Raw genomic sequence first — 54,832 nt, forward strand, 5'->3', positions numbered from 1 at the left:
GTTACCCACGTGTTACTCACCCGTCCGCCGCTAACATCAGGGAGCAAGCTCCCATCTGTCCGCTCGACTTGCATGTATTAGGCACGCCGCCAGCGTTCGTCCTGAGCCAGGATCAAACTCTCCGATAGTAGTTTGACTGACTACGCACATCGCTGTGCGATTTATAATAAAACTTGAATTAACAGGTACGTTTTGTCTTGTTTAGTTTTCAAAGATCATTTATGCCGCTTAACGAAGCAGCTTTATTACTATAACATTCAGCTTCTTTTAAGTCAACACCTTTTTTAAAGGGTTAATGAAGCTTTTATTTGTTGTCAGCTGTTCATCAGCGACGAATAATAATATAACACGGATATTATCAAATGGTCAATAACTAATTTAATCTGTTTTAAAGAGACTTTTTATCAGTTATATTCGTTTGGCCAGGCACATAAGATGTAACACAAGAATGATGGACAAGATAAGGAGGCATCATCAGTGAATCACTTCTATGTGTGGCACATAAAACGCGTTAAACAATTTATCATTATACTTATCGCCGCATTTGCTGCAGCCAGCTTTTTTTATATCCAAAGAGCTGTCCCGCTCCCTGTGTTTTCGACTGACAGCGGACCGAAAGCCATTTATAAAGGAGAAACAGATTCAAAAGACATTGCGCTTACCTTTGATATCAGCTGGGGCGATGAGAAAGCCGAGCCTATTCTTAATACCCTGAAAACCAACGGCATCAAAAACGCGACGTTTTTTCTTTCCGCTTCTTGGGCCGAGCGCCACCCGGACACGGTGGCTCGCATTGTAAAGGACGGCCATCAAATAGGGAGTATGGGTTATGCTTATAAAAACTATGCCAATCTAGAGGATAGTGAAATAAAAAAGGACATTAACCGTGCGCGCACCGCCTTTGAAAAATTAGGAATCAAAGACATACGGCTCCTAAGACCTCCTACCGGTCAGTTCAATAAAAATGTCCTATCAATCGCAAAGCAGTATAACTATACAGTCGTTCACTATAGTGTGAACTCCCATGACTGGACGAATCCAGGCGTTGAAAAAATCGTCGATAATGTAAACCGTCAAGTTTCAGGAGGAGACATTATTCTTTTACACGCCTCAGACTCAGCTAAACAAACAGAAGAGGCCCTGCCTGAGATTATCCATCATATGAGAGAAAAAGGTTTAAAAAATGTCAACGTGGGAGATCTCATTGCAAACACAGATGCTAAATCCGCCGAAGTAAAATAAATTATTTCTCTGCAAACTTCGGCAGCATCAGCAATTGAAAAGCATTACACGCCATTAACGGAAAGAGCATTAAGTAAAGCCAGTCCTCATCATTTACTCTGAGCGCAGGAAACCATTCCAATGCAGTGATCACAACCATTAAAAATAAAGATGACACAAACGTTTTCTTTGAGGACTGCTTTTGTTTTATATACGCGGTAAGCAAACCGAAGATCAATAAAAATAACGGAAGCCAAGCATAGCCAGCCATTGACTCTCCTCTACCTCCAAAAAATAAAAACCGCACGTACATTAAATCAAAAGCGACAAACAGGATGAAAAACAGCTGCAGTAAATTCCATAAAGATGAAGATCTTAATATTTCGAGTGCAAACCGGTGAACTGTTAAAAACACGAAAAAGCCCATTTGACTGATGACACTAAAAATCATGCCGACACCGATAAACCAAAATAAAACAGAGAAAATCTGGCCCGCTTCAAAATTCAGAAACAGCTCCTTATATCCCCCCCATTTTAAAGCAAAACCCACAACACTTGTGACAACCGCTCCGACAGCTAAAATAGAAAAGAAAAAACGAACTAAGCCACGGCTTTTCATTTCTTTATTCAACCCCTCAAAAATCGCAGATCGCGATATTTTGTTATGTATAATTCCAACCGGATGAATCATATTAAAAGTAAGATAAGTATGTGAAAGGAGCTTAAGCATGTCAAAAGCCAAAATGCTATTGATGGGCTGTTTTTTGATATTATCTGTAACAGCTTGCGCTCCAAAAGACCAAGCAGCGGATATGGATTATGATCAGACCAAAAAAATGGTTGTTGATATATTAAAGACAGATGATGGAAAGAAAGCAATTAAGGAATTATTAAACGATGATGCGATGAATGAAGCACTGGTGATTGATCAGGATGCCATTAAAGGAACAATAGAAAAAACACTCACCTCTAAAAAAGGTGCGGATTTTTGGAAAAACATCTTTGAAGACACTGAATTTGCGGAAAGCTTTGCTAAAACCCTTCAAACAGAGCATGAAAAAGTAATTAAAAAGCTGATGAAGGATCCGGATTACCAGAAAATGCTGATGAGTGTTATGCAGGACCCGGGAATGAATAAAAAATACAGCGAACTGGCAAAAAGCCAAGAATTCCGCAGTTATTTAGAACAAGTAATTACCGAAACACTTTCTAGTCCGCTTTACAAAAAACAGTTCGAAGATGAACTGAAAAAAGCAGCAGCAGAAACCGCTAAAGAAGGTGAGTAAAGGGAAGCCGGGATCAAAAAATCCCGGTTCGCCTTTTTATATTTGCACTTCCATTTTTTCAACGACTTTTTTTGCAATATCATGATATATTTCACCGATTGGATGGCTTTCGTCATAAACAGACGGAGCAAATTGATCTTTATCCCAATCAGGCTGTTTCAACGGTATTCTGCCGAGCAAAGGCACTTTAAGCTCCTCAGCAAGTTTATCTCCGCCGCCTTTGCCAAAGACATATTCTCTTTCCCCGGTCTTTGCACTTTCATAATAAGCCATGTTCTCTATGACGCCAACGACCTCATGATCTGTTTTAATAGCCATAGACCCCGCTCTGGCCGCAACAAAGGCTGCAGTCGGGTGCGGCGTTGATACGATAATTTCTTTACTGCTCGGAAGCATCGTATGTACATCAAGTGCGACGTCCCCTGTTCCAGGCGGAAGATCGAGAACGATATAGTCTACTTCTCCCCATTCTACTTCGTGGAAAAAGTTGTTGAGCATCTTGCCCAGCATTGGCCCTCTCCAGACGACAGGAGCATTTTCTTCAACGAAGAAGCCCATCGACATGACCTTTACACCGAAGCGTTCAACAGGAAGCAGTTTGTCTCCTTCAATTGTTGGACGCACTGTAATGCCCATCATATCCGGCACACTAAAGCCGTAGATATCCGCGTCAATTAAACCGACCTTTTTCCCAAGCCGAGCCAGAGAAATAGCAAGGTTCACTGACACAGTTGATTTGCCTACTCCGCCTTTTCCGCTCGCTACAGCAAGGAAAACCGGCGGGTTATCCATATTTAACAATGTTTTGTTCTCTGTTGACGGCGCCCGAAATTTCGCAACTGTTTCTTCAGGCAGCTCTTCAAATCGAAGGCCTACCGTCTCAGCGCCTGCCCCTTTTAAGACATTTACGATTTCTTGCTGAACCTGCATTTGTTCTGCTGTTCCGGTTTTTGCAAGAGCCACTTTTACACTGACATGCCGTTTTTCAGGCTTTATTTTTACTTCCTTAACGGCATCCAATTCTCCCAGAGGTCTTTGAAGAAAAGGTTCGCGCATTTCACCGACTAGTTTTCTTACTTCATCTTCTCTTATCATCGAACCTCACCCTTTTGTGTATTCGTTTACAAACATTATTATATCATACATAAACAGCGGGTGTCTTTTGCTTAGAACCATGAGAAAACCCTCCTTTACTCCGGAGGGTCGCCTTTTTCTGTAAAGTATCTCAATATTCCTTTATATATGGAAGATGCCACTTTGTCCTGATATTTCGGTTTCCCCAGCATCTTTGCTTCTCTAGGATTGGATAGAAAACCTACTTCCACAAGCGCACCTGGTTTTGTGACGTTTTGCATTAAGTAAATACCATGAATTCGCTTTGCTTTTCGGGTTGTATTCTCCAGGTTTGTTCTCAACTCATCCTGAATGTATTTTGCAATTTTCTCGTTTTCCTCGTATTTTCCGTAATAAAAGCTTTGGGCTCCGCTCCATTTTTGTGACGGGATCGCATTAAGATGAATGCTAAGGTAGAGCTCAGCCTCTGAATTGTTAATTAAGTTCACTCGCTGTCTTAAGTCTTCCGCTTTTCGTTTACTATAGCCTCTTGTCCCTTCAGGAGCTAGATCGGTGTCACTTTCTCTAGTCATAATCACCAGTGCCCCTTGTTCCTGAAGATAATCCCTGACTCTGAAAGCCACTTCCAGGGTTATATCCTTCTCTAATAGCTTGCCGCCCACTGCCCCTCCATCCGGCCCGCCATGACCTGGATCAAGATAAATAATTTTCCCGCTCAAAGGCAGACTCCACGGATTCCAAGAATCGTTATTGCTGAATTGATACTTGAACAGAAACAGTAATACGATGAAGCCTAGCATAAAACTGAGCCATTTAAGCTTTTTCCTCATCCCTTCCCCTCCCGCTTGTCCGTTATTACATAAGTATGGGACAGGGTCGGGAAATATGATTAACGCATGCGAAGCTTACATTGTTTTTCTCTTTGGACAAACCCTTCTGTCCACCAGTCTTTGATGAATTTTCGCGCAGCTTCATAAACTGTGTTTTTATCAAACGTTGCGTATTGCTCATGTGTCCAATGATAAAGGTATTCAAAAAACTCCATACGAAGCTCTTCTTCTTCCCTTGCAGAGCGGGCACTAACACTTTGCATAGATTCTCCATAATATCCGAAAACCCCAAAACGCCCGCCTAACAAATAGGCTTCTATCGCAAAATCAATACAGCCTTCAGTAATAACGTCCCTTTCATCCTGCAAAAATGGGAATAATGGAGTAAGACAGGCCTTTACAGACTGAATGATTTGTCTAAGTGAGAGTTCTTTGAGCAAGTTTTTTTCTAATTCAAAATCCTTTTGGCGTTTCACATCCATAAAAGACAGTACCTCTGCCATACAAATTCACTCTCCTTTTACCGGTTATTTTGAGGTTTGGGAGGTGAAACCATGCCCGAATTCGGTTGGAAATTCGCCCAAATGAAGGTGTCGATAACTTGAACATATGAAAAAGAGTGTAAAAAAAGCAGCTTTCTGCGAGGTGGGAACTTATGTTCGTTCATGAGAGCAGAGGCAGCACAATAATAAAAGGCAGCTCCCTCTAATAGGTCGCTGCCTTCATACTTTAATGCTTCTTGTTGCAGAATATGTATTAATGTATTGATCCAATACAAAACCGCCTTTATCTTCATAAAAACCAGTGACAATAAAACCGGCGTCGAGCTGTCCCTTAATTTGATCTTCTAAGGAATGCCCGAATTCCAGAGCTTCATTATTTTCAATCAGCTTTTTTACCTTATGTTTTGGAAGATCTTCTGAGTCGGCGTATGGAATAGAGTGCTTTACTTTTAAAACGCCCTGCTCTTCTAATTCAATGTCAAACAGAAAAACAACTGGATTAACAAATCCTGAAATTAAAACGCCATTTCTTTTCAGCACGCGGTTCGCTTCTTTCCAAACCGGCAGGATATCTTCAACAAAAACATTGGCAACTGGATGTACGATGAAATCAAATGATTCATCTTCAAATTGACTGAGATCATCCATACTTCCTTTAACGGTGCGTATGGTCAAGCCGTCGCGATCAGCAACCATTCTGTCCTGCCCCAGCTGCTGTTCTGAGTTATCTAAGACGGTGACATCCGCTCCGGCTGCTGCTAAAACCGGGGCCTGCTGTCCGCCTCCTGAAGCCAAACAAAGCACCTTCAAGCCTTTTACAGGAGGAAACCAATCCTTTGGCACATTTTTCATAGGGGTTAACCTTATATCCCAATTCCCTTTTTTCGCTTGTTCAATGACATGCCGCTCTACAGCAACAGTCCATTCATTGCCTGTCTCTACTTTTTGATCCCAGGCTTTGCTATTATGATCTACTAACGCATTCATGAATCGTTCTCCTTACTTTAGTGTTTAGAGTATAACAAATATTTCTAGATTGATACCGCTTTCCCTTTGCATATTCAGAAAAAAATTCATAAAACCGCAATAAATTGACAAAGGAGCTATGTGATTTTATTGCTAGTGATTATAATATCATTTTTTCAAATCAAATTAATGGAACAGCACTTGATGCCGGTATTACGTTTTTCATTGCCCTATGGCATTTGAACACTTATGTAAGACTCACTTCAGCACTAGACGTTTCTTTCTGCGATGCGAATTTGAACGGTTCCGTGTTTCCTAAAACGAGTTGAAAATCATTCAATTTGTGATAACAAACCCTTTTAGCGATAAATGCGTATGCCATTTGCAAAGGACGTTTGAATGCGCACGCAGAGGCGCACTATTTATCAAGATGCTGATACACCAACCATAGCGTTTGAATTCATCGGTCGTTTACAAAGGCTCAAGATAGATCATTGACGCACTGAATTGAAAGGTGACACATTTTGGACTGGTAGCTGTGAAAAGCTTTAGCTATTCGGAAGCTTGTGAGAAAGACCAGCTTTTAAAGGCGGTCGTTTTATAAAACAAAAAACGGATGCCTGTTTAATCGCTTCTGCTTTAATTCTTAAAAGAAAATAAAAAAAGCCCCCAACCCATGGTTGAGAGCTTTGAAACGTAAAATTAACGTTTTGAGAACTGAGGTGCACGACGAGCGCCTTTAAGACCGTATTTTTTACGTTCTTTCATACGAGCGTCACGAGTCAGAAGACCTGCACGTTTAAGTGTTGCACGGTATTCTGGATCTGCTTCAAGCAAAGCACGAGCGATACCATGACGGATTGCTCCAGCTTGACCAGATAAGCCGCCTCCATGTACGTTTACTAAAACATCATAAGTGCCAGCTGTTTCAGTCAAAGTTAATGGTTGTTTGATATCTTCGATTAGAGCTGGAGATGGGATGTGCTCGCTGATTTCACGATTATTAACGACGATACGACCTTCTCCTGGAACTAAGCGCACACGCGCTACAGAACTTTTACGACGGCCAGTACCGTAATATTGAACCTGTGCCAAATTGGTAACCTCCTTTTTAATTAACCGCGAAGTTCGTAAACTTCAGGTTTTTGTGCTTCATGTGGATGCTCAGAACCACGGTATACGTTCAATTTTTTGAACATTTGACGACCTAGAGAACCTTTTGGAAGCATGCCTTTGATAGCAAGCTCAAGCATTTTCTCAGGGTAGTTTGTACGCATTTCAAGAGCAGTTCTTGATTTTAATCCGCCTGGATGTTGAGTGTGACGGTAGTAGATTTTATCAGTTAACTTTTTACCAGTTAACTCGATTTTTTCAGCGTTGATGATGATCACATGATCTCCAGTATCAACGTGTGGTGTGTAAGTTGGTTTGTGTTTTCCGCGAAGGATAGCTGCAACTTCTGAAGAAAGACGACCTAAAGTCTTGCCAGCAGCATCAACAACTAACCACTTGCGTTCAATAGTACTTGCGTTAGCCATAGGTGTTGTACGCATTGAATTTCCCTCCTAAATGATCTGTCATTTTCAATAAACTTCGATTACGTTCTATTTCACAACACAATAAGTTCCGGGGCTTATCGTGGGGTTGAAATACATACCATATGATATCTTATAACTTTATGCAGACTCTGTCAAGAAAATATTATACACCTGGTTTAGTTGTCATAGTAAACGTTCCATAAGTACAGTCCGTGTCCCGGTGCTGTGCGCCCTGCTGCTTCGCGGTCCTTCGCTTCCAGCATGGATTTCACATCATCAGGAGAAATTTTTCCAATACCTGCATCCAGCAAAGTACCTGCAATAATTCTGACCATATTATATAGGAAGCCGCTGCCTGTGATCCGCATTTGCAGGCCGTCATCAGTCTCAATCCAATCGAGTTCGTAAATCGTTCTCACTTTGTCCTGCACTTCCGTTTTAGCCGCACAAAAGCTTGTAAAATCATGTGTTCCTAAAAGATGCTTTGCCGCTTCTCTCATGTTCTGCACATTGAGGCGATATGAAAAATGGTAAGCGTAATGCCGTTTAAATACGTCCGGGTGTTTCTCCGTGTATACAAAGTAGCGATATTCCTTTTTAACTGCGCTAAATCGTGCATGGAACCCATCATCCGCAATTTCTGCCGTTTTGACTGCAATATCGTCCGGAAGCAGTGCATTTAAAGCATATGGCCATCTCTCAGCCGGAATAGAGAGCGGTGTATCAAAATGAATCACCTGTCCGGCTGCATGAACCCCGCTGTCCGTCCTTCCAGAGGAAACGACCGGGATTCTGTCTTGTGACTTATGCAGGACAGCCAGCGCCTTCTCCAGCTCATCCTGAACCGTTCTTTTACCCGGCTGTACTTGATATCCTTTAAACAAATGTCCGTCATAAGAAATCGTGCATTTCAGTCTCATAAAGCACCTCTAAGCCCTTAAGAAAAATAAGAGAGCAGCCAATATGAACAAGCTGACGATGACAGAAGTATCCTTTGCTGTCCATACAAGCTTTCTGTATTTAGTGCGTCCCTCTCCGCCTTGATAGCCTCTTGCTTCCATTGCAACCGCAAGCTCTTCAGCACGCTTAAACGCACTGACAAAGAGTGGGACTAGCAGCGGTACAATTGCCTTCACTCTGTCTTTAAGCGGTCCGCTTGTAAAATCAACGCCTCTCGCCATCTGAGCCTTCATAATCTTATCTGTCTCCTCCATCAAGGTTGGGATAAACCGTAAAGAGATCGACATCATAAGAGCCAGCTCATGAACAGGAAGCTTCAATTTTTTAAATGGGTTGAGCAGCTGTTCCATCCCATCGGTAATTTCAATAGGTGTTGTTGTCAGCGTTAATAGAGTTGTCATTAAAATCAGATAGACGAACCTAAGGGAAATGAAGATCCCTTGTACTAAACCGCCCTCATAGATCTTGAAAAAGCCAAGTTCAAAAATGACCGGTCCTTCATGTGTCATGATAATATGAAGCAGGAACGTAAAAAGAACAATCCAGATGATCGGCTTTAGCCCTTTCATCAAAAAGGAAAAAGGAACTCTTGTTAAGGAAACAACGCCTGCTGTAAATAAACCAAGCACCGCATATGTCTGCACATTATTGGCCAGGAAAACGATACAGACAAACAAAAAGATCGTAACCAATTTTGTTCTTGGGTCAAGCCGGTGCACAAGTGAAGAACCCGGCACATACTTGCCGATAATCATGCTGTCCATCATAAGGTTTTTCCCCCCTGAAAAAGAGCACGGATTTCAGCAGCGGCATCTTCTATTGTGAGCAGAGGTTCTTTAAATTTGACACCAAGTGCGGCTTCCAGCTGTCTTTGAAATTTAATCGTTTCCGGAAGATCCAGCCCCCAGCCGGCCATTTCTTCCCCTTTAGAGAACAAGTCTCTCGGACTGCCTGATGCCTGGATAGTTCCTTTATGCATCACGATCATTTCATCAGCATAGGCAGCCGCATCTTCCATGCTGTGGGTAACAAGAATTGTCGTCAGGTTTCCCCGTTGGTGGAGCTCATAAAACATGTCCATGATCTCTTTTCGCCCTCTTGGATCCAGCCCTGCTGTCGGCTCATCGAGAACAAGCACTTCAGGATCCATCGCAAGCACCCCGGCAATTGCAACCCTGCGCATTTGTCCTCCGCTTAATTCAAAAGGTGATCTGTCCAGAAGCTCTTCAGATAAACCTACAAGCTTCAGCATCTCTCTCGCTTTTTGTTCAGCGTCTTCCTTTTTCACACCAAAGTTCATCGGTCCAAATGAAATATCTTTGAGAACTGTTTCTTCGAATAATTGATGTTCGGGGAATTGGAAAACGATTCCGACTTTTTTTCGGAGGGATTTAAGCTCTTTATTCTTTTTTCCTGCCTGTATAACGGTACTGCCTAATGAAATATGCCCCTTTGTAGGCTTCAGGAGACCATTCAGGTGCTGAAGAAGAGTGGATTTACCGGAGCCTGTATGCCCTATTACGGCCACATAGCTGCCTTCCTTAATCGATGCATTGATATCATACAGGGCAAGGCGCTCAAACGGCGTCTTTATCTGATAGCGATGCTCTACATCTTTGATTGTAATGTCCATAACTCGTTCACCAGCCCTTCCTGAGTCAAATGATTTTCTTCCAAAGCCAGTCCATTTTCTCTTAAGAGCTGGCTGAGCTGGAATGAGAAGGGTAAATCAAGCCCGATTCGAACAAGTTCCTTATTCAATTTAAAAATTTCTTCAGGCGTACCCTCGGCATATTTCTTACCGCCATTCATGACAATGATTCTGTCAGCTTTTGCTGCCTCATTCAGATCATGTGTAATCGAGATGACAGTTGCCATGCCTTGCTCTTTTAAATGTCTTACCGTTTCAAGCACTTCTTCTCGCCCGATCGGGTCAAGCATGGATGTTGCTTCATCTAAGATAATAATATCAGGACGTGCGGCAATAATCCCTGCTATCGCAACTCTCTGCTTTTGGCCTCCGGAGAGATGGTGCGGCTCTTGATCAAGAAAATCCTGCATGTTGACCTGTTTGACAGCCCAATCTACTCTCTCAATCATTTCTTCCCGCGGTACACCATTGTTTTCTAAACCAAAAGCCACATCATCGCGAACTGTTGTTCCGACAAATTGGTTATCCGGATTTTGAAAGACCATTCCAATCTTCTTACGCACTTCCCACACTGACTCCTCTGTCAGTTGAATTCCAGCAACCTTTATGTCGCCTGATTCAGGAAGGATTAAACCATTCAATGCCCGGGCCAGTGTTGATTTCCCTGAACCGTTATGACCTACAATTGCAAGCCATTCACCCTCATACACCTGCAGGGAGACGCCATCTAGTGCTCGTCTTTCTGCGTCTTTCCGATATCGAAAAACGATATCCTCTACCGATATCAACTGATTTTGATTCACGGACAACCGGCCTCCTCTCAGCTCATACTCTGCTTGTCTCTTTATTGAAAAAGTTGCAGTATCTAAAAAAAGGGCATAGATCCAGTTAGAAACTGTCCCGCCCTTCTTTAGATACACAAAAATATGTGATTAAACCAATTCGATAATTGCCATTGGTGCTCCGTCACCACGGCGAGGACCAAGCTTCATAATACGTGTGTATCCACCTTGGCGCTCCTCGTAACGAGTTGCAATGTCAGAGAATAATTTTTGAAGTGCATCTTGGTTATTTTCTTCGTTAGCAACCTCGTTGCGGATGTATGCAGCAGCTTGACGGCGAGCGTGAAGATCACCGCGTTTGCCAAGCGTGATCATTTTTTCAACTACAGAGCGAAGTTCTTTCGCACGTGTTTCAGTTGTTTCGATTCTTTCGTTGATGATCAAATCAGTTGTAAGATCACGAAGCATAGCTTTACGCTGTGCACTCGTACGTCCTAGTTTTCTGTATGACATGTGATGTCCCCTCCTTTATTGGAATGCTTTTTCTGAATTATAAACACACGAAAATCCTAGTTCACAAGGGAAACTAGTCAATCGTCTTTGCGAAGTCCGAGTCCAAGTTCTTCTAGTTTCGCTTTCACTTCTTCAAGTGATTTACGTCCTAGATTACGAACTTTCATCATATCTTCTTCCGTCTTGTTCGCAAGCTCTTGAACCGTGTTGATACCCGCACGCTTTAAGCAGTTGTAAGAACGAACAGAAAGATCCAATTCTTCAATCGTCATTTCAAGAACTTTCTCTTTTTGATCTTCTTCTTTTTCAACCATGATTTCAGCATGCTGAGCTTCGTCAGTTAAACCAACGAATATATTAAGGTGTTCAGTTAAAATCTTTGAACCAAGCGCAATCGCTTCTTTAGGTCCAGTGCTTCCATCAGTCCAAACATCAAGTGTAAGTTTGTCATAGTTTGCAACCTGGCCTACACGAGTGTTCTCTACTTGATAAGATACACGAGAAACTGGCGTATAGATTGAATCGATCGGAATCACGCCGATAGGCTGATCGTCTCTTTTGTTTGCGTCAGCAGGCGTATACCCACGTCCTCTTTGAGCAGTAAGGCGAACTCGGAAACTCGCATTCTCACCAAGAGTCGCGATATGAAGATCAGGATTTAAGATCTCTACATCACTATCGTGTGTAATATCAGCTGCTGTTACAGTTCCATCACCCTGTACATCAATTTCTAGCGTCTTCTCTTCATCAGAGTAGATTTTCAATGCAAGCTTTTTAATGTTTAAGATAATCGTTGTAACATCTTCCACAACGCCTTCAATTGTCGAGAATTCGTGCAGTACACCATCTATCTGGATTGATGTTACAGCGGCACCAGGGAGTGAGGATAAGAGGATACGACGTAAGGAGTTACCCAGAGTTGTACCATATCCACGCTCAAGTGGCTCTACGACAAACTTACCAAATTTGGCATCGTCGCTGATTTCAACCGTTTCGATTTTTGGTTTTTCAATCTCGATCATTACTTAAAACCCTCCTTCAAAACGTCGAAACCTCGAATAGAATCATATGAGATTCCATCCGAAATTCCCCATTGTTTAGTCCCGTATGTGCTCAGGCAACGAGTCGGTGCATTCGTTTAATAAATAACTGTATCATAACCCATTATTGACAGGGACACAAAATCTATACAAACAAATTACACGCGGCGACGTTTTGGTGGACGGCATCCGTTATGAGGAACAGGAGTTACGTCTCTGATAGCAGTGACTTCTAATCCAGCAGCTTGAAGCGCACGGATAGCAGCTTCACGACCTGAACCAGGGCCTTTTACAGTAACCTCAAGAGTTTTAAGTCCATGTTCGATTGAACCTTTAGCAGCTGTTTCTGCAGCCATTTGTGCAGCAAAAGGAGTAGATTTACGAGAACCTCTGAATCCTAGAGCTCCGGCACTAGACCAAGAAAGAGCATTACCATGAGTGTCAGTGATCGTAACGATCGTGTTATTGAAAGTTGAACGAATATGAGCAATTCCAGACTCAATATTCTTTTTCACGCGACGTTTACGCGTGTTAGATTTACGAGCAGCAGCCATTGTTTAGGTACCTCCCTTACTTATTTTTTCTTGTTAGCTACAGTACGACGCGGACCTTTACGAGTACGCGCATTGTTTTTAGAGTTTTGTCCGCGAACAGGCAAACCTCTGCGATGACGGATTCCGCGGTAGCTTCCGATTTCGATCAGACGCTTAATGTTAAGAGAAACTTCACGGCGAAGGTCACCTTCTACTTTCAGTTTGTCAATAACATCACGGATTTTACCAAGTTCTTCTTCAGTAAGATCACGCACACGAGTATCTTCTGAAACACCAGCCTCTTTCAAGACTTGCTGAGCCGTTGTGCGGCCAATTCCGAAGACATATGTTAAAGAAATAACAACACGTTTGTCACGTGGGATATCTACACCAGCAATACGAGCCATTCTCTGGGCACCTCCTTATAAATTATCCTTGTTTTTGTTTATGCTTTGGATTTTCACAGATCACCATTACTTTTCCTTTTCTGCGAATAACTTTACATTTTTCGCAGATTGGTTTAACTGATGGTCTCACTTTCATGTGTTTCCAACCTCCTTCAGTTTCCGGAGTGCTTTATTTGTAACGGTACGTAATCCTGCCACGAGTTAAGTCATATGGAGATAATTCTACCGTAACTTTGTCTCCAGGTAAAATGCGAATGAAGTGCATGCGGATTTTACCAGATACGTGAGCCAAAACAGTGTGTCCATTTTCGAGTTCAACTTTGAACATCGCGTTTGGCAATGTTTCGACTATCGTACCTTCCACTTCAATTACATCGTCTTTCGCCATTCAAGTGTTCTCCCTTCTTCAAATCAGTAACTTGCTTTCTGACAAATTTCAAAAGAGAAAATCTCAGTTTTCCGTTTGTCACACGCCCTGTTTCGTTTATACTGTTCTGAACTTCCGGAGATACGCAATCATAAAGGGTTAAATGATTGATATTCTATTTCTTAGGAGAATGAAATGTACGCTTTTCTCCGTCTGCTATTAGTACATGATGATTACAATTCCACCGACAACGGCAAGATGAATTCGCTCCTGCCAATGTTAAACCGAACTTTCTGCCCTATCAAGCCGGAAACATCTGCCTTCGGAATGATGTCATCATCTAGACTTTTGTCAGTATATCAAAACCCGTTTCCGTAATCGCAATTGTATGTTCAAAATGAGCACACTTTTTCCCATCTACCGTTACAACCGTCCAGTTATCAGCCAAAGTTTTCACATAGCGGCTGCCAGCGTTCACCATAGGTTCAATAGCGAGAACCATGCCAGGTTTAAGCCGTGGTCCTTTGTTGGGCGGACCGTAATGAGGAATTTGCGGGTCCTCATGCAAGTCTTGACCAACACCATGTCCGACATACTCCCTAACAACTGAAAACTGCTCATTTTCGACATACGTTTGTATTGCGTGGGAAATATTCGACAAACGTTCACCTGGTTTTGCTTCCTGCAAGCCTTTATATAAAGATTCCTCTGTCACTTCCAGAAGTTTTTTATCATCATCACTGATGTTTCCTACCGGATATGTCCATGCAGAGTCACCATGATAACCATTTAATTTAGCACCGATATCAATACTAATGATGTCACCGTCACGCAGCACCCTGCTGCCAGGAATGCCGTGAACGAGCTCTTCATTCACTGATACGCAAATGCTCCCGCGAAACCCATTATACCCCTTAAAAGATGGGATTGCACCCTGCTTCTTAATAAAACGTTCGGCAATTTGATCCAATTCTTTTGTCGAGATTCCTGGTTTAATGTGCTTTTTTAACTCTTCGTGAGTCAAAGCCACGATTCGCCCTGCTTCCCGCATGATACCAAGTTCACGTGGGGTTTTACAGATAATCATTTATTTAATCCTCCAAGAAGATCCTTCACATCTGCATAAACATCTTGAATGTCCTGCTGGCCATTCACGTTTACAAGATAACCTTTCTCAGAATAGAAATCGAGTAAAGGCTGAGTCTGCTTCATGTTTACCTCAAGCCGTTTAGAGACTGTTTCCTCATTATCATCTGCCCGTTGATAGAGTTCGCCTCCGTCTTTATCACAAACACCCGGCGTTTTCGGCGGATTAAAGACTAAATGATAGGTTGTGCCGCAAACACTGCAAATTCTGCGTCCAGTCAGACGTTCCATTAAAGAATCTTTATCAACTTTAATGTTAATGACATAATCAATCGGCTTGCCGTATTCTTCAAGAATTTCTTCAAGAGCTTCGGCTTGAGCGACTGTTCGCGGAAATCCGTCCAGAAGAAAACCTCTTTCACAATCATCTTTGCCAAGTCTTTCTTTGACAATTCCAATTGTGACTTCATCAGGTACGAGCTCACCCTTATCAATATAAGATTTTGCTTCGAGTCCGAGTGATGTTTCCTCTTTCATAGCAGCACGGAACATATCTCCTGTTGAGATGTGAGGTATTCCATAATCCTCAACAATTCGTTCGCCCTGTGTACCTTTACCGGCACCAGGAAGCCCCATTAAGACTAAGTTCATTCGGATTTCCCCCGTCCTCTCTTAATTAAGAGGGAATGGATAAATCCATTTCCTCTAGTTTTTCATAAATCCACGGTAGTTTCGTTTCACCAACTGGCTTTCTAGTTGTTTCATTGTCTCCAAGGCTACCCCGACAACAATTAACAAAGATGTTCCGCCAATTTGTGCACTTTGAGGCAATCCAGCGAATTGAATGAAAAAGATAGGAAGAATGGAAATCACGGCTAAGAATAAAGCACCCACAAACGTAAGTCGATACAAAATGCTCGTAATTCTATCTTGAGTCATTTTCCCTGGACGAACCCCCGGGATATAGCCACCCTGTTTTTTAAGGTTATCAGCCATTTGTTCAGGATTAACCTGGACAAAAGCATAAAAGTACGTAAAGGCAATAATTAACGCAACATATATAGTCATCCCCACCGGATGTGTATTGTCAAAGTTGGCTTGAATCCACTTTGTCACATCGTTTGTTCCAAAGAATGACGCGATCGTACGCGGTGTTATTAAAAACGCAACCGCAAAGATTACTGGAATAACACCGGCAGGATTCACTTTCAATGGAAGGTGAGTAGACTGACCTCCGCCAGCAGGTGAACGACCTGTGCCTTTAGCATATTGAATCGCAATTTTCCGTACAGCTTGCTGAATGAAAATAACTCCAACAATAACTGCTAAAATCGCAATCACAAGAAGAGCGACTTTCACAATATGAATAAACAGCTGATCGTTGCTGCCGACAAATTGAGTCTCATATATTTGTCCAACCGTTTTCGGAATACTAGACACAATCCCCGCGAAGATAATGATCGATATTCCGTTGCCTACTCCATGAGATGTGATTTGTTCTCCAAGCCACATTAAAAAGGCAGTTCCGCCAGTAAGTACTAAAGCGATGATCAGATATGTGGATACGCCGGATTTTTCAATCAGCAATCCGTTAGCCAAATTGTTAAATCCGTATGACATACCCAACGCTTGGATAAATCCAAGGACAATCGTAAAGTATCTTGTGAACTGAGCCAATTTACGGCGGCCGACTTCACCCTGCTTAGACCACTCAGTAAACTTCGGCACAACATCCATCTGAAGCAGCTGGATGATGATTGAAGCTGTGATGTAAGGAGTAATCCCCATTGCGAAAATAGAGAATTGGTAAAGCGCACCGCCGCCAAATGTATTAAGAAGATCAAATACTCCCATTTGAGACTGTGCCTGTAACACATCAGCGTTAACATACGGCACAGGAATAAACGCACCTATGCGAAAGACGATAAGCATGAGTAAAGTGAATATGATCTTATTCCGGATATCACTCACACGCATAAAGTTGGAGATTGTTTTAAACAAGTTAGATCACCTCAGCTGTACCGCCAGCAGCTTCAACAGCTTCTTTCGCAGAAGCAGAGAATTTATTGGCTTTTACAGTTAATTTTTTCTCTAATTTACCGTTGCCAAGAATCTTTACTCCTGCATTAAGTTTGCTTATAACACCAGTCTCAAGAAGAAGTTCAGGAGTGACTTCCGTTCCTTCTGCAAAACCGTTCAATTTGTCTAGGTTGACTACAGCGTATTCCTTACGGTTAATGTTAGTAAAACCGCGTTTAGGAAGACGTTGGAATAAAGGCATTTGTCCCCCCTCGAACCCTGGGCGTACACCGCCGCCAGAACGAGCGTTTTGACCTTTGTGACCTTTACCAGCTGTTTTACCGTTGCCAGAACCAATACCACGACCTACGCGATTACGCGTTTTGCGTGAACCTTCTGAAGGTTTTAATTCATGAAGTTTCATTAGGACACCTCCTTATCCGATCAATTATTTTTATTGTTCTTTAACAGAAACTAAATGAGATACTTTATTAATCATACCACGAATCGCAGCGTTGTCTTCATGAACAACAGTTTGGTTTGTTTTCTTTAAACCAAGTGTTCTCACAGTAACGCGTTGATCTTCCGGGCGACCGATTACACTTCGTTTGAGGGTAATTTCTAATTTAGCCATTAATATTCCCTCCTTATCCTAACAGTTCTTCTACAGATTTTCCACGAAGCTTCGCAACCTCTTCAGCACGCTTAAGTTCACTTAAGCCTTGAAGTGTTGCACGAATCATGTTGATCGGTGTGTTAGAACCTAAAGACTTAGAAAGGATGTCAGCTACACCAGCAAGCTCAAGTACCGCACGTACAGGGCCTCCAGCGATAACTCCAGTACCTTCAGAAGCAGGTTTTAACAAGATGTTACCTGCACCGAAACGTCCGATGATTTCATGTGGAATTGTAGTTCCAACCATTGGTACTTCAATTAAATTCTTTTTCGCATCTTCAACAGCTTTGCGGATCGCTTCTGGTACTTCTTGTGCTTTACCAGTACCGAATCCTACGTGTCCGTTTTTGTCACCGACAACGACTAGAGCTGCGAAGCGGAAACGACGACCACCTTTAACAACTTTCGCTACGCGGTTAACCGTAACTAAGCGTTCTTCTAACTCTAATTTGCTTGGGTCAATACGACGCATAATCATGTGTCCCTCCTTCTTTTATTAAAATTTAAGTCCAGCTTCACGAGCGGCATCAGCCAAAGCTTTTACACGTCCATGGTATAAGTATCCGCCACGGTCAAATACTACGTCAGAAACGCCTTTTTCAGCAGCGCGTTTTGCAACTAATTCTCCAACTTTAGCAGCAGCTGAAGTATCTCCAGTGCTTTCAACGTTCAAGTCTTTATCGAGAGTAGATGCACTAGCAAGTGTTACACCATTTACATCATCGATGATTTGAGCGTAAATGTGCTTGTTTGAACGGAAAACGTTAAGACGCGGTCTTTCAGCAGTACCAGAAAGTTTAGCGCGAACACGAGCGTGTCTTTTAAGACGAGCAGCATTTTTGCTAGTTTTCGTAATCATCTAGGTCACTCCTTTCTTCACTTTAAGCGATCTTACTTAGCAGATTTACCTTCTTTACGGCGAACAACTTCACCTTCGTAGCGGATTCCTTTACCTTTGTAAGGCTCTGGAGAACGGACAGCGCGAATGTTAGCAGCAATAGCTCCTACACGTTCTTTGTCTGTACCTTTAACGACTACTTTAGTTTGAGAAGGAACTTCGATATCGATGCCTTCTTCAGGGACGATCTCAACAGGGTGAGAGTATCCAACGTTTAAAACAAGTTTATTTCCGGATTTAGACGCACGGTAACCGACACCGACTAATTCCAAACCTCTTTCAAATCCTTTAGATACGCCTTCCACCATGTTGCCAAGCAGACTGCGAGTCGTACCATGCAGGGCACGGTGCTCTTTTTGATCAGAAGGACGAGCGACTGTAAGCACATTGTCCTCTATTTTAATCTCCATATCAGGGTGAAACGTACGAGTTAATTCTCCTTTTGGTCCTTTCACAGCTACAGTATTGTTATCGTTTAACGTTACTGTAACATCAGAAGGAATCTCAAGTAGCTTCTTACCTACACGAGACATACCAAACACCTCCATTCATGTTAAACTTTTTACCAAACGTATGCTAATACTTCTCCACCAGCTTGTTTTGCACGGGCTTCTTTGTCCGTTAAAACGCCATGTGATGTAGAAAGAATTGCGATTCCTAGACCGTTAAGTACACGCGGTACTTCATTAGATTTAGCATAAACACGCAAACCAGGTTTGCTGATTCTTTTAAGACCAGTGATTACGCGCTCGTTATTTTGTCCGTATTTCAGGAAAACGCGGATGATACCTTGTTTACTGTCTTCTACGAACTCAACGTCACGAATGAAACCTTCACGCTTTAAAATTTCAGCAATTTCTCTTTTCAATTTAGAAGCAGGAATTTCAAGCTTCTCATGACGTACCATGTTTGCATTACGAATACGAGTCAGCATATCTGCAATTGGATCTGTCATAACCATTATATAATTACCTCCTTCCCTTTCTTGGGGATTACCAGCTGGCTTTTTTCACGCCAGGAATTTGTCCTTTATATGCAAGCTCACGGAAACAAATACGGCAAAGTTTAAATTTACGAATGACTGAATGCGGACGTCCGCAGCGTTCACAGCGAGTGTACTCTTGTACTTTAAACTTTGGTGTACGTTGTTGTTTCGCAATCATTGACTTCTTAGCCACGATTTCGCCTCCCTTTCATTGATTATTTCTGGAACGGCATACCTACTTGAGTTAATAGCTCACGAGCCTCTTCATCAGAATTAGCAGTCGTTACAATAACGATGTCCATTCCGCGAACCTTTGTTACTTTATCGTAGTCAATTTCAGGGAAGATTAACTGTTCTTTGATACCAAGTGTGTAGTTACCGCGACCGTCGAAAGATTTTTTAGAAACCCCGCGGAAGTCACGTACACGCGGTAAAGATACAGAAATAAGTTTATCAAGGAAATCATACATGCGCTCTCCGCGAAGAGTTACTTTCGCACCGATAGGCATTCCTTCACGAAGACGGAATCCAGCAATTGATTTCTTCGCACGAGTAACGACAGGTTTTTGACCTGCGATAAACGTTAATTCTTCAACAGCACTGTCGATTGCTTTTGCGTTTTGAACAGCGTCACCAACACCCATGTTGATTACGATTTTTTCAATTTTAGGCACTTGCATAACTGAGTCATAATTGAACTTAGTCATTAAAGCAGGTGCAATTTCTTTATTGTACTTTTCTTTAAGGCGGTTCATGAGATAGACCTCCCTTCCTTTAATACTATTTATCTAGAACTTGCCCAGATTTTTTTGCTACACGAACTTTTTTGCCATCTTCCACTTTGTATCCTACGCGAGTCACTTCACCTGTTTTAGGATCGAGCGGCATAACGTTTGATACATGAATTGGCGCCTCTTGATTAGAAATACCGCCTTGAGGGTTAGCTTGAGTTGGTTTAGAGTGTTTCTTTACCATGTTAACACCTTCAACTAAAACGCGGTCCTTTTTAGGGAAAGCAGCAAGGATTGTTCCTTGTTTGCCTTTATCTTTACCAGAGATAACCATAACTTTATCGCCTTTTTTTACATGCATCCTGATCGCACCTCCTTGAATAAGGCATTTATTTCATTAGATAACTTCTGGAGCTAGAGAAACAATTTTCATAAAGTTGTTTTCACGCAATTCACGAGCAACTGGTCCGAAGATACGAGTTCCACGCGGGCTCTTGTCGTCACGGATGATAACACATGCATTCTCATCGAAGCTGATGTATGAACCGTCACTTCTGCGCGCTCCGCTTTTAGTGCGAACGATAACAGCTTTTACGACTTCACCTTTTTTGACAACGCCTCCTGGTGTTGCTTGTTTAACCGTGCAAACAATTACATCACCAATGTTAGCTGTTTTACGACCAGAACCACCAAGAACTTTAATAGTAAGTACTTCACGTGCGCCAGAGTTGTCAGCTACTTTTAAACGAGTCTCTTGTTGAATCATTATTTGTTACCTCCCTTCGGAAAAAAGAATTCCGAACTTTATTAGATAATAACAGCTTCTTCGACAACTTCAACTAGACGGAAACGCTTAGTTGCAGACAATGGACGAGTTTCCATGATCTTTACGATGTCACCGATTTTCGCTTGATTATTTTCATCATGTGCTTTGAATTTCTTTGAGTATTTTACGCGTTTACCGTAAAGTGAATGTTTCTTGTATGTTTCAACAACAACAGTGATGGTTTTATCCATTTTGTCAGAAACAACACGGCCTTGGTAAACTTTGCGTTGGTTACGTTCGCTCATGCTCACGACCTCCCCTCAGTGATTATTTATTAGCAGCAATTTCTCTTTCACGAATCACAGTTTTCATGCGCGCGATAGCTTTGCGCACTTCACGAATGCGAGCAGTATTTTCAAGTTGTCCTGTCGCTAATTGAAAGCGAAGATTGAAAAGTTCTTCTTTAAGAGACTTTACTTTTTGTTCAATTTCAGCAGTGGTAAGGTCACGAATTTCATTAGCTTTCATTTGATTCACCACCAATTTCTTCACGTTTTACGAACTTCGTTTTAATTGGCAATTTGTGAGATGCAAGACGAAGTGCTTCACGAGCAACCTCTTCAGACACACCAGAAATTTCAAATAAAACTTTGCCCGGTTTTACAACAGCTACCCAACCTTCTGGAGCCCCTTTACCGGATCCCATACGTACCTCAAGTGGTTTAGCAGTGTAAGGTTTAGAAGGGAAAATTTTGATCCAAACTTTACCGCCACGTTTCATGTAACGAGTCATCGCAATACGGGCAGCTTCGATTTGACGGTTAGTGATCCAAGAAGCTTCTAGAGCTTGGATACCGAACTCACCGAAATGTACTTCAGTACCGCCTTTCGCACGGCCACGCATTTTTCCGCGATGCTCTCTGCGATATTTAACGCGTTTAGGTAATAACATATTATTTTCCTCCTTCCTCAGTTTTCTTCTTAGTAGGAAGAACCTCTCCACGATAGATCCAGACTTTCACACCAAGCTTACCGTAAGTAGTGTCAGCTTCAGATGTTGCATAGTCAATGTCCGCACGTAATGTGTGCAATGGAACAGTTCCTTCACTGTAGTATTCAGAACGAGCGATATCTGCACCGCCAAGACGACCAGAAACCATTGTTTTCACACCTTGTGCTCCAGCACGCATTGTGCGTTGGATTTGTTGTTTCTGCGCACGGCGGAAAGAAACACGGTTTTCTAATTGACGAGCGATGTTGTCAGCAACTAGCTGTGCATCAAGATCTGCTCTTTTGATTTCAAGAATGTTAATGTGTACACGCTTGCCAGTAAGGCTGTTAAGGGCTTTACGAAGTGCTTCAACTTCAGAACCGCCTTTACCGATAACCATACCAGGCTTAGCTGTGTGGATCGTAATGTTAACACGATTTGCTGCGCGCTCGATTTCAACTTTAGAAACAGAAGCGTCAGAAAGTCGTTTGCTAATGTATTCACGAATTCTTAAATCTTCGTGCAGGAAGTCAGCGTAATCTTTACCAGCGTACCACTTAGATTCCCAATCACGAATGACTCCGATACGAAGACCGACTGGATTTACCTTTTGACCCACTACTTATCCCTCCTTCTTTTCTGATACAACGATTGTAATGTGGCTCGTACGTTTGTTGATTTGGCTCGCACGTCCCATAGCACGTGGGCGGAATCTTTTTAACGTAGGGCCTTCGTCAACGAATGCTTGAGAAATAACCAGGTTATTAGCGTCCATTTCATAGTTATGCTCAGCATTTGCAATAGCGGATTTTAATACTTTCTCGATAATTGGAGAAGCAGCTCTCGGTGTTAGGTTCAAGATTGACACTGCTTCACCTACTTGCTTGCCTCGAATCAGGTCCATTACTAGACGTGCTTTACGAGGAGCAATACGGACTGTTCTTGCAACAGCTTTAGCTTGCATTTAAAAGCCTCCTCTCTTAGCGTCTTGTTTTTTTGTCATCACTAGCATGACCTTTGTACGTACGAGTTGGAGCGAATTCACCCAACTTATGCCCTACCATATCTTCAGAGATGAATACAGGCACGTGTTTACGTCCGTCATAGACTGCGATTGTGTGACCAATAAACTGTGGGAAAATAGTAGAACGACGAGACCAAGTTTTTACGACTTGTTTCTTGTCTGTTTCATTTAATTTCTCGATTTTTGTCATCAAGTGTCCATCGACAAATGGTCCTTTTTTCAAGCTGCGAGCCATTTTGGAACCTCCCTTCGTGATTGCACTACGGTCCGAAGTGAACCGTAGACAACCCCGTTATTTATTTTTGCGACGACGTACGATAAATTTATCAGATTTGTTCTTTTTCTTACGTGTCTTGAATCCAAGAGTTGGTTTGCCCCATGGAGACATTGGTGATTTACGTCCGATTGGCGCACGTCCTTCACCACCACCGTGTGGGTGATCGTTAGGGTTCATTACAGAACCACGAACTGTTGGACGGATGCCTTTCCAGCGAGAACGTCCAGCTTTACCAATGTTGATAAGTTCGTGCTGTTCGTTACCTACTTGACCGATAGAAGCACGGCAAGCAGAAAGAATCATGCGAACTTCTCCAGAGTTAAGACGTACAAGAACGTATTTACCTTCTTTACCAAGAACCTGAGCAGATGTACCAGCTGAACGTACAAGCTGTCCGCCTTTGCCAGGTTTTAATTCAATGTTATGCACAACTGTACCAACAGGGATGTTGATAAGTGGAAGTGCATTACCTACTTTGATGTCAGCTTCTGGACCTGACATGATTTCAGTACCCACTTGAATTCCTTTTGGAGCAAGAATGTAACGTTTTTCTCCGTCTGCATAGTTGATTAGAGCGATGTTAGCTGAACGGTTTGGATCGTATTCAACTGTAGCAACGCGTCCAGGTATACCATCTTTATCGCGTTTGAAGTCGATAACACGGTATTGGCGTTTATGTCCGCCACCTTGGTGACGTACAGTCAATTTACCTTGGTTGTTACGTCCGCCTTTTTTGTGAAGGGGAGCAAGCAAGGATTTTTCCGGCTTGTCAGTCGTGATTTCAGCAAAATCTGAAGTTGTCATGCCACGACGTCCATTAGAGGTCGGTTTATACTTTTTAATCGCCATTTTGAATTTCCCTCCTTCTTTTTACAGATAATTAAGCTTCAAAAATTTCGATTTCTTTGCTGTCTGCAGTAAGTTTTACGATCGCTTTTCTGCGACGGCTAGTCATACCAGTGTAGCGTCCAACACGTTTTGATTTACCTTTGTAGTTCATGATGTTGACTTTGTCAACTTTCACTCCAAAGATGCTTTCAACCGCGTCTTTCACTTCTGTTTTGTTAGCTCTTACATCAACTTCAAAAGTATATTTTTTTTCAGCCATTAAATCAGCAGAACGTTCAGTAATGACGGGGCGCTTTAGAACATCACGAGGATCTTTCATTATGCAAGCACCTCCTCTACTTTTTCAACCGCTGCTTTTGTAATCAGAAGCTTCTCGTGGTTGACAACGTCTAAAACGTTGATTCCGTTAGCTTCAACTACAGTAACTCCAGGAATGTTGCGAGCAGATAAAGCTACTGCTTCGTTAGCATCTGCAGTTACGATTAAAGCTTTTTTCTCAACAGATAATCCTTTAAGGATAGCTGCCATTTCTTTTGTTTTAGCCGTATCAAGAGTAAGATCTTCAAGTACGATGATGTTGTTGTCGTTTACTTTAGAAGACAATACTGATTTGATTGCCAAGCGGCGAACTTTTTTAGGTAATTTATAAGAATAGCTGCGTGGTGTTGGGCCGAATACGACACCACCTCCGCGCCATTGCGGTGAACGGATAGAACCTTGACGGGCACGTCCAGTACCTTTTTGACGCCATGGTTTACGACCTCCGCCGCGTACTTCAGAACGATTTTTTACTTTGTGAGATCCTTGACGTAAGGAAGCTCTTTGCATAAGAATAGCGTCGAATACAACACTTTCATTTGGCTCAATTCCAAATACAGAAGCGTTTAATTCGATGTCACCAGCAGTAGAACCGTTTTGGTTGTATAATGCTACTTTTGGCATGATCAATTTCCTCCTTTCCTAAGAGAGTTATTTAGATTTAACAGCACTTTTAACAGTGATTAAAGATTTTCTCGCACCAGGTACGTTACCTTTGATCAAAAGAAGATTGCGTTCCGCATCAACTTTTACGACTTCAAGGTTTTGAACAGTGATCTGCTCTCCGCCCATACGTCCAGGTAATAATTTACCTTTGAATACACGGTTAGGATCTACAGGTCCCATTGAACCAGGACGACGGTGGTAGCGTGAACCGTGAGACATAGGTCCGCGAGATTGTCCGTGGCGCTTGATCGCACCTTGGAAACCTTTACCTTTAGATACTCCTGTTACATCTACAATTTCTCCAGCAGAGAAAATTTCAACCTTGACTTCCTGACCAACTTCATACGCATCCATTTCCACTCCGCGTAATTCTTTTACGAAGCGCTTAGGAGCAGTTTCCGCTTTAGCAACGTGTCCTTGTTCAGGTTTGTTAGAAAGCTTTTCGCGCTTGTCGTCAAAACCAAGCTGGATTGCTTCGTAGCCGTCGTTTTCAGCTGTTTTCTTTTGGAGAACAACGTTCGGAGCAGCTTCAATAACAGTTACCGGAATAAGATCACCGTTTTCTGCGAATACTTGCGTCATACCAATTTTTCTTCCTAAGATTCCTTTGGTCATTCGTCACACCTCCTATTAAGATCATTCTATATTTTAGAATTAAAGTTTAATTTCGATATCGACACCAGATGGTAAGTCTAATCGCATGAGCGCATCAACAGTTTGTGGTGTTGGGTTCACAATGTCGATTAAACGTTTATGTGTACGCATTTCAAATTGCTCACGAGAATCTTTGTATTTGTGCACCGCACGAAGGATTGTGTAAACTGATTTTTCAGTTGGCAACGGAATCGGACCAGATACGCTGGCACCAGAACGTTTTGCCGTTTCAACAATCTTCTCTGCAGATTGATCAAGGATTCTATGATCATATGCTTTCAAACGAATACGAATTTTTTGTTTTGCCATTATTTTCCCTCCTTTTCGCCTACTTCACGTTAGACAGTTCTCCGTGAGAAAAACCTGAACACCTTGCCATGGCAAAGCGGCCGGGTGTGTCAGCAACCTCTCACTTCATCGCAGTCAAAGACCAACATACACCATTATACAGAAAATAGACGTATGTTGCAAGACTTATTTAGAATATGCATGATTTGCACACTTTTAGTATTATACAGGTGTTTTTCTTATTTATCAAGAAGCGAGTGAATAAGGGAATTTTGTTCTATCATAAGTGGTACACTGCGTGTTTACTCAGAGTATTAGCAAATAATGAAGGCTCCTCGATATGCGGCGTGTGGGCGGAGTTTTTAAAATAATGCCAGCGCTTTTCAGGAGCATCCACAAACAGATAATACTGTTTCGATGTTGCAGCAGGAACGATCAAATCATGTCTCCCCGAAATAAAAAAGCTCGGTACTTTAATAGAAGAAACTGATTTAAATGCATCAAAACGAAATAAATCATCAGTTAAATACTTTGCGCTGAAAAGCTGTCCTCTGATGAAACGAGAGATGTTTTTTATTCCATACTCATTTCCAGCAAGCAACTGACACAATACTGTAAGAATGTGCCGGCGATGATGAGTGAATCCTCCCCTGCTCAGTTCAATACAGACTCGAAAGATGAAGTGCTGAATTTTCTTGTTCCAAGGTGGAGGGCCGAGTAAGCCTAAGGCTACTGAAAGAAAGCGATTTGTCTTGCGCAGAGAATCATAGGCCGTTTTTTCTTCCAGCTGAGTATTAGTGACCTGACTGATTCCATAATAAGCGTGAAATAGATCCGGCCTCTCTTGCAGTACATGAAGAGCCAGCAGCGAACCCCAAGAGTGACCTACAAGGTACACTTTTGGTTTTGAGAAATGGTCTAAAAGCCATTCGGTTACTTGAATTGTATCTTTAATGATTTGACTGATTGTCATTGAACTCTGCGGAATCTGTTTAGTATAGGAAAGACCTGAACCCCTTTGATCCCAATTTACAACTGTAAAGTGCTGTTCCAGTTCCTTTTGATAGCTCCTGATAAATCCGATTTGGGATGCTCCGGGTCCACCATGTAAAAAAAGCAGCAATGGGTTCGCTATATCATTTCCATTGATCATGAGCATTTGATTCGTATTTTCGATCCTCAGTTTTTTCATGAAAGAAATTGATGTGTTTTCACTCATAACCCATAGCTCCTCAAATAAGATAAACCTTATTATACAAGCAAACAAAAAAGTACACAAAAAAACGAGACCCAAAGGGTCTCGTTTTCAATATACTATTACTCAGTGATTGTAGAAACAACGCCTGAACCAACAGTACGTCCGCCTTCACGAATAGAGAAACGAGTTCCTTCTTCGATAGCGATTGTAGAGATAAGCTCAACGTTCATTTCAGTGTTGTCTCCAGGCATAACCATTTCTACGCCTTCTGGAAGATGGATGATACCAGTTACGTCAGTTGTACGGAAGTAGAACTGAGGACGGTAGTTAGAGAAGAATGGAGTGTGACGTCCACCCTCTTCTTTAGAAAGAACATAAACTTCAGCTTTGAATTTGCTGTGTGGAGTGATTGTACCTGGTTTAGCAAGTACTTGACCACGTTGGATATCTTCACGAGCTACACCGCGAAGAAGGGCTCCAATGTTGTCTCCAGCTTCAGCGTAATCAAGAAGCTTACGGAACATTTCAACACCAGTAACAGTTGTTTTGCTGTTTTCTTCTTGAAGACCGATGATTTCAACTTCGTCACCGACTTTAACTTGTCCACGCTCAACACGTCCAGTAGCAACTGTACCACGACCAGTGATTGAGAATACGTCCTCAACTGGCATCATGAATGGTTTTTCAGTGTCACGTTCTGGAGTTGGGATGTACTCATCAACTGCATCCATAAGTTCGAAGATTTTAGCTTCGTACTCAGCATCTCCTTCAAGAGCTTTAAGAGCAGAACCTTTGATAACTGGTACATCATCACCAGGGAAGTCGTATTCGCTAAGAAGATCGCGAACTTCCATTTCAACTAGTTCAAGAAGCTCTTCGTCGTCTACCATGTCGCATTTGTTTAAGAATACAACGATGTATGGTACACCAACGTTTTTAGAAAGAAGGATGTGCTCACGAGTTTGTGGCATTGGGCCATCAGCAGCAGATACTACTAGGATAGCTCCGTCCATTTGCGCAGCACCAGTGATCATGTTTTTAACATAGTCAGCGTGTCCTGGGCAGTCAACGTGTGCATAGTGACGAGTTTCAGTTTCATACTCAACGTGTGCAGTAGAGATTGTGATACCGCGCTCACGTTCTTCTGGTGCACCATCAATTTGATCGTACGCCATAGCTGTACCTTTACCAGATTTCTTATGAAGTACTGTTGTGATAGCAGCAGTTAAAGTTGTTTTACCATGGTCAACGTGTCCAATTGTACCGATATTGGCATGTGATTTGGAACGGTCGAATTTTTCTTTAGCCATTCTAAAATCCTCCTTAAGAGCTTTTAATTAGTAATGTATAGAGTGATAGGAAGTGAAAGAAAGCTTTCACTTCCTCATCTTACAATAGTAGTTATACTTGAGTTAAGAGGCAAAATCAATTATTCGCCTTTATTTTTTTTGATAATTTCTTCAGCAATGCTCTTCGGCACTTCTTCGTAGTGATCCATGTGCATAGTGAACGTACCGCGACCTTGCGTGTTAGAACGAAGGGCAGTAGCGTAACCGAACATTTCAGCAAGAGGAACCATCGCACGAACAACTTGCGCGTTACCGCGAGCTTCCATACCTTCTACGCGTCCGCGACGAGAAGTAACATCACCCATGATGTCTCCCATGTATTCTTCAGGAATAACCACTTCTACTTTCATGATTGGTTCAAGAAGAACTGGGTTACACTTGCTGACTGCATTTTTCAATGCCATAGAAGCAGCAACTTTAAACGCCATTTCGTTTGAGTCAACATCATGGTAAGAGCCATCAAAAAGTTTTGCTTTAATGTCGATAAGCGGGAATCCAGCTAATACACCATTTTCAAGTGAATCTTCTAGACCTGCTTGAACAGCTGGGATGTATTCACGAGGAACAACCCCACCGACAATCGCATTTTCGAATTCAAAGCCAGCGCCTTCTTCGTTTGGTTCGAATTCAATCCAAACGTGACCGAACTGACCGCGTCCACCAGACTGACGTACGAATTTACCTTCAACTTTTGCACCGGAACGGAATGTTTCACGGTACGCAACTTGAGGAGCACCAACGTTAGCTTCTACTTTGAATTCACGCTTCATACGATCAACAATGATATCAAGGTGAAGCTCACCCATACCAGAGATGATTGTCTGACCAGTTTCCGGGTTTGTTTGAGTACGGAATGTTGGATCCTCTTCAGCAAGTTTTGCTAAAGCGATACCCATTTTATCTTGGTCAGCTTTTGATTTAGGCTCAATTGCAACGTCGATAACTGGTTCTGGGAATTCCATTGATTCAAGGATAACTAGATCCTTTTCATCACATAGAGTATCTCCAGTAGAAGTATCTTTTAGACCTACAGCAGCTGCGATATCTCCTGCATATACAGTAGAGATTTCTTCACGGCTGTTGGCGTGCATTTGAAGGATACGTCCAACACGCTCACGTTTGCCTTTAGTTGAGTTTTTCACGTATGAACCAGAATCAAGTGTTCCAGAGTACACACGGAAGAACGTCAGCTTACCAACGTAAGGGTCAGTCATAACTTTAAATGCTAATGCAGAGAATGGCTCGTCATCAGAAGAATGACGCTCAATCTCTTCATTTGTATCAGGACGGATACCTTTGATTGCAGCAACGTCTGTTGGTGCAGGAAGGTAGTCAAGAACAGCATCAAGTACTAATTGAACACCTTTGTTTTTGAAGGCAGAACCAACAAGAACTGGGTAGAATTCAACATTTAAAGTACCTTTACGGATACCTGCTTTTAACTCGTCAATAGTGATCTCTTCACCCTCAAGGTATTTGTCCATAAGCTCTTCATCAAGCTCACATACAGCTTCAATGAGGCTGTTGCGAAGCTCTTCAGCTTGCTCTTTGTACTCTTCAGGGATTTCTTTCGCATCAGAACGAGTTCCGAGATCATCTTCGTAGAAATACGCAACGTTTTCTACTAGGTCAATGATACCTTCGAAGTTGTCTTCAGCACCGATCGGCAATTGAATTGCATGAGCGTTAGCTTGAAGACGATCTCTTAAAGTTCCTACAGAGTAAAGGAAGTCTGCACCGATTTTGTCCATTTTGTTGACGAAAACGATACGCGGTACTCCGTAAGTTGTTGCTTGACGCCAAACAGTTTCTGTTTGAGGCTCAACGCCAGACTGTGCGTCAAGTACAGCAACAGCACCATCAAGTACACGAAGAGAACGTTCAACTTCAACTGTGAAGTCTACGTGTCCTGGAGTATCGATGATGTTTACGCGGTATCCTTTCCACTGTGCAGTTGTCGCAGCGGAAGTGATTGTGATACCACGTTCTTGTTCCTGCTCCATCCAGTCCATTTGTGAAGCTCCTTCATGAGTTTCACCAATTTTGTGGATACGACCAGTATAGAACAAGATACGTTCTGTAGTAGTCGTTTTACCGGCATCAATGTGAGCCATGATCCCGATATTACGAGTTTTGTCTAAGGAGAACTCTCTTGCCATTGGGTAATTTCTCCTTCCTTATTGGGAAATTGTGTTTTTTAGTATATAAATCCTACCAACGATAGTGAGCAAATGCTTTGTTTGCTTCAGCCATCTTATGAGTATCTTCACGTTTCTTAACAGCAGCACCAGTGTTGTTAGCTGCGTCAAGAATTTCGTTAGCTAAACGCTCTTCCATCGTTTTTTCTCCGCGAAGACGAGCATAGTTAACTAACCAGCGAAGTCCAAGAGTAGTACGACGTTCAGGACGAACTTCTACAGGAACTTGGTAGTTCGCACCACCTACACGGCGTGCTTTTACTTCAAGTACAGGCATGATGTTTTTCAATGCTTGTTCGAAAACCTCCATTGCATCATTGCCAGTACGTTCTTTAATGATATCGAATGACTTGTATAGGATTGTTTGAGACTTACCTTTTTTACCGTCGATCATCATTTTGTTGATTAGACGAGATACAAGCTTAGAGTTGTAAATCGGATCAGGTAAAACGTCTCTTTTTGCTACAGGACCTTTACGTGGCATCTGAATATCCTCCCTTCATCAATTATACGTTTATACGTTTATTATTTTGCTTTAGGACGTTTAGTACCGTATTTAGAACGGCCTTGCGCACGGTTTTCAACTCCAGCAGTGTCAAGCGCACCACGAACGATGTGGTAACGTACCCCTGGTAAGTCTTTTACACGTCCGCCGCGGATAAGTACAACACTGTGCTCTTGCAGGTTGTGACCGATACCAGGAATGTAAGCAGTAACCTCAATTCCGTTAGTTAAACGAACACGAGCATATTTACGAAGTGCTGAGTTCGGTTTTTTCGGTGTCATTGTACCAACACGAGTACATACCCCGCGTTTTTGTGGAGAAGATACATTAGTGTGCTCTTTTTTAAAGCTGTTGTATCCTTTGTTAAGTGCAGGAGACTTTGAGTTTTCTACTTTACTCACGCGTCCTTTGCGAATTAGCTGATTAATTGTAGGCATGTTTTGTTCCTCCCTTCATTACGTTTTATAACCCACATACCCAGGTGGTTCATCAATAGGCAAAAAACAATGTCTTTACACGAGAATAAATCTCACGCAAAAACAAAAAGTACGTTATAACATTATGGCAACAGCTGCTGCTCCTACTTCAATTCCGCAGGCTTTGCCGAGCTTTTTCATGGATTCAACCATTGAGACAGCAATCCCATTATCTTTCGCAAGTGTTATCACACTTGACGTAAGAATAGGATCCGCATCTTTTGCAACGACTACTTCCTTTACTGAACCTCGTTTTAGAGCTTTCACTGTTTGCTTCGTACCAATAATAATTGATTTGGCCTGTGATACTTTATCATAAGACATAAACATATCCTCCAAAGTAACAGGTTTATTTCGAGCACCTTGGTTATATTATCATTCTAGGAGACGAATGTCAACAAGGTATGACATTTTTTAGTTTCTATCTTCTCATAGAGTGATTTTTTTATTTAAATATGACTGCTGAAAGACTGTTTTGCAGTCTCTCAGCAGCATGATATCAGTTATTCAACCGGAACCATGTCCTCAGTCGGCTGAACATTTGAAACAGGTTTTACTTTTCGGTATTTCATCATTCCAGTACCAGCCGGAACAAGCTTACCGATGATAACATTCTCTTTCAGGCCGAGAAGTTCGTCACGCTTACCTTTGATCGCTGCGTCTGTAAGGACACGTGTTGTTTCCTGGAAGGAAGCAGCAGATAAGAATGAATCAGTTTCAAGAGAAGCTTTGGTAATACCGAGTAAGACAGGACGGCCTGTAGCAGGACGTTTGCCTTCCAGCAATACCTTTTTGTTCGCTTCAGTAAATTGGTGAATATCAAGTAATGAGCCAGGAAGCACATCAGTCTCACCGGCATCAATCACACGTACTTTGCGAAGCATTTGGCGAACCATTACTTCTACGTGTTTATCGCCGATTTCAACACCCTGCATACGGTAAACCTTTTGAACCTCATGAAGAAGATACTCTTGAACAGTAGTCAGGTCAGTCACTTTAAGAAGTTCTTTCGGATCGATTGAACCTTCTGTCAGCACTTGGCCTCGAGTAATTTTATCTCCTTCCGCTACTTTTAAGCGGGAGTTATATGGTGCCGTATAAGAGCGTGTTTCAACTGCGCCTTGAACCACAATTTCCTGCTGTTTGTCGCGAACTTCATTGATTTCAACGACTGTACCGTCGATTTCGGTAATTGTTGCCTGACCTTTTGGATTACGCGCTTCGAAAAGCTCTTGGATACGCGGGAGACCCTGTGTGATATCGTCTCCTGCAACCCCGCCTGTATGGAATGTACGCATTGTTAACTGTGTACCAGGCTCACCGATTGATTGGGCAGCGATGATTCCAACTGCTTCTCCGACTTCTACATCGGTACCAGTCGCAAGGTTTCGGCCATAGCATCGTTTACATACACCATGAGGCGTATTACATGTGAAGGCAGAACGGATCCACACTTCTTCAATGCCGGCTTCAACGATTTCAATCGCTTTATCTTCATCGATCAGTTCGTTTTCGTTTACAAGCACTTCCCCTGTTTCAGGGTGTTTCACTTGTTTTCTTGCAAAACGGCCGATTAAGCGTTCTTCTAAGCGCTCAATGATTTCAGTGCCTTCTCTAAGCGGTTGAGCAAGGATGCCTCGGTCAGTTCCGCAATCAGTTTCACGGATGATAACATCCTGTGCAACGTCAACAAGACGGCGTGTAAGGTAACCTGAGTCAGCAGTTTTAAGGGCGGTATCGGCAAGACCTTTACGCGCACCGTGAGTGGAGATAAAGTACTCCAATACTGTCAGACCTTCACGGAAACTAGATTTGATCGGTAACTCAATGATACGTCCAGCCGGGTTGGCCATCAGACCGCGCATTCCGGCAAGCTGAGTAAAGTTAGACGCGTTACCACGGGCACCAGAGTCACTCATCATGTAGATCGGGTTGAGCTCATCAAGTGATTTCATCAGTTTGCCTTGGATAACGTCTTTTGCAGAACTCCAGATAGAGATAACTCTCTCATAGCGTTCTTCTTCAGTGATCAGACCGCGGCGGAACTGCTTCATAACGTTATCAACTTTGCCTTGTGCTTCTTCAAGAATTTCTTGTTTATCATCGAGAACGACGATATCAGAAACCCCAACTGTAATACCAGCTTTTGTTGAATATCTGAAACCTAGGTTTTTCATGCGGTCAAGCATTTTAGACGTTTCCGTAATGTGGAATCGTTTAAAGATTTCCGCGATGATTTTACCCAGAATACCTTTTTTAAATGGTGCATTGATTGGCTGCTGTTCGATGGCAGCTTTTACATCGGCACCTTTTTCTAAGAAGAAACGGTCAGGTGTTTTCTCTTCAATGTTGCTCTTCGTTGGTTCATTCATGTAAGGGAATGATTCTGGAAGAATTTCATTGAAGACCAGTTTACCGACAGTTGTAATTAACAATTTTGAGCGCTGCTCTTCGGTAAATGTCACGTTCTTAAGGGAGTTCGCTGCAACAGCCACTCTCGTATGAAGGTGAACATATCCGTTTTGATAAGCAAGAAGCGCTTCATCCGTATTCTTGAAGACCATACCTTCGCCGACAGCACCAGCACGCTCCAGAGTCAGGTAATAGTTACCCAGTACCATATCCTGAGACGGTGTTACAACCGGTTTACCATCTTTAGGGTTCAAGATGTTTTGAGCGGCAAGCATCAAGATGCGTGCTTCAGCTTGAGCTTCTGCAGATAATGGTACGTGAACCGCCATTTGGTCACCGTCAAAGTCAGCGTTATAAGCTGTACATACGAGCGGGTGAAGACGGATTGCGCGTCCTTCAACAAGTGTTGGTTCAAACGCTTGGATACCTAATCTGTGAAGCGTAGGGGCACGGTTCAGAAGGACCGGGTGCTCCTTGATAACTGATTCTAGTACATCCCATACTTCAGGCTGTACGCGCTCAATTTTACGTTTCGCACTCTTAATGTTGTGAGCAAGACCCTTTTCAACAAGCTCTTTCATAACGAAAGGTTTGAAAAGTTCGAGCGCCATTTCCTTCGGTAATCCGCATTGGTACATTTTCAAATGAGGACCAACGACGATTACAGAACGTCCGGAGTAATCGACACGTTTACCAAGAAGGTTTTGACGGAAACGGCCTTGCTTCCCTTTCAGCATGTGAGAAAGAGATTTTAATGGTCTGTTACCAGGACCTGTTACAGGGCGTCCGCGACGGCCGTTGTCAATTAAAGCATCGACAGCCTCTTGAAGCATACGCTTTTCGTTTTGAACGATAATGCTAGGCGCACCAAGGTCTAAAAGGCGTTTCAAACGATTGTTACGGTTGATGACACGACGATAAAGGTCGTTCAAATCAGAAGTTGCAAAACGTCCGCCATCAAGCTGAACCATCGGTCTGAGCTCAGGAGGAATAACAGGAAGCACATCAAGGATCATCCAAGAAGGCTTGTTTCCTGAGTTACGGAAGGCTTCCAAAACTTCAAGGCGTTTGATCGCACGAGTACGACGCTGTCCTTGAGATGTTTTCAGCTCTTCTTTTAACATATCAACTTCTTTTACAAGATCGATATCTTGAAGAAGTTTATGAATCGCTTCCGCACCCATAGATGCTTGGAACTTATTACCGTACTTATCAAGATACGCACGGTATTCCTTTTCTGATAGAAGCTGTTTCTTTTCAAGCGGAGTGTTTGCCGGATCAGTTACAACGTAAGAAGCAAAGTAAATAACTTCTTCCAGTGCACGAGGCGACATATCTAACACTAGACCCATACGACTTGGGATACCTTTGAAATACCAAATGTGGGAAACTGGGGCAGCCAGTTCAATGTGCCCCATTCTCTCACGACGGACTTTAGCCCGTGTTACTTCAACTCCGCAGCGGTCACAAACTACGCCTTTATAACGAACTCGCTTGTACTTCCCGCAATGACATTCCCAGTCCTTAGTCGGTCCGAAAATGCGTTCGCAGAATAGACCGTCCTTTTCAGGTTTTAACGTACGATAGTTTATCGTTTCAGGCTTTTTCACTTCACCAAAAGACCATGAACGGATTTTATCCGGTGAAGCAAGACCGATGTTCATATACTCAAAATTGTTCACATCTAGCAAGGGGCCTACCTCCCTTTTTATCTTCGGATTAACCGATGTCACTTGCCTTTATAACTAGAGATTATTCTTTTGTTACTACATCGCGTTCAACGTCTGCAGATGCTGTTTCTTCCGGCTCTTCATCACCTGATAACGCCAGGCCGTCAGCTTGTTTTGCATCTTCTTCGTCTTCTAAATCTCTCATTTCTATTTCTTCTTCATCGCTAGAAAGGATTTTCACATCCATACCTAAACTTTGAAGTTCTTTAATTAATACTTTGAATGATTCCGGAACACCAGGTTCAGGAACGTTGTCGCCTTTAACGATGGCTTCGTATGTTTTCACACGTCCAACCACGTCATCAGACTTAACAGTCAGAATCTCTTGAAGAGTGTAAGCTGCACCGTAAGCTTCAAGTGCCCAAACCTCCATCTCACCAAAACGCTGTCCGCCAAATTGTGCTTTACCGCCAAGAGGCTGCTGCGTAACAAGTGAGTAAGGACCTGTAGAGCGTGCATGAAGTTTATCGTCAACCATGTGAGCCAGTTTAATCATGTACATGATACCGACAGATACACGGTTATCAAACGGCTCTCCGGTACGTCCGTCGTAAAGAACGGTTTTAGCGTCACGAGACATTCCGGCTTCTTCAAGTGTTTCCCAAACATCCTCTTCACGCGCTCCGTCAAATACCGGTGACGCAATGTGGATGCCGAGGTAACGAGCGGCCATACCCATATGAAGCTCTAATACCTGCCCGATGTTCATACGTGATGGTACGCCCAGCGGGTTAAGCATGATATCAATTGGTGTGCCGTCAGGAAGATAAGGCATATCCTCTTCAGGAAGAATCTTAGAGATAACACCTTTGTTACCGTGACGACCGGCCATTTTATCCCCTTCAGAAATTTTACGTTTCTGAACGATATATACGCGTACTAACTGGTTTACACCTGGAGGAAGTTCGTCTCCGTCCTCACGGTTGAAGACTTTAACATCGTGAATAATTCCGCCGCCGCCGTGAGGCACACGAAGAGAAGTATCACGAACCTCGCGGGCTTTTTCACCAAAGATGGCGTGAAGAAGGCGTTCTTCTGCAGTAAGTTCTGTTACACCCTTAGGCGTTACTTTACCAACAAGAAGATCTCCGTCTTTTACTTCTGCCCCGATACGGATAATTCCGCGGTCATCAAGATTGCGAAGCGCATCTTCACCGACGTTCGGAATATCGCGAGTGATTTCTTCAGGCCCGAGTTTAGTATCACGTGCTTCTGATTCATATTCTTCAATGTGAATAGATGTATAAACATCATCTTTCACAAGACGTTCACTCATGATGATGGCATCCTCATAGTTGTAGCCATCCCATGTCATGAAGCCGACCATTACGTTACGGCCAAGTGCAAGTTCACCAAGCTCCATAGAAGGACCGTCAGCAAGGATTTCTCCTTTTACCACTTCATCGCCGACACTTACAATCGGACGCTGGTTGTAGCAAGTACCTTGGTTAGAGCGGACAAATTTCAGCAAGCTGTATTTATCCAGGTTTCCTTTTACTTTTTGACCGTCTACTTCTTCATAGCGGCGAACCCAAACGTTTTTCGCTTCTACACGTTCAACGATACCAGGGTGTTTACAAATCACAGCGGCACCAGAGTCTTTACCTGATACGTATTCCATACCAGTTCCTACAAATGGCGCTTCCGGCTGCATCAAAGGCACAGCCTGACGCTGCATGTTCGCTCCCATTAGGGCACGGTTCGAGTCATCGTTTTCTAAGAACGGGATACATGCTGTCGCAGCAGATACTACCTGCTTAGGCGATACATCCATGTAATCAACACGGTTTCTAGGAACAACGGTGTTCTCTCCGCGGAAACGGGCTACAATGCTGTCATCCACAAACGCACCTTCGTCATCGAGTCGTGCATTTGCCTGAGCGACAACGTAGTTATCCTCTTCATCAGCAGTTAAGTAATCGATTCTTGGCGTCACTTTTCCTGTTTCAGGATCAACGCGGCGATATGGCGTTTCAATAAAGCCAAAACGGTTTACTTTTGCATATGATGATAGTGAGTTGATCAAACCGATGTTCGGTCCCTCTGGCGTTTCAATCGGACACATACGGCCATAGTGGGAGTAGTGAACGTCACGCACTTCCATTCCGGCACGCTCACGTGTCAATCCGCCCGGTCCAAGAGCCGACAGACGGCGCTTATGTGTTAATTCAGCAAGCGGGTTCGTCTGGTCCATGAATTGAGAAAGCTGAGAGCTTCCAAAGAACTCTTTAATGGACGCAATAACAGGACGAATATTGATCAGCTGCTGAGGTGTAATTGTATTCGTATCTTGAATTGACATTCTCTCACGAACCACACGCTCCATACGGCTTAAACCGATACGGAATTGGTTCTGGAGAAGTTCACCTACAGAACGTAAACGGCGGTTTCCAAGATGGTCAATATCATCTGTGTCGCCTACTCCGTGCAGCAAGTTGAAGAAGTAGCTGATAGAAGAAATAATATCAGCAGGTGTAATGTTTTTAATCTCTTCTTCAACGTAAGCATTGCCGATGACATTAATAACCTGTTCTCCTTCTTGATCAGTAGGAGCAAAGATCTTAATGGATTGAAGCGTTACTTCGTCCTCAACAACACCGCCGTTCGGATACAGCTTTCTGAAACCGATTCCGTTTTCTAAGTATGGCAGTACTTTATCAAGAGTTCTTCTATCAAGAATCTGACCTTTTTCAGCCAGGATTTCTCCTGTTTCAGGATCAACAAGCGTTTCAGCAAGTCTCTGATTAAAGAGGCGATTTTTAATATGAAGCTTTTTATTAATTTTATAGCGTCCTACATTGGCAAGATCGTATCGTTTCGGATCAAAGAAACGAGAATCAAGCAAGCTTTTCGCATTTTCCACTGTAGGCGGCTCTCCAGGACGGAGGCGCTCGTAGATTTCGAGCAGCGCTTTATCGCTGTTTTCTGTGTTATCTTTATCAAGCGTATTTCGCAGGTATTCGTTTTCTCCTACAAGATCAAGAATCTCTTGATCGGAGCCGAAGCCGAGAGCACGCAAAAGAACCGTAACCGGCAACTTACGTGTGCGATCAATGCGTACATAAACAACATCTTTCGCATCAGTTTCGTATTCTAACCATGCGCCACGGTTTGGAATGACAGTTGCGGTAAAACCTTTTTTACCGTTTTTGTCTACTTTACCACTGAAATATACACTTGGAGACCGAACAAGCTGGGAAACGATAACGCGTTCCGCACCGTTTATGATAAAAGTACCTGTATCTGTCATAATAGGGAAATCCCCCATGAAGACATCTTGGTCTTTTACCTCTCCAGTTTCTTTGTTAATTAAACGAACCTTCACTCTTAGCGGAGCTGAGTAAGTCACATCACGTTCTTTTGATTCCTCTACAGGATATTTAGGCTCCCCTAAACTGTAATCAATGAACTCAAGAGAGAGGTTACCAGTGAAATCCTCAATTGGCGATATGTCTTGAAACATCTCTCTAAGACCCTCATCAAGAAACCACTGATAAGAAGAGGTTTGAATTTCAATGAGATTTGGTAATTCTAACACTTCGCTAATGCGAGCATAGCTTCTGCGCTGGCGGTGTCGTCCATACTGAACTAGTTGACCTGTCAACTGATTCACCCCTCAAATCATGCGTATTATATGTGTAATAAGCATTTCTTCCAAAGAAAGAAAGAAAACACTTTTACAAGACAAAAGAAAAAAGGGTTTCTAATTAAGAAAACCACATCCAAAAACAAATACCGATTTTATTAGCATTTCCATACTTGTATAATTTATACATAGATATTGACATTTCATCATATCAATCTAAATATATACATTGGCATTTTATAATATTAACATAGCCAAAATACCGAGTCAAACTTTTTTTGCTTTTATGATATAATAGCCTTTCTTTTTTTGAACGACAGAAACTTCTTCGAACAGTTCCTCAAGCTTTTCAATGGCAGAAGGCGCACCTTGTTTTTTCTGTATGACGATCCACAATTCACCTGAAGCTTTTAAGTGTTCAGCGCTTTTCTCAAAGATAGCATGGACAACTTTTTTTCCGGCTCGGATTGGGGGATTTGTAAGAATAGAAGCAAATGTTTGAGCAGAGTCAACGTTTGAAAACAAATCGCTTTGGTAAATCTCAACGTTTGTTATTCCGTTTTGTTCGGCATTTTCATTTGATAACTCTACGGCTCTTTCATTAACATCAATCATGTGGATAGTCCGGTCTTTAAAACCACTGGCCAGCGATAATCCAATCGGGCCATAGCCGCAGCCTACATCTAGAAAGCTGCCCTCAACTTCAGGCTCTTCAAAAGATTCGACCAGCAGGCGCGAGCCAAAATCGACTTCCTTTTTAGAAAAAACACCGCTGTCGCTGGTAAACGTAAACTCCTTGTTTCGAAGCCTAAAAGACCATGTTTGTTTGTTGCTTTTTACTGAAGGTTTTTCTGAATAATAGTGCTCACTCATTATTAGAACCTCCTTTTTTTCATAACTTAAAGAATGGCAAAGAAAAAGCCCGCCTCATAAAAGCGAGCTTCCCCTACAGGCAAGTGAAGATTACTTAACTTCTACAGAAGCGCCAACTTCTTCAAGTTTAGCTTTAAGCTCTTCAGCTTCTTCTTTAGCAATACCTTCTTTAAGTGGTTTTGGAGTGTTGTCAACAAGTTCTTTAGCTTCTTTCAAGCCAAGACCAGTGATTTCACGTACAACTTTGATAACTTTGATTTTTTGAGAACCTGCACCAGCAAGGATAAGGTCGAATTCGCTTTGCTCTTCAGCAGCTCCGCCTGCAGCAGCTCCGCCAGCTACAGCTACAGGAGCAGCAGCAGTTACGCCAAATTCTTCTTCGATTGCTTTTACTAGGTCGTTCAATTCAAGTACAGTTGCTTCTTTAACGGAAGCAATGATTTCTTCGATATTTAAAGCCATTTGTAATTCCTCCATTTGTTTTGATTTTTAAAAACTGATTAGATTAAGCGCCTTGTTCTTCCTTTTGATCTGCCACAGCTTTTGCAGCAAGAGCAAGGTTGCGAACTGGAGCTTGAAGTACGCTAAGCAACATAGAAAGCAAGCCTTCGCGTGATGGAAGTTCAGCAAGAGCTTTCACTTCTTCAACAGTAGAAACTTTACCTTCGATAACGCCAGCTTTGATTTCAAGAGCTTCATGCTGTTTAGCAAACTCGTTAAGAACTTTAGCTGGAGCGACAACATCCTCAGTACTGAATGCAATTGCATTCGGTCCAGTTAAGACATCATTCAAACCATCAAGTTCAGCTTGTTCAACCGCACGGCGAGTCATTGTGTTTTTGTAAACTTTGAACTCAACGTTAGCTTCACGAAGCTGTTTACGAAGTTCTGTTACTTCAGAAACGTTAAGTCCGCGGTAATCAACGATGATCGTTGATTTGCTTTCTTTTAATTTAGAAGCAATTTCTTCAACAACAACTTTTTTTGTTTCAATTGCGCTGCTCATGGTTACACCTCCTGTAGATTCTTGTGTAACACTTATACCGTCAGGTGATCACGACTGAGAAACGGATTCCATATAAAAAGCCTCCATGAGACATGGAGGCTGTATATACAAGCATACGTAACGTAATAGCTGTGATAATATACACCTCGGTAGGATATTAAGCTGTTAAGCCCCTACTGTCTACGGTATAAATGATATATTATATTTTACAACATTTTGAATCATATCAGAATGTTGAATTCATGTCAATATTATTTTACGTTGAAAGTTGAAGCGTCTACTTTGACACCAGGTCCCATAGTAGAAGTTACAGCAACGTTTTTCACGTAAACACCTTTTGCTGCAGCAGGTTTTGCTTTCAGGATTGTATCATACATTGTTGTGAAGTTCTCAACAAGTTTTTCATCCTCGAAAGAAACTTTACCGATAGGAACATGGATGTTTCCAGCTTTATCAACGCGGTATTCAACTTTACCAGCTTTGATTTCGCCGATTGCTTTTTCAACTTCGAAAGTAACTGTACCAGTTTTAGGGTTTGGCATTAAACCTTTTGGTCCAAGTACACGACCGATTTTACCAACTTCACCCATCATGTCAGGTGTAGCTACGATTACATCGAAATCGAACCAGCCTTGTTGAATTTTGTTGATGTAGTCAGTATCTCCAACGTAATCTGCACCAGCAGCTTCAGCTTCTTTCGCTTTTTCGCCTTTTGCGAAAACGAGAACGCGCTGAGTTTTACCAGTTCCGTTTGGAAGCACAACTGCTCCGCGGATTTGCTGGTCGTTTTTACGAGGGTCAACCCCTAGACGGAATGCAACTTCAACTGTAGCGTCGAATTTAGCTGTGTTTGTTTTTTTAACGAGAGCTACTGCTTCAGAAACATCGTAAGCTTTCGCACGATCTACAAGCTTAGCAGCTTCTGCGTACTTTTTACCTTTTTTAGCCATTTTAAAATTTCCTCCTTATGTGGTTATAGCGGAATAACCTCCCACGAATAAGGGTTGCGAACTTGTGAAAACTCGCAACCCGACAAGAAACAAATTAATCCTCGATTACAATACCCATACTGCGTGCAGTACCTTCAACCATGCGCATTGCCGCTTCAACGTCTGCTGCGTTTAAGTCAGGCATTTTCGTTTCAGCGATTTCGCGTACTTTATCGCGCTTAACGGTTGCCACTTTATTACGGTTTGGTTCACCAGAACCAGACTCAATTCCAGCTGCTTTTTTAAGCAATACTGCAGCAGGCGGAGTTTTTGTAATAAATGTAAATGAACGGTCTTCGTAAACCGAAATTTCAACAGGAATGATTAAACCAGCTTGGTCAGCTGTACGAGCGTTAAACTCCTTACAGAATCCCATGATATTAACACCGGCTTGACCTAGTGCAGGTCCAACTGGCGGCGCTGGGTTAGCTTTTCCAGCAGGAATTTGCAATTTTACAACTTTTACTACTTTTTTAGCCACGAGACACACCTCCTTAAGTCCGTGATGTGGTAATAGGGTAAACCCTCCCACTCAAGGTTTCATTCTTTATATGAATGACGAAATATCAAGCTAGCTGCCTTGGATAAGTCCAAGACGTACCTTTGCTATATTATCATTTATATATAGCAATTTCAAGTTTTTTCACATTACAATTTGTCGATCTGGGTAAATTCCAGCTCAACCGGCGTTTCACGGCCGAACATATTAACGAAAACTTTAACCTTGCTTTTATCGTAGTCAATCTCTTCAATTGATCCCGTAAAGTTGGCAAAAGGTCCGTCTATCACTTTCACTGTCTCTTTTAATTCAAAGTCAATGTCAGTTTTGCGTTCGTCCATACCCATTCTCTTCAGAATGGTTTCTGCTTCGCCAGGAAGAAGCGGCGTCGGTTTTGAACCAGAGCCGGCAGAACCTACGAACCCAGTAACACCTGGTGTATTGCGGACAACATACCAAGAATCATCCGTCATTACGATTTCAACAAGGACGTAACCAGGGAATACTTTCTTTTTAACGACTTTTTTCTTGCCGTTTTTGATATCTGTCTCTTCTTCTTCAGGTACGACTACACGAAAAATCTTATCCTGCATCCCCATTGATTCAACACGTTTTTCCAAGTTGGCTTTTACTTTGTTCTCATAACCAGAGTACGTGTGAACAACATACCAATTCTTTTCCATTCTCTTCAGGACTGTCCAGTCCTTCCCTCCCCGCATTTGGTTTTAGTGTACTACCATAACGCTTCATGCAAAAAATAGGCGGTAAGCCTATGATAACTTTCATTTTTAACCCACAATAAAAAACCCGCTGAACGGGTTTTGGCAAGTGATATTATGATCTATTATAGCACGTATTGCTGATCATTATTCAACTATTAAACGAATTAATTGAGAAATTCCTGTGTCAAGGAGGGCAAAAAAGATAATAAAAAAGATAACTGTTGAAATAACCGTGATGGTATAGCGAGTTAACTCTTTTCCTTTAGGCCAGCTTACCTTTTTCATTTCTTTCCCAACATCTTTAAAGAATCTCATAATACGCATGTAAAAGACCTCCACAATTTAAAAGCGCAAACACTATTTTGTTTCAAGATGAGCTGTATGTGAATTGCAAGTACTGCAGTATTTCTTTACTTCTAATCGCTCAGCCGCTGATGCAGAGCTCTTCTTTGTCGTATAGTTACGGTTTCCGCATGTTTTGCATGCTAACGTAATCTTTTTTCTCATGTCATTACACCTTTTTCTAAATAGACATTAGTTCTTATCTTAAGTAACATATCATAGTCAGAAAAATACTGTCAATATACCATAAATCCCTATTACAAACTGATCTCGCGAATTTCCAGGTACTTCTCCAGCTTGCGTTTGACTCGCTGAAGGGCGTTATCGATCGATTTCACATGGCGGTTCAGCTCATCTGAAATCTCTTGGTAGCTTCTTCCGTCTAGATATAATACAAGTACTTTTCTCTCTAAATCACTTAAAAGTTCTCCCATTTTCATTTCAATATCATCAAATTCTTCCTGATTGATAATCATTTCTTCTGGGTTTAACGTTTTCGCTCCCGAAATGACATCAAGCAGCGTTCGGTCTGATTCTTCATCAAAAATCGGTTTATCTAATGAGACGTAGGAATTCAAAGGAATGTGTTTCTGGCGAGTAGCTGTCTTTATTGCGGTAATAATTTGGCGGGTAATACATAATTCTGCGAAAGCTTTGAAAGAGGTAAGCTTGTCCTCTTTGAAGTCACGAATAGACTTATAGAGGCCTATCATTCCTTCCTGAACAATATCTTCTCTGTCCGCACCTATTAAAAAATAGGATCTTGCTTTTGCACGAACAAAGTTTCGGTACTTCGTAATCAAGTAATCTAACGCATCACTGTCCCCAACATGAACCTTTTCAATGACCTGCTCGTCCTCCAACTGGCAAAACTGCTCTTTGTTGAATTTTCCCTTGTTGTTCTGTAGATTCACTCCGATCCCCCCGGCGCACGTAGATAGAAATATTATACATTACTGGACAAAAAAGCGTCAACTTAATCTAAGTCGCCCCTCCGCCATTTTTCAAACGTTTTCAAAACCTCTTCCGATAAAGCAATTTTACCCGCTGGCTTTTCGGAAGTGATCTTTCTTACCCGCCTTTCGATTCGCCTTTCTATCGCTTCTACCTCTCTCAAGAGCTCCCGGGCCGATTTTCGCAATGCCCCCTGTCCGAAAATCGCCCACTGCTCAGTGTAGTCAGAGGTCGCAACATGAATTTGAGTCGCAATGTTATTCAGATCCTGTGCCAGCTTTTCTATCCGCTCATCCGCAGTCTCATTTTCTTTTGTGAAAATCACTTCAACTCTGTGGTTAGTGTGTTTTTTCTCAATTCCCTTCACAAGATGCGCGTCAAATACGACAATAACCCTGTTTCCTGTATACGATTGATATTCCGCCATTTTCTGAATCAGTACGTCTCTCGCCTCTTCAAAACTGTTCGCTTTTAAATCCTTCAGCTGCGGCCATGCCCCAATCATGTTGTATCCGTCTACTAACAGGATATCCATTGATCATTATTCTCCCAGAGGGTTTCGCTTCCGGTAGACTTCATACATCAAAAGCCCCGCCGCTACAGATGCATTGAGTGAAGTAACTTTACCTGCCATCGGGAGTTTAATAAGAAAATCACATTTTTCTTTAATCAGGCGTCCCATTCCTTTTCCTTCACTTCCGATGACGAGAGCCAAAGGCATGCTGCCGTCCATTGTGCGGTAATCCTCCCGCGCGGATGCATCCGTTCCGACAACCCAGATTCCCCGCTCTTTCATTTCCTCTAGCGTTCGCGCCAAATTGGTGACCTTTGCGACTGGAATATGCTCAATTGCGCCTGTTGAAGCCTTTGCTACAGTAGTTGTCAGACCGACAGCTCTGCGTTTTGGAATCACAATACCATGGGCGCCGACTGCATCAGCTGTTCTCATAATTGAACCGAGATTATGAGGGTCCTCAAGCTCGTCCAGAATGAGAAAGAAAGGCTGTTCATTTCTTTCCTCTGCCGCTTTATATAAGTCGTCCAGTTCCGCGTACTCATACGCTGCGACCTGCGCCACTACACCTTGGTGCTGCCCTGTCACCATTTGGTCGAGTTTTTTTCTAGGGACGTATTGAATGGTGATGCCCTGCTTTTTCGCAAGCTCAATCACCTGCTGTGCTTGTCCCTTTACGGTGTTTTCCGCCATCCACAGCTTATACAGCTTGCGATCTGATTTTAACGTCTCGATCACTGCATTTTTTCCTATGACGTAATCATGTTGCTGACTCATTTGTTTTCCTCCCTGACCGTTCCGAATTGTATAGCTTCAGCAACAAGCTGATTCAGTCTTTCTTCTTTTTTCTCAAGAAAAAGATAGCCCAGCAGTGCTTCAAATGCTGTACTATAGCGGTACGTCTGCACATCTGTATTTTTAGGAATCGTTCCCGACTTGGCATTTCTGCCTCTTTTCAGCACCGCTTCCTCTTCTTCCGTGAAAAATGATTGATTCCGCAGAAAGAAAAGGATCTCAGCCTGTGACTTTGCCGATACGATCCGGCTTGATTTCTTGTGAAGATCATTTGGTTTGGTAAATCCCTGCTTAAGCAGGTGATGCCTCACATAAACTTCAAAAATGGCATCACCTATATAAGCAAGCGCAAGGCCGTTAAGCTGCTTTGAATCTTTTATCGTTTCAAAATCAAGCATCCGTTATTCTCCCCGTTTCCAGCGAGTGCCTTGAGCCGTATCTTCAAGAATGATATTCATGCTTTTCAGCTGGTCGCGGATCTGATCAGACAGAGCAAAATCACGATTGCGGCGCGCTTCATTTCTTTTTTCAATCAAATCTTCAATCTCTTGATCCAGAAGCTCCTGCTCACCCAGTGAGAAACCGAGGACAGAAACAATTCGGTCAAACATGTCAATAAACGCTGTAATAACGTGATCTGCCGTATGATCTTCCTGAAGATAATAGTTCGCATTCTTCGCCAAATCGAATAAAACAGAAATGGCATTCGCTGTATTAAAATCATCATCCATTGCTTCTTCAAATGCTGTTCGATGTTCTTCAATCTTTGCAAGCCATTTATCATCATCTTCTGTTAAATTCGTGCTGCTGTTTAAACGGTGCTGAAGGTTGCTGTACGCTGTTTTCAACCGGTTAAACGCGCTCTTTGTGTTCTCCAGAAGCTCTTCTGAATAGTTAATTGGGTGACGATAGTGAACAGACAGCATAAAGAATCTGAGCAGCTGCGGATCATGCTGTTTAATAATGTCATGCACAAGCACAAAGTTGCCGAGTGACTTTGACATTTTTTCATTATCTATATTGATATAGCCGTTATGAAGCCAGTATTTCGCAAATGTTTTGCCAGTCAGCGCTTCTGATTGAGCAATTTCATTTTCATGGTGAGGGAATGTTAAATCCTGGCCGCCTGCATGGATATCAATTTGATCACCTAAGTACTTTTTCACCATCGCAGAGCATTCAATGTGCCAGCCCGGACGTCCTTTCCCCCAAGGGCTATCCCAAGAGATTTCTCCTTCTTTAGCCGCTTTCCACAGAGCGAAATCAAGAGCATCTTCTTTTTTCTCGCCAACTCGGATGCGCGCGCCAGATCTCAATTCATCAATCGATTGCTGCGAGAGTTTTCCGTATCCCTCAAATGCTCTTGTTTTGAAATAAACATCCCCTTCAGATTCATAAGCATAGCCCTTTTTCACCAGCTGATCTATGAAATCAATAATCGCGTCCATGTTTTCCATGACGCGCGGATGAAGGTCCGCTTTTCTGCAGCCAAGAGCGCCCACATCTTCAAAGTATGCCTTAATAAAACGCTCAGAAATGGTCGGAACATCTTCACCAAGTTCATTTGCTGCTTTAATTAATTTATCATCTACATCTGTGAAGTTAGAGACATATTGGACATCGTAGCCTTTATACTCCAAATAGTTTCGAACCGTGTCATAAACGATGGCCGGACGGGCATTTCCAATATGAATATAATTGTAAACCGTCGGTCCGCACACGTACATTTTCACTTTTCCCTCTTCAAGAGGAACAAACGTTTCCTTCTGTCTAGTCAATGTATTATAAAGAGTGATTGTCATTTTTGATTAATCCTTTCTTTTCTGTCTTCAAGTTCCGTCTTCAGCTCTAAAATCTGCTGTTCCAAAGACTTAAACCGGTCAGCAACCGGATCGGGTAAATCCTGATGGTTTAAATCCCGTTTGATTTTCTTGCCGTTTTGCACGACAACCCTTCCCGGGATGCCGACAACTGTAGAGTAGTCCGGAACATCGTGCAGCACAACTGAACCAGCCCCTATTTTAGAGCCTTCACCGACAGTTATTGAACCGAGCACTTTAGCACCTGTCGCTATCAATGCGTCATCTTTAATTGTCGGATGCCTTTTGCCCCTTTCTTTCCCCGTTCCTCCAAGGGTAACCCCCTGAAAAACGGTTACGTTATTGCCGATTTCACATGTCTCCCCAATGACAACCCCCATCCCATGGTCTATGAAAAATCTTCTTCCGATCGTAGCCCCTGGGTGGATTTCAATTCCTGTAAAAAATCGGCTCACCTGAGATATAAGGCGTGCAAGGAAATAAAATTTTCGTTTATATAAAGCATGTGCAATCCGATGCGCCCATATAGCATGTAAACCGGAATAAGTTAAAATCACTTCAAAATAACTTCGTGCTGCAGGATCTTGATCGAACACCGTACCAATGTCTTCTTTGAGCATTTTAAAAAACACATGCTTCCCCCCATTCTACCCGCTATCATCTATCTATTTCCTCTAGACCCAATAAAAAAAGCGCCTCTGCATGTAAACATGACAGAGACGCTTTGACCGCGCGGTTCCACTCTGTTTGAAAAGCAGACTCCTGCTCTCCCAACTTCAGCCTGTAACGGCGGCGGCCGCCTTTGAATACTGATTTCAAAAAACGTTCTTCAAAGGTCTTAAGGGCGCACTTCTAAAACCCGACTCCTGGATCTCTCTCAGCCAATGAAGATCCTTTCTGTATTGGTCTAAAGCTTTATACTCTTCCCTGTCAACAATCATCTATTTAGATATTTTTCAACCGCTGAATTGCAGATTCTTTTCCGATCAGTTCAATTGATTGCGGAAGCTCAGGACCGTGAGTTTGGCCTGTTACAGCAACACGGATCGGCATAAACAGTTTTTTCCCTTTATGACCTGTTTCTTTCTGCACTGCTTTGATAGAAGCTTTGATCTGGTCCGGAGTGAACTCCTCCAGCTCTTCAAGCTTCGCAGCGAATGTGCTGAGCACTTCAGGCACCTGTTCTTCTTCTAAAACAGCTTTTGCTTCTTGATTATACTCGATCTCATCCGTAAAGAACAAATCAGTCAGCTCAACAATTTCCGCACCGTAGCTCAATTGCTCATGATATAGAGAAATCAGTTTGCGAACCCATTCTTGTTCTTCAGGAGAAAGCTCATTGCCAACTTTGCCGGCTTTTTGAAGATGCGGAAGCGTAAGCTCAACAACCTGATCAAGATCCAATTTTTTCACATATTGGTTGTTGACCCATTTCAGCTTATGCATATCAAACAGAGCTGGTGATTTAGATAAACGATTTACATCAAAAATTTCAATAAACTCTTCTTTTGTGAAAAGCTCTTCTTCTCCCACCGGCGACCAGCCCAGCAGGCCGATAAAGTTGAACAGCGCCTCCGGCAAGTAGCCAAGCTCTTTATATTGCTCAATGAATTGAATAATTGATTCATCACGTTTACTGAGCTTTTTACGGCTTTCATTTACAATCAGCGTCATGTGGCCGAACTGAGGAATATCCCAGCCGAACGCTTGAAAGATCATGATCTGTTTTGGTGTATTCGAAATATGGTCCTCACCGCGCAGCACGTGCGTCATTTTCATTAGATAGTCATCCACAGCTACTGCAAAGTTATAAGTCGGCGTTCCGTCTTTTTTCACAATAACAAAGTCGCCGATGCCATCAGATTCGAAAGAAATTTCACCTTTTACAATATCATTAAACGCAATGATTTTTCCTTCAGGGACACGGAAACGAATACTCGGCTTTCTGCCCTCTGCAAGGAATTTTTCCTGTTCTTCCTGAGTCAGATCTCTGTGCTTTCCGGAATAACGCGGCATCTCTCCGCGGGCAATCTGCTCTTCACGTTCTTTTTCAAGTTCTTCTTCTGTACAGAAACATTTATAAGCAAGCCCTTTTTCAAGCAGCTCTTCATAGTAAACCTTATAGATATCGTTACGCTCTGACTGACGGTATGGGCCGTACTCTCCGCCGACATCCACACTCTCATCCCAGTCGATGCCAAGCCATTTTAAATAGTTGAGCTGGCTTTGTTCTCCGCCCTCAATGTTGCGTTTTTTATCAGTGTCCTCAACACGGATAATAAACTTGCCGCCTTGGTTGCGGGCAAATAAATAATTAAAAAGCGCCGTTCTGGCATTTCCAATATGCAAATGTCCTGTTGGACTCGGTGCATAACGGACGCGTACTTCGTTTCCCATTTCATATACTTCCTTTCATCTCATGTATGGCCTCAGGCTAAATGTATGCATCTATTCTACCACCAAATAGACCGGGCATCAAAACAAGTTAGCCTTTTTGTATCAGCACTGTGGCTTGAGCGGCTATTCCTTCCGCTCTTCCTGTAAATCCAAGCTTTTCGGTCGTGGTCGCTTTAACATTCACTTGGGAAACCTCTGCCTCAAGCCCTTCAGCGATTCTTTTTCTCATGTCTTCTATGTACGGCGCCATCTTCGGCTTCTGTGCAATGATCGTACAGTCAATATTTCCAAGTACATACCCTTTCTGTTTCACAAGCCCCCAGACATGCTGAAGTAATTTAAACGAATCAGCATCCTTGAACTCCGGATCTGTATCAGGGAAATGCTTGCCGATGTCGCCCTCCCCGACAGCTCCGAGACATGCGTCAGCAACGGTGTGCAATAATACATCCGCGTCAGAATGTCCGAGCAATCCTTTTTCATACGGGATTTCAACTCCGCCGATAATGAGAGGCCGGCCCTCTACTAATTGGTGCACATCAAAACCTTGTCCGATTCTAAACATGATTATTCCCACTTTCTGCTTCCATGATAGCTTCAGCTGACGTTAAATCATCAGGAGTCGTCAGCTTAATATTTGTATAGTTACCTTCTACAACACGAACCGAACGGCCCTCCAGCTGTTCGACGAGACTCGCGTCATCCGTTCCTAAAAACCCTCTGCGCTCTGCCTCAGCGTGAGCCTTCATCAATAAAGAAAGACGAAAAGCTTGTGGCGTTTGGACAGCCCACAAGCTTGAACGTTCAATCGTCTCACTGACTTCTAAATCTTGAACGCGTTTAATCGTATCTTTTACCGGAACAGCCAGGATGGCCGCTCCGGTCTGCTCCGCTTCAGCAATCAGTTCGTCAATCTGGTCATGCTTTATAAAAGGACGAGCGCCGTCGTGAACGAGGACAATCTTTTCTTGTTTAACGGCTTTGAGCCCCTTATAAACACTGTGCTGGCGTTCATCTCCGCCTGCTACAAGCTCGATAGCGGTTTGAAACGGATATTGGTTCAGCAATTGCTGAAAGTCGTCCCGTTCGCGCTCGTTAATCACCAAAATGATTCTGCCGCACGGACGATGGCTGTCAAACACCCGTAAAGTGTGAATGATAACCGGTTCTCCTTTCAGCTCAATAAACAGTTTATTTCTCCCTGCCTTCATCCGTTTCCCCTGTCCGGCCGCAAGAATTACCACATCATAATTCATTGTTCTTTCTCCCTTTACAGCGCCTTCTCCAACAGCTTAGGCTTGGCAAAAATCATTCGTCCCGCTGCTGTCTGCAGCACGCTTGTGACGAGAACATCAATGTGTTTTCCGATATAATTCCGTCCTTCTTCAACGACAATCATAGTGCCGTCATCCAAGTAAGCGACTCCCTGATTATGCTCTTTGCCGTCTTTAATGACCTGAACATTCATTTCCTCACCCGGAAGCACAACAGGCTTGACCGCGTTGGCAAGATCATTAATGTTTAACACTGCTACCTTCTGAAGCTCGCACACTTTATTTAAATTAAAATCATTCGTCACAACGACTCCGGATGTCAGTTTAGCGAGTTTGACCAGCTTGCTGTCAACCTCCTGGATATCTTCAAAGTCACCTTCATAAATTTCAACTTTAATATCTAATTCTTTTTGAATGCGGTTCAGGATATCAAGACCGCGGCGCCCTCTGTTGCGTTTTAACACATCTGAGGAGTCAGCGATATGCTGCAATTCCTCAAGGACAAACTGCGGAATCACGATAATCCCCTCTAAAAAACCAGTCTGGCAAATATCTGCAATTCTCCCATCAATAATAACACTTGTGTCCAGGATTTTCAGCTTTTTGTCTTGGACCTCGTGCTCTTCGTCAGCTGTTCCTTTTTTCTTTTGCATTCTGGCGGAAATGGAGAATAGGCTGATCAATTCATCCTTTTTCTTAAAGCCCACCTGAAAGCCAAGATAACCGAGAAAGAAAGCTAAAAACACAGGGATGATTGTGCTGAGTATGCGGTAAGGTATATTGTCTAAAGGAATAACGTTTACGATAAGATAAGCAATTATAAGTCCAAATACTAAGCCAAGACTTCCAAATAACAAATCTGGAACCGGCGCTTTTAATAATGAATCCTCTATCCACTTAACCCAGTTCACAACGTAATCTGTACCCCATATACTGATGAGAAAAAAGATAATTGCACCTATTGCCGCAGACGTATATGCGTTTGTTATTAAAGGTATGTCCTGTAAACTTAACAGTACAAACAATTCAGGTATTAAAAATATACCAACAACGCCGCCGAAGATAATGAAGAACGCCTGAACTATTCGTTTTAACATACCCCCACCTCCTTTAAAGAAAATTATTGTATTTCACAAGTTTTACGCCACCTACGAATATCAGAATAAACAAAAACCAACAATAATATACCCGTAAAGATATGGTTTTAACCGAAAATCATAGCTGTCTGTCTAAATAATGCTTCTCTTGAAGGCGTTTTAAGCCCTTTTTGATTTTTTGGGCTCGTACTTCACCGATACCCTCTACTTCATCTAATTCTTCTGCGCTGGCCTCAATAATTCTCGGCAGAACGCCAAATGCCTCCACCACATTCTCCACAATCGGCATCGGAAGGCGCGGAATCTTATTTAGCAGCCTGTATCCTCGAGGCAGAACATAGTCATCAAGATTTGTAGAAGCCGGATAACCAAGCAGCTTATAAACAATGGAATCATCAAGCAAATCGTAGCTGGACATATCCTGGAGCTCTTTTAAAAGGACAAATGGATCTTTAATCTTTTCTTTCACATAATCCTTAATAAATAAAGCAGCCTCTTCTTCCATATCCGTAATCAGTTCGATGACCTGCAGCTTAATCAAATGACCTTCTGTTCCCAGTTCCCTGATATACATGTTGATTTCATTTTTGATTCGCAGCACCATTTCATAACGGTGCATCACAGACAGAACATCGCTGAATGTAACGAGTTCCTCAAACTCTAATGCGTTTAGTGCATTAATCGTTTTATCCAGAATTGTTTTATATTTTTCTAGAGTTTGAATAGCTTGGTTCGCTTTTGTTAAAATAAATCCTATGTCTTTTAGTGTATACTTCATACTTTCCTGATATAACGTTATGACATTTCTTCTCTCAGAAATTGCGATAACGAGACAGCCGGTTTGCTTAGCTACTCTTTCGGCGGTGCGGTGCCTCATTCCTGTTTCTGACGAAGAAATTGTGGCTTCAGGCATCAATTGTGTATTGGCATATAGGATCTTTTGACCAGAATCACTTAAAATAATCGCACCATCCATTTTAGCCAGTTCATATAAATGCGCCGGAGAAAAAGCAGTGTTAATGTGGAAACCGCCATCCACCACTTCTTTTACTTTATCATTATATCCAACAACAATCAGACCGCCTGTATTTGCTCTCAGTACATTTTCTATCCCCGCTCTGAGCGGTGTTCCAGGAGCAACAAATTGCAAAATAGAAGACAGGTCTAACTCATGTTTCGCCCCTTTTTTCTCTTTTTCCATCTATTATCCTCCTAATGAAGTACGAAGTGCCTCTGCAACATTTGCTACTCCGATGACCTCAATCCCTTTTGGTTTCGTCCATCCATCCAGATTTGCCGCAGGTATGATCATGCGTTTAAAACCAAGCTTTGCCGCTTCTTTTACACGCTGTTCAATTCTTGATACCCGGCGGACTTCTCCGGTTAATCCCACTTCTCCTATAAAGCAATCTGCAGGATTTGGAGGTGTGTCTCTAAAGCTTGATGCGATACTGACCGCTATAGCAAGATCAATCGCAGGTTCATCAAGTTTGACGCCGCCCGCTACCTTCAAATATGCATCCTGATTTTGCAGCAGCAGACCTACTCTTTTTTCTAACACAGCCATTAACAGTGACACCCTGTTATGATCTATCCCTGTTGCCATGCGCCGCGGATTGCCAAAGCTTGTTGGCGAGATGAGCGCCTGAATTTCAACAAGAATCGGCCTTGTGCCTTCCATAGAAGCCGTTATGCTCGACCCCGCAGATCCCGCCGAACGCTCTTCTAAGAAGATTTCCGAAGGATTCAGTACCTCAGTGAGCCCTTCTTCCCGCATTTCAAAAATACCCATTTCGTTTGTAGAACCAAAGCGGTTTTTTACAGCCCGTAAGATTCGGAAAGTATGGTGACGCTCTCCTTCAAAGTATAAAACAGTGTCAACCATATGTTCCAGCAGTCTCGGCCCCGCGATGGACCCTTCTTTCGTTACGTGACCTACAATAAATATCGGGATACCTTTTGTCTTTGCAATTTTCATCAGCTCGGCTGTACACTCTCTTACCTGTGACACACTGCCGGGAGCCGATGTAATATCGCTTTGGTAGACCGTTTGAATAGAGTCAACAACCACAAACGCTGGATTCATCTCTTCTATAGCAGACGAAATATACTCCATATCGGTTTCGGATAAAACATGCAGTGAGGGATTATTTATGCCCAGACGGTCTGCTCTTAATTTCGTTTGTTTTACCGATTC

At 42.5% G+C, this 54,832-nt stretch carries 70 protein-coding genes, 1 rRNA gene, 2 pseudogenes and 2 other annotated features (1 of these 75 cut by a window edge); of the genes and pseudogenes, 2 read left to right on the forward strand and 71 right to left on the reverse strand.

The features are described from left to right. Positions 1 to 128: ribosomal RNA gene (locus WA325_RS18935) — 16S ribosomal RNA — on the reverse strand; the annotation flags it as partial. Between the two features lie 349 nt (positions 129 to 477). Here WA325_RS18935 and pdaB point away from each other — a divergent pair. Next, positions 478 to 1,242, forward strand: a complete 765-nt coding sequence (gene pdaB, locus WA325_RS18940) for a polysaccharide deacetylase family sporulation protein PdaB (RefSeq protein ID WP_101861377.1) — start codon at positions 478 to 480, stop codon at positions 1,240 to 1,242. Position 1,243: 1 nt separating this feature from the next. Here pdaB and kbaA read toward each other — a convergent pair whose 3' ends face one another. Next, positions 1,244 to 1,840 (reverse strand): KinB-signaling pathway activation protein, encoded by a 597-nt coding sequence (gene kbaA, locus WA325_RS18945; RefSeq protein WP_105955674.1) that lies wholly within the window; start codon positions 1,838 to 1,840, stop codon positions 1,244 to 1,246. 109 nt (positions 1,841 to 1,949) lie between these two features. On the opposite strand from kbaA, the gene gerD reads away from it, so the two are divergent. After that, complete coding sequence (gene gerD, locus WA325_RS18950; protein WP_044153393.1) at positions 1,950 to 2,507, forward strand: spore germination lipoprotein GerD; 558 nt, start codon at positions 1,950 to 1,952, stop codon at positions 2,505 to 2,507. Between the two features lie 36 nt (positions 2,508 to 2,543). On the opposite strand, the gene salA is transcribed toward gerD, so the two are convergent. From salA to radA, 69 genes and pseudogenes are all read right to left on the reverse strand, one after another. Beyond that, positions 2,544 to 3,602, reverse strand: a complete 1,059-nt coding sequence (gene salA / locus WA325_RS18955; protein ID WP_059291705.1) for an iron-sulfur carrier protein/transcriptional regulator SalA — start codon at positions 3,600 to 3,602, stop codon at positions 2,544 to 2,546. Between the two features lie 95 nt (positions 3,603 to 3,697). Then, complete coding sequence (gene cwlD / locus WA325_RS18960) at positions 3,698 to 4,411, reverse strand: N-acetylmuramoyl-L-alanine amidase CwlD (RefSeq protein WP_105955675.1); 714 nt, start codon at positions 4,409 to 4,411, stop codon at positions 3,698 to 3,700. 59 nt (positions 4,412 to 4,470) lie between these two features. Next, positions 4,471 to 4,914 (reverse strand): YbaK family protein, encoded by a 444-nt coding sequence (locus WA325_RS18965; RefSeq protein WP_105955676.1) that lies wholly within the window; start codon positions 4,912 to 4,914, stop codon positions 4,471 to 4,473. A 219-nt stretch (positions 4,915 to 5,133) separates the two neighbouring features. Then, entirely contained in the window at positions 5,134 to 5,901 is a 768-nt protein-coding gene (locus WA325_RS18970; protein ID WP_105955677.1) for a class I SAM-dependent methyltransferase, read from the reverse strand. A gap of 681 nt (positions 5,902 to 6,582) precedes the next feature. Continuing rightward, the gene (gene rpsI / locus WA325_RS18975) at positions 6,583 to 6,975 is read right to left on the reverse strand and encodes a 30S ribosomal protein S9 (RefSeq protein ID WP_003225846.1); all 393 of its coding nucleotides are present in this window, start codon (positions 6,973 to 6,975) and stop codon (positions 6,583 to 6,585) included. A 20-nt stretch (positions 6,976 to 6,995) separates the two neighbouring features. Further along, positions 6,996 to 7,433: a 50S ribosomal protein L13 gene (gene rplM / locus WA325_RS18980; protein WP_003241966.1), complete on the reverse strand. Its 438-nt coding sequence runs from the start codon at positions 7,431 to 7,433 to the stop codon at positions 6,996 to 6,998. Positions 7,434 to 7,594: 161 nt separating this feature from the next. Continuing rightward, positions 7,595 to 8,338, reverse strand: coding sequence for a tRNA pseudouridine(38-40) synthase TruA (gene truA, locus WA325_RS18985; RefSeq protein ID WP_336184086.1), 744 nt, complete (start codon positions 8,336 to 8,338; stop codon positions 7,595 to 7,597). A gap of 9 nt (positions 8,339 to 8,347) precedes the next feature. Further along, a complete protein-coding gene (locus WA325_RS18990) occupies positions 8,348 to 9,145 on the reverse strand; it encodes an energy-coupling factor transporter transmembrane component T family protein (protein ID WP_105955679.1) in 798 nt (265 codons plus the stop codon). After that, the gene (locus WA325_RS18995; RefSeq protein ID WP_101864929.1) at positions 9,142 to 10,011 is read right to left on the reverse strand and encodes an energy-coupling factor ABC transporter ATP-binding protein; all 870 of its coding nucleotides are present in this window, start codon (positions 10,009 to 10,011) and stop codon (positions 9,142 to 9,144) included. Before WA325_RS18995 ends, WA325_RS18990 begins: the two co-directional genes overlap by 4 nt. Continuing rightward, positions 9,987 to 10,832 (reverse strand): energy-coupling factor ABC transporter ATP-binding protein, encoded by an 846-nt coding sequence (locus tag WA325_RS19000; RefSeq protein ID WP_095714783.1) that lies wholly within the window; start codon positions 10,830 to 10,832, stop codon positions 9,987 to 9,989. The genes WA325_RS18995 and WA325_RS19000 overlap by 25 nt, the downstream gene beginning before the upstream one ends. A 129-nt stretch (positions 10,833 to 10,961) precedes the next feature. Continuing rightward, the gene (gene rplQ / locus WA325_RS19005) at positions 10,962 to 11,324 is read right to left on the reverse strand and encodes a 50S ribosomal protein L17 (protein ID WP_003225836.1); all 363 of its coding nucleotides are present in this window, start codon (positions 11,322 to 11,324) and stop codon (positions 10,962 to 10,964) included. A 77-nt stretch (positions 11,325 to 11,401) separates the two neighbouring features. After that, entirely contained in the window at positions 11,402 to 12,346 is a 945-nt protein-coding gene (locus WA325_RS19010) for a DNA-directed RNA polymerase subunit alpha (protein WP_010332783.1), read from the reverse strand. A gap of 176 nt (positions 12,347 to 12,522) precedes the next feature. Next, on the reverse strand, positions 12,523 to 12,918 hold the full coding sequence (rpsK, locus tag WA325_RS19015; RefSeq protein WP_010332782.1) for a 30S ribosomal protein S11: 396 nt from the start codon (positions 12,916 to 12,918) through the stop codon (positions 12,523 to 12,525). 20 nt (positions 12,919 to 12,938) lie between these two features. After that, positions 12,939 to 13,304: a 30S ribosomal protein S13 gene (gene rpsM, locus WA325_RS19020; RefSeq protein WP_003156545.1), complete on the reverse strand. Its 366-nt coding sequence runs from the start codon at positions 13,302 to 13,304 to the stop codon at positions 12,939 to 12,941. A 22-nt stretch (positions 13,305 to 13,326) separates the two neighbouring features. Beyond that, the gene (rpmJ, locus tag WA325_RS19025) at positions 13,327 to 13,440 is read right to left on the reverse strand and encodes a 50S ribosomal protein L36 (RefSeq protein WP_003156543.1); all 114 of its coding nucleotides are present in this window, start codon (positions 13,438 to 13,440) and stop codon (positions 13,327 to 13,329) included. A 33-nt stretch (positions 13,441 to 13,473) separates the two neighbouring features. Further along, positions 13,474 to 13,692, reverse strand: a complete 219-nt coding sequence (gene infA / locus WA325_RS19030) for a translation initiation factor IF-1 (RefSeq protein ID WP_003156508.1) — start codon at positions 13,690 to 13,692, stop codon at positions 13,474 to 13,476. After that, positions 13,670 to 13,906, reverse strand: a pseudogene (locus WA325_RS19035) (KOW domain-containing RNA-binding protein); the annotation flags it as partial. The gene infA and the pseudogene WA325_RS19035, both read right to left, overlap by 23 nt. 105 nt (positions 13,907 to 14,011) lie before the next feature. Continuing rightward, positions 14,012 to 14,758, reverse strand: coding sequence for a type I methionyl aminopeptidase (map, locus tag WA325_RS19040; protein WP_044153406.1), 747 nt, complete (start codon positions 14,756 to 14,758; stop codon positions 14,012 to 14,014). Then, on the reverse strand, positions 14,755 to 15,408 hold the full coding sequence (locus WA325_RS19045; RefSeq protein WP_202853127.1) for an adenylate kinase: 654 nt from the start codon (positions 15,406 to 15,408) through the stop codon (positions 14,755 to 14,757). The genes map and WA325_RS19045 overlap by 4 nt, the downstream gene beginning before the upstream one ends. A 54-nt stretch (positions 15,409 to 15,462) precedes the next feature. Continuing rightward, positions 15,463 to 16,758 (reverse strand): preprotein translocase subunit SecY, encoded by a 1,296-nt coding sequence (gene secY / locus WA325_RS19050; RefSeq protein ID WP_044153408.1) that lies wholly within the window; start codon positions 16,756 to 16,758, stop codon positions 15,463 to 15,465. 1 nt (position 16,759) lies between these two features. Further along, the gene (gene rplO, locus WA325_RS19055) at positions 16,760 to 17,200 is read right to left on the reverse strand and encodes a 50S ribosomal protein L15 (protein WP_003225819.1); all 441 of its coding nucleotides are present in this window, start codon (positions 17,198 to 17,200) and stop codon (positions 16,760 to 16,762) included. A 30-nt stretch (positions 17,201 to 17,230) separates the two neighbouring features. Beyond that, complete coding sequence (gene rpmD, locus WA325_RS19060) at positions 17,231 to 17,410, reverse strand: 50S ribosomal protein L30 (protein WP_003156497.1); 180 nt, start codon at positions 17,408 to 17,410, stop codon at positions 17,231 to 17,233. A 13-nt stretch (positions 17,411 to 17,423) separates the two neighbouring features. After that, positions 17,424 to 17,924, reverse strand: coding sequence for a 30S ribosomal protein S5 (gene rpsE / locus WA325_RS19065; protein WP_003156493.1), 501 nt, complete (start codon positions 17,922 to 17,924; stop codon positions 17,424 to 17,426). A 24-nt stretch (positions 17,925 to 17,948) separates the two neighbouring features. After that, positions 17,949 to 18,311 carry a 50S ribosomal protein L18 gene (gene rplR, locus WA325_RS19070; protein ID WP_044153410.1) on the reverse strand — a complete coding sequence of 121 codons (363 nt, stop codon included), beginning with the start codon at positions 18,309 to 18,311 and terminating at the stop codon, positions 17,949 to 17,951. A gap of 32 nt (positions 18,312 to 18,343) precedes the next feature. Further along, positions 18,344 to 18,883, reverse strand: coding sequence for a 50S ribosomal protein L6 (gene rplF / locus WA325_RS19075; RefSeq protein WP_010332777.1), 540 nt, complete (start codon positions 18,881 to 18,883; stop codon positions 18,344 to 18,346). Positions 18,884 to 18,912: 29 nt separating this feature from the next. Next, on the reverse strand, positions 18,913 to 19,311 hold the full coding sequence (rpsH, locus tag WA325_RS19080) for a 30S ribosomal protein S8 (protein WP_010332776.1): 399 nt from the start codon (positions 19,309 to 19,311) through the stop codon (positions 18,913 to 18,915). A 31-nt stretch (positions 19,312 to 19,342) separates the two neighbouring features. Beyond that, complete coding sequence (rpsN, locus tag WA325_RS19085; protein WP_003156488.1) at positions 19,343 to 19,528, reverse strand: 30S ribosomal protein S14; 186 nt, start codon at positions 19,526 to 19,528, stop codon at positions 19,343 to 19,345. A 22-nt stretch (positions 19,529 to 19,550) separates the two neighbouring features. After that, entirely contained in the window at positions 19,551 to 20,090 is a 540-nt protein-coding gene (gene rplE / locus WA325_RS19090; RefSeq protein ID WP_044153413.1) for a 50S ribosomal protein L5, read from the reverse strand. A 25-nt stretch (positions 20,091 to 20,115) separates the two neighbouring features. Next, entirely contained in the window at positions 20,116 to 20,427 is a 312-nt protein-coding gene (rplX, locus tag WA325_RS19095; protein ID WP_003156486.1) for a 50S ribosomal protein L24, read from the reverse strand. A 36-nt stretch (positions 20,428 to 20,463) separates the two neighbouring features. Then, entirely contained in the window at positions 20,464 to 20,832 is a 369-nt protein-coding gene (rplN, locus tag WA325_RS19100) for a 50S ribosomal protein L14 (protein WP_003225805.1), read from the reverse strand. Positions 20,833 to 20,873: 41 nt separating this feature from the next. Further along, a complete protein-coding gene (gene rpsQ / locus WA325_RS19105) occupies positions 20,874 to 21,137 on the reverse strand; it encodes a 30S ribosomal protein S17 (RefSeq protein ID WP_003178345.1) in 264 nt (87 codons plus the stop codon). A 22-nt stretch (positions 21,138 to 21,159) separates the two neighbouring features. Then, entirely contained in the window at positions 21,160 to 21,360 is a 201-nt protein-coding gene (gene rpmC / locus WA325_RS19110; RefSeq protein WP_003156482.1) for a 50S ribosomal protein L29, read from the reverse strand. Then, the gene (rplP, locus tag WA325_RS19115; RefSeq protein WP_003225801.1) at positions 21,350 to 21,784 is read right to left on the reverse strand and encodes a 50S ribosomal protein L16; all 435 of its coding nucleotides are present in this window, start codon (positions 21,782 to 21,784) and stop codon (positions 21,350 to 21,352) included. Before rplP ends, rpmC begins: the two co-directional genes overlap by 11 nt. A 1-nt stretch (position 21,785) precedes the next feature. Then, positions 21,786 to 22,442 (reverse strand): 30S ribosomal protein S3, encoded by a 657-nt coding sequence (rpsC, locus tag WA325_RS19120; RefSeq protein ID WP_010332773.1) that lies wholly within the window; start codon positions 22,440 to 22,442, stop codon positions 21,786 to 21,788. Positions 22,443 to 22,445: 3 nt separating this feature from the next. Beyond that, positions 22,446 to 22,787: a 50S ribosomal protein L22 gene (rplV, locus tag WA325_RS19125; RefSeq protein WP_003156475.1), complete on the reverse strand. Its 342-nt coding sequence runs from the start codon at positions 22,785 to 22,787 to the stop codon at positions 22,446 to 22,448. 16 nt (positions 22,788 to 22,803) lie between these two features. After that, the gene (gene rpsS / locus WA325_RS19130; protein WP_003156472.1) at positions 22,804 to 23,082 is read right to left on the reverse strand and encodes a 30S ribosomal protein S19; all 279 of its coding nucleotides are present in this window, start codon (positions 23,080 to 23,082) and stop codon (positions 22,804 to 22,806) included. 57 nt (positions 23,083 to 23,139) lie between these two features. Then, the gene (gene rplB, locus WA325_RS19135; RefSeq protein WP_003225795.1) at positions 23,140 to 23,973 is read right to left on the reverse strand and encodes a 50S ribosomal protein L2; all 834 of its coding nucleotides are present in this window, start codon (positions 23,971 to 23,973) and stop codon (positions 23,140 to 23,142) included. Between the two features lie 31 nt (positions 23,974 to 24,004). Continuing rightward, positions 24,005 to 24,292, reverse strand: a complete 288-nt coding sequence (gene rplW, locus WA325_RS19140) for a 50S ribosomal protein L23 (RefSeq protein ID WP_003225793.1) — start codon at positions 24,290 to 24,292, stop codon at positions 24,005 to 24,007. Next, positions 24,292 to 24,915 carry a 50S ribosomal protein L4 gene (gene rplD, locus WA325_RS19145; RefSeq protein ID WP_003242004.1) on the reverse strand — a complete coding sequence of 208 codons (624 nt, stop codon included), beginning with the start codon at positions 24,913 to 24,915 and terminating at the stop codon, positions 24,292 to 24,294. Before rplD ends, rplW begins: the two co-directional genes overlap by 1 nt. Before the next feature lie 27 nt (positions 24,916 to 24,942). Then, positions 24,943 to 25,572 (reverse strand): 50S ribosomal protein L3, encoded by a 630-nt coding sequence (gene rplC / locus WA325_RS19150; protein ID WP_059291697.1) that lies wholly within the window; start codon positions 25,570 to 25,572, stop codon positions 24,943 to 24,945. Between the two features lie 39 nt (positions 25,573 to 25,611). After that, positions 25,612 to 25,920, reverse strand: a complete 309-nt coding sequence (gene rpsJ, locus WA325_RS19155) for a 30S ribosomal protein S10 (RefSeq protein WP_003156464.1) — start codon at positions 25,918 to 25,920, stop codon at positions 25,612 to 25,614. 259 nt (positions 25,921 to 26,179) lie between these two features. Beyond that, a complete protein-coding gene (locus WA325_RS19160) occupies positions 26,180 to 27,118 on the reverse strand; it encodes an alpha/beta fold hydrolase (protein ID WP_336184087.1) in 939 nt (312 codons plus the stop codon). 98 nt (positions 27,119 to 27,216) lie between these two features. After that, on the reverse strand, positions 27,217 to 28,407 hold the full coding sequence (tuf, locus tag WA325_RS19165) for an elongation factor Tu (RefSeq protein ID WP_010332768.1): 1,191 nt from the start codon (positions 28,405 to 28,407) through the stop codon (positions 27,217 to 27,219). Positions 28,408 to 28,526: 119 nt separating this feature from the next. Continuing rightward, positions 28,527 to 30,605, reverse strand: coding sequence for an elongation factor G (fusA, locus tag WA325_RS19170; protein WP_095714790.1), 2,079 nt, complete (start codon positions 30,603 to 30,605; stop codon positions 28,527 to 28,529). Between the two features lie 52 nt (positions 30,606 to 30,657). Next, a complete protein-coding gene (gene rpsG / locus WA325_RS19175) occupies positions 30,658 to 31,128 on the reverse strand; it encodes a 30S ribosomal protein S7 (protein WP_003225784.1) in 471 nt (156 codons plus the stop codon). A 41-nt stretch (positions 31,129 to 31,169) separates the two neighbouring features. Beyond that, on the reverse strand, positions 31,170 to 31,586 hold the full coding sequence (rpsL, locus tag WA325_RS19180) for a 30S ribosomal protein S12 (protein WP_003156445.1): 417 nt from the start codon (positions 31,584 to 31,586) through the stop codon (positions 31,170 to 31,172). A 114-nt stretch (positions 31,587 to 31,700) separates the two neighbouring features. After that, positions 31,701 to 31,949: a 50S ribosomal protein L7ae-like protein gene (locus WA325_RS19185; RefSeq protein ID WP_059291694.1), complete on the reverse strand. Its 249-nt coding sequence runs from the start codon at positions 31,947 to 31,949 to the stop codon at positions 31,701 to 31,703. Between the two features lie 179 nt (positions 31,950 to 32,128). Continuing rightward, positions 32,129 to 35,728: a DNA-directed RNA polymerase subunit beta' gene (gene rpoC, locus WA325_RS19190; protein ID WP_105955682.1), complete on the reverse strand. Its 3,600-nt coding sequence runs from the start codon at positions 35,726 to 35,728 to the stop codon at positions 32,129 to 32,131. Between the two features lie 61 nt (positions 35,729 to 35,789). Continuing rightward, positions 35,790 to 39,371 (reverse strand): DNA-directed RNA polymerase subunit beta, encoded by a 3,582-nt coding sequence (gene rpoB / locus WA325_RS19195; RefSeq protein WP_044153423.1) that lies wholly within the window; start codon positions 39,369 to 39,371, stop codon positions 35,790 to 35,792. 249 nt (positions 39,372 to 39,620) lie between these two features. Next, entirely contained in the window at positions 39,621 to 40,226 is a 606-nt protein-coding gene (locus WA325_RS19200) for a class I SAM-dependent methyltransferase (RefSeq protein ID WP_336184088.1), read from the reverse strand. A 90-nt stretch (positions 40,227 to 40,316) separates the two neighbouring features. Then, complete coding sequence (rplL, locus tag WA325_RS19205; RefSeq protein ID WP_003156436.1) at positions 40,317 to 40,688, reverse strand: 50S ribosomal protein L7/L12; 372 nt, start codon at positions 40,686 to 40,688, stop codon at positions 40,317 to 40,319. A 43-nt stretch (positions 40,689 to 40,731) separates the two neighbouring features. Beyond that, the gene (gene rplJ, locus WA325_RS19210; RefSeq protein ID WP_044153425.1) at positions 40,732 to 41,232 is read right to left on the reverse strand and encodes a 50S ribosomal protein L10; all 501 of its coding nucleotides are present in this window, start codon (positions 41,230 to 41,232) and stop codon (positions 40,732 to 40,734) included. A gap of 64 nt (positions 41,233 to 41,296) precedes the next feature. Further along, positions 41,297 to 41,436 (reverse strand) — a sequence feature (ribosomal protein L10 leader region). Between the two features lie 47 nt (positions 41,437 to 41,483). Further along, on the reverse strand, positions 41,484 to 42,182 hold the full coding sequence (gene rplA / locus WA325_RS19215) for a 50S ribosomal protein L1 (RefSeq protein WP_003225765.1): 699 nt from the start codon (positions 42,180 to 42,182) through the stop codon (positions 41,484 to 41,486). Positions 42,183 to 42,276: 94 nt separating this feature from the next. Then, positions 42,277 to 42,702: a 50S ribosomal protein L11 gene (rplK, locus tag WA325_RS19220; RefSeq protein WP_003156430.1), complete on the reverse strand. Its 426-nt coding sequence runs from the start codon at positions 42,700 to 42,702 to the stop codon at positions 42,277 to 42,279. A gap of 167 nt (positions 42,703 to 42,869) precedes the next feature. Then, positions 42,870 to 43,403 carry a transcription termination/antitermination protein NusG gene (gene nusG, locus WA325_RS19225; RefSeq protein WP_003225764.1) on the reverse strand — a complete coding sequence of 178 codons (534 nt, stop codon included), beginning with the start codon at positions 43,401 to 43,403 and terminating at the stop codon, positions 42,870 to 42,872. A 183-nt stretch (positions 43,404 to 43,586) separates the two neighbouring features. After that, the gene (secE, locus tag WA325_RS19230) at positions 43,587 to 43,766 is read right to left on the reverse strand and encodes a preprotein translocase subunit SecE (protein WP_010327716.1); all 180 of its coding nucleotides are present in this window, start codon (positions 43,764 to 43,766) and stop codon (positions 43,587 to 43,589) included. Between the two features lie 33 nt (positions 43,767 to 43,799). After that, positions 43,800 to 43,949 carry a 50S ribosomal protein L33 gene (rpmG, locus tag WA325_RS19235; protein WP_336184089.1) on the reverse strand — a complete coding sequence of 50 codons (150 nt, stop codon included), beginning with the start codon at positions 43,947 to 43,949 and terminating at the stop codon, positions 43,800 to 43,802. A 92-nt stretch (positions 43,950 to 44,041) separates the two neighbouring features. Further along, on the reverse strand, positions 44,042 to 44,698 hold the full coding sequence (gene sigH, locus WA325_RS19240; protein ID WP_003225758.1) for an RNA polymerase sporulation sigma factor SigH: 657 nt from the start codon (positions 44,696 to 44,698) through the stop codon (positions 44,042 to 44,044). A gap of 62 nt (positions 44,699 to 44,760) precedes the next feature. Further along, on the reverse strand, positions 44,761 to 45,273 hold the full coding sequence (gene rae1 / locus WA325_RS19245) for a ribosome-dependent mRNA decay endonuclease Rae1/YacP (RefSeq protein WP_105955684.1): 513 nt from the start codon (positions 45,271 to 45,273) through the stop codon (positions 44,761 to 44,763). Between the two features lie 6 nt (positions 45,274 to 45,279). Then, positions 45,280 to 46,029 carry a 23S rRNA (guanosine(2251)-2'-O)-methyltransferase RlmB gene (gene rlmB, locus WA325_RS19250; RefSeq protein WP_059336713.1) on the reverse strand — a complete coding sequence of 250 codons (750 nt, stop codon included), beginning with the start codon at positions 46,027 to 46,029 and terminating at the stop codon, positions 45,280 to 45,282. Beyond that, positions 46,013 to 46,445: pseudogene (locus tag WA325_RS19255) on the reverse strand (mini-ribonuclease 3). Before WA325_RS19255 ends, rlmB begins: the two are co-directional and overlap by 17 nt. A 3-nt stretch (positions 46,446 to 46,448) precedes the next feature. Further along, the gene (gene cysS / locus WA325_RS19260) at positions 46,449 to 47,849 is read right to left on the reverse strand and encodes a cysteine--tRNA ligase (protein ID WP_059352661.1); all 1,401 of its coding nucleotides are present in this window, start codon (positions 47,847 to 47,849) and stop codon (positions 46,449 to 46,451) included. Further along, positions 47,846 to 48,499 carry a serine O-acetyltransferase gene (cysE, locus tag WA325_RS19265; protein WP_248339799.1) on the reverse strand — a complete coding sequence of 218 codons (654 nt, stop codon included), beginning with the start codon at positions 48,497 to 48,499 and terminating at the stop codon, positions 47,846 to 47,848. The genes cysS and cysE overlap by 4 nt, the downstream gene beginning before the upstream one ends. An 80-nt stretch (positions 48,500 to 48,579) precedes the next feature. Beyond that, positions 48,580 to 48,810: a binding site (T-box leader), on the reverse strand. 2 nt (positions 48,811 to 48,812) lie between these two features. Further along, positions 48,813 to 50,264 carry a glutamate--tRNA ligase gene (gltX, locus tag WA325_RS19270; protein ID WP_044153440.1) on the reverse strand — a complete coding sequence of 484 codons (1,452 nt, stop codon included), beginning with the start codon at positions 50,262 to 50,264 and terminating at the stop codon, positions 48,813 to 48,815. Between the two features lie 88 nt (positions 50,265 to 50,352). Continuing rightward, a complete protein-coding gene (gene ispF, locus WA325_RS19275) occupies positions 50,353 to 50,829 on the reverse strand; it encodes a 2-C-methyl-D-erythritol 2,4-cyclodiphosphate synthase (protein ID WP_105955687.1) in 477 nt (158 codons plus the stop codon). Further along, the gene (gene ispD / locus WA325_RS19280) at positions 50,822 to 51,520 is read right to left on the reverse strand and encodes a 2-C-methyl-D-erythritol 4-phosphate cytidylyltransferase (protein WP_202853131.1); all 699 of its coding nucleotides are present in this window, start codon (positions 51,518 to 51,520) and stop codon (positions 50,822 to 50,824) included. Before ispD ends, ispF begins: the two co-directional genes overlap by 8 nt. Positions 51,521 to 51,534: 14 nt before the next feature. Next, on the reverse strand, positions 51,535 to 52,635 hold the full coding sequence (locus tag WA325_RS19285; RefSeq protein WP_059291688.1) for a PIN/TRAM domain-containing protein: 1,101 nt from the start codon (positions 52,633 to 52,635) through the stop codon (positions 51,535 to 51,537). Between the two features lie 118 nt (positions 52,636 to 52,753). After that, positions 52,754 to 53,836 (reverse strand): DNA integrity scanning diadenylate cyclase DisA, encoded by a 1,083-nt coding sequence (gene disA, locus WA325_RS19290; RefSeq protein ID WP_003242042.1) that lies wholly within the window; start codon positions 53,834 to 53,836, stop codon positions 52,754 to 52,756. 3 nt (positions 53,837 to 53,839) lie between these two features. Next, positions 53,840 to 54,832, reverse strand: the 3' portion of a protein-coding gene (gene radA / locus WA325_RS19295) for a DNA repair protein RadA (protein ID WP_044153447.1). Its footprint extends 384 nt past the window's final position; 993 of the gene's 1,377 nt are visible here — the last part of the coding sequence; its start codon lies beyond the right edge, outside the window; it ends in the stop codon at positions 53,840 to 53,842.

Source organism: Bacillus sp. 205(2023) (genome assembly GCF_037027485.1).
GTDB lineage: Bacteria > Bacillota > Bacilli > Bacillales > Bacillaceae > Bacillus > Bacillus halotolerans.

What these genes read in the sequence shown, in the direction of transcription:
- kbaA (WP_105955674.1), bottom strand. Translation starts at nt 1,840, where the DNA reads ATGAAAAGCCGTGGCTTAGTTCGTTTTTTCTTTTCTATTTTAGCTGTC.
- gerD (WP_044153393.1), top strand. Translation starts at nt 1,950, where the DNA reads ATGTCAAAAGCCAAAATGCTATTGATGGGCTGTTTTTTGATATTATCT.
- salA (WP_059291705.1), bottom strand. Translation starts at nt 3,602, where the DNA reads ATGATAAGAGAAGATGAAGTAAGAAAACTAGTCGGTGAAATGCGCGAA.
- cwlD (WP_105955675.1), bottom strand. Translation starts at nt 4,411, where the DNA reads ATGAGGAAAAAGCTTAAATGGCTCAGTTTTATGCTAGGCTTCATCGTA.
- WA325_RS18965 (WP_105955676.1), bottom strand. Translation starts at nt 4,914, where the DNA reads ATGGCAGAGGTACTGTCTTTTATGGATGTGAAACGCCAAAAGGATTTT.
- WA325_RS18970 (WP_105955677.1), bottom strand. Translation starts at nt 5,901, where the DNA reads ATGAATGCGTTAGTAGATCATAATAGCAAAGCCTGGGATCAAAAAGTA.
- rplM (WP_003241966.1), bottom strand. Translation starts at nt 7,433, where the DNA reads ATGCGTACAACACCTATGGCTAACGCAAGTACTATTGAACGCAAGTGG.
- truA (WP_336184086.1), bottom strand. Translation starts at nt 8,338, where the DNA reads ATGAGACTGAAATGCACGATTTCTTATGACGGACATTTGTTTAAAGGA.
- WA325_RS18990 (WP_105955679.1), bottom strand. Translation starts at nt 9,145, where the DNA reads ATGATGGACAGCATGATTATCGGCAAGTATGTGCCGGGTTCTTCACTT.
- WA325_RS18995 (WP_101864929.1), bottom strand. Translation starts at nt 10,011, where the DNA reads ATGGACATTACAATCAAAGATGTAGAGCATCGCTATCAGATAAAGACG.
- rplQ (WP_003225836.1), bottom strand. Translation starts at nt 11,324, where the DNA reads ATGTCATACAGAAAACTAGGACGTACGAGTGCACAGCGTAAAGCTATG.
- WA325_RS19010 (WP_010332783.1), bottom strand. Translation starts at nt 12,346, where the DNA reads ATGATCGAGATTGAAAAACCAAAAATCGAAACGGTTGAAATCAGCGAC.
- rpsK (WP_010332782.1), bottom strand. Translation starts at nt 12,918, where the DNA reads ATGGCTGCTGCTCGTAAATCTAACACGCGTAAACGTCGCGTGAAAAAG.
- rpsM (WP_003156545.1), bottom strand. Translation starts at nt 13,304, where the DNA reads ATGGCTCGTATTGCTGGTGTAGATATCCCACGTGACAAACGTGTTGTT.
- rpmJ (WP_003156543.1), bottom strand. Translation starts at nt 13,440, where the DNA reads ATGAAAGTGAGACCATCAGTTAAACCAATCTGCGAAAAATGTAAAGTT.
- infA (WP_003156508.1), bottom strand. Translation starts at nt 13,692, where the DNA reads ATGGCGAAAGACGATGTAATTGAAGTGGAAGGTACGATAGTCGAAACA.
- map (WP_044153406.1), bottom strand. Translation starts at nt 14,758, where the DNA reads ATGATTATCTGTAAAACCCCACGTGAACTTGGTATCATGCGGGAAGCA.
- WA325_RS19045 (WP_202853127.1), bottom strand. Translation starts at nt 15,408, where the DNA reads ATGAACTTAGTCTTAATGGGGCTTCCTGGTGCCGGTAAAGGTACACAG.
- rplO (WP_003225819.1), bottom strand. Translation starts at nt 17,200, where the DNA reads ATGAAACTTCATGAATTAAAACCTTCAGAAGGTTCACGCAAAACGCGT.
- rpmD (WP_003156497.1), bottom strand. Translation starts at nt 17,410, where the DNA reads ATGGCTAAATTAGAAATTACCCTCAAACGAAGTGTAATCGGTCGCCCG.
- rpsE (WP_003156493.1), bottom strand. Translation starts at nt 17,924, where the DNA reads ATGCGTCGTATTGACCCAAGCAAATTAGAGTTAGAAGAACGCTTAGTT.
- rplR (WP_044153410.1), bottom strand. Translation starts at nt 18,311, where the DNA reads ATGATTACGAAAACTAGCAAAAATGCTGCTCGTCTTAAAAGACACGCT.
- rplF (WP_010332777.1), bottom strand. Translation starts at nt 18,883, where the DNA reads ATGTCTCGTGTAGGTAAGAAGCTACTTGAGATTCCTTCTGATGTTACA.
- rpsH (WP_010332776.1), bottom strand. Translation starts at nt 19,311, where the DNA reads ATGGTTATGACAGATCCAATTGCAGATATGCTGACTCGTATTCGTAAT.
- rplE (WP_044153413.1), bottom strand. Translation starts at nt 20,090, where the DNA reads ATGAACCGCCTTAAAGAAAAGTACAATAAAGAAATTGCACCTGCTTTA.
- rplX (WP_003156486.1), bottom strand. Translation starts at nt 20,427, where the DNA reads ATGCATGTAAAAAAAGGCGATAAAGTTATGGTTATCTCTGGTAAAGAT.
- rplN (WP_003225805.1), bottom strand. Translation starts at nt 20,832, where the DNA reads ATGATTCAACAAGAGACTCGTTTAAAAGTAGCTGACAACTCTGGCGCA.
- rpsQ (WP_003178345.1), bottom strand. Translation starts at nt 21,137, where the DNA reads ATGAGCGAACGTAACCAACGCAAAGTTTACCAAGGCCGTGTTGTTTCT.
- rpmC (WP_003156482.1), bottom strand. Translation starts at nt 21,360, where the DNA reads ATGAAAGCTAATGAAATTCGTGACCTTACCACTGCTGAAATTGAACAA.
- rplP (WP_003225801.1), bottom strand. Translation starts at nt 21,784, where the DNA reads ATGTTATTACCTAAACGCGTTAAATATCGCAGAGAGCATCGCGGAAAA.
- rplV (WP_003156475.1), bottom strand. Translation starts at nt 22,787, where the DNA reads ATGCAAGCTAAAGCTGTTGCAAGAACAGTCCGTATTGCTCCTCGTAAA.
- rpsS (WP_003156472.1), bottom strand. Translation starts at nt 23,082, where the DNA reads ATGGCTCGCAGCTTGAAAAAAGGACCATTTGTCGATGGACACTTGATG.
- rplB (WP_003225795.1), bottom strand. Translation starts at nt 23,973, where the DNA reads ATGGCGATTAAAAAGTATAAACCGACCTCTAATGGACGTCGTGGCATG.
- rplW (WP_003225793.1), bottom strand. Translation starts at nt 24,292, where the DNA reads ATGAAAGATCCTCGTGATGTTCTAAAGCGCCCCGTCATTACTGAACGT.
- rplD (WP_003242004.1), bottom strand. Translation starts at nt 24,915, where the DNA reads ATGCCAAAAGTAGCATTATACAACCAAAACGGTTCTACTGCTGGTGAC.
- rplC (WP_059291697.1), bottom strand. Translation starts at nt 25,572, where the DNA reads ATGACCAAAGGAATCTTAGGAAGAAAAATTGGTATGACGCAAGTATTC.
- rpsJ (WP_003156464.1), bottom strand. Translation starts at nt 25,920, where the DNA reads ATGGCAAAACAAAAAATTCGTATTCGTTTGAAAGCATATGATCATAGA.
- WA325_RS19160 (WP_336184087.1), bottom strand. Translation starts at nt 27,118, where the DNA reads ATGAGTGAAAACACATCAATTTCTTTCATGAAAAAACTGAGGATCGAA.
- tuf (WP_010332768.1), bottom strand. Translation starts at nt 28,407, where the DNA reads ATGGCTAAAGAAAAATTCGACCGTTCCAAATCACATGCCAATATCGGT.
- fusA (WP_095714790.1), bottom strand. Translation starts at nt 30,605, where the DNA reads ATGGCAAGAGAGTTCTCCTTAGACAAAACTCGTAATATCGGGATCATG.
- rpsG (WP_003225784.1), bottom strand. Translation starts at nt 31,128, where the DNA reads ATGCCACGTAAAGGTCCTGTAGCAAAAAGAGACGTTTTACCTGATCCG.
- rpsL (WP_003156445.1), bottom strand. Translation starts at nt 31,586, where the DNA reads ATGCCTACAATTAATCAGCTAATTCGCAAAGGACGCGTGAGTAAAGTA.
- WA325_RS19185 (WP_059291694.1), bottom strand. Translation starts at nt 31,949, where the DNA reads ATGTCTTATGATAAAGTATCACAGGCCAAATCAATTATTATTGGTACG.
- WA325_RS19200 (WP_336184088.1), bottom strand. Translation starts at nt 40,226, where the DNA reads ATGAGTGAGCACTATTATTCAGAAAAACCTTCAGTAAAAAGCAACAAA.
- rplL (WP_003156436.1), bottom strand. Translation starts at nt 40,688, where the DNA reads ATGGCTTTAAATATCGAAGAAATCATTGCTTCCGTTAAAGAAGCAACT.
- rplJ (WP_044153425.1), bottom strand. Translation starts at nt 41,232, where the DNA reads ATGAGCAGCGCAATTGAAACAAAAAAAGTTGTTGTTGAAGAAATTGCT.
- rplA (WP_003225765.1), bottom strand. Translation starts at nt 42,182, where the DNA reads ATGGCTAAAAAAGGTAAAAAGTACGCAGAAGCTGCTAAGCTTGTAGAT.
- nusG (WP_003225764.1), bottom strand. Translation starts at nt 43,403, where the DNA reads ATGGAAAAGAATTGGTATGTTGTTCACACGTACTCTGGTTATGAGAAC.
- secE (WP_010327716.1), bottom strand. Translation starts at nt 43,766, where the DNA reads ATGCGTATTATGAGATTCTTTAAAGATGTTGGGAAAGAAATGAAAAAG.
- rpmG (WP_336184089.1), bottom strand. Translation starts at nt 43,949, where the DNA reads ATGAGAAAAAAGATTACGTTAGCATGCAAAACATGCGGAAACCGTAAC.
- rae1 (WP_105955684.1), bottom strand. Translation starts at nt 45,273, where the DNA reads ATGGATATCCTGTTAGTAGACGGATACAACATGATTGGGGCATGGCCG.
- rlmB (WP_059336713.1), bottom strand. Translation starts at nt 46,029, where the DNA reads ATGAGTCAGCAACATGATTACGTCATAGGAAAAAATGCAGTGATCGAG.
- cysS (WP_059352661.1), bottom strand. Translation starts at nt 47,849, where the DNA reads ATGACAATCACTCTTTATAATACATTGACTAGACAGAAGGAAACGTTT.
- gltX (WP_044153440.1), bottom strand. Translation starts at nt 50,264, where the DNA reads ATGGGAAACGAAGTACGCGTCCGTTATGCACCGAGTCCAACAGGACAT.
- ispF (WP_105955687.1), bottom strand. Translation starts at nt 50,829, where the DNA reads ATGTTTAGAATCGGACAAGGTTTTGATGTGCACCAATTAGTAGAGGGC.
- ispD (WP_202853131.1), bottom strand. Translation starts at nt 51,520, where the DNA reads ATGAATTATGATGTGGTAATTCTTGCGGCCGGACAGGGGAAACGGATG.
- WA325_RS19285 (WP_059291688.1), bottom strand. Translation starts at nt 52,635, where the DNA reads ATGTTAAAACGAATAGTTCAGGCGTTCTTCATTATCTTCGGCGGCGTT.
- disA (WP_003242042.1), bottom strand. Translation starts at nt 53,836, where the DNA reads ATGGAAAAAGAGAAAAAAGGGGCGAAACATGAGTTAGACCTGTCTTCT.